The 56,965-nt window shown below is 71.8% G+C and carries 51 protein-coding genes (1 of these 51 cut by a window edge); 22 read left to right on the top strand and 29 right to left on the bottom strand.

The genetic code is table 11. From position 1 onward, the window contains the following. Positions 1-2,386: the 3' portion of a sacsin N-terminal ATP-binding-like domain-containing protein gene (locus ABEA93_RS36835; protein ID WP_345680314.1), read on the top strand. Its footprint begins 2,228 nt before the window's first position; 2,386 of the gene's 4,614 nt are visible here — the last part of the coding sequence; its start codon lies beyond the left edge, outside the window; the stop codon is at positions 2,384-2,386. 58 nt (positions 2,387-2,444) lie between these two features. Next, on the top strand, positions 2,445-3,011 hold the full coding sequence (locus ABEA93_RS36830) for a MarR family transcriptional regulator (protein WP_345680313.1): 567 nt from the start codon (positions 2,445-2,447) through the stop codon (positions 3,009-3,011). Here ABEA93_RS36830 and ABEA93_RS36825 read toward each other — a convergent pair. Together ABEA93_RS36825 and ABEA93_RS36820 are read right to left on the bottom strand one after the other, a co-directional pair. Then, positions 2,964-4,277, bottom strand: coding sequence for a low temperature requirement protein A (locus ABEA93_RS36825; protein ID WP_345680312.1), 1,314 nt, complete (start codon positions 4,275-4,277; stop codon positions 2,964-2,966). The genes ABEA93_RS36830 and ABEA93_RS36825 overlap by 48 nt on opposite strands. Before the next feature lie 89 nt (positions 4,278-4,366). Continuing rightward, the gene (locus tag ABEA93_RS36820) at positions 4,367-4,750 is read right to left on the bottom strand and encodes a DUF4259 domain-containing protein (protein WP_345680311.1); all 384 of its coding nucleotides are present in this window, start codon (positions 4,748-4,750) and stop codon (positions 4,367-4,369) included. Positions 4,751-4,834: 84 nt separating this feature from the next. Here ABEA93_RS36820 and ABEA93_RS36815 point away from each other — a divergent pair, with 84 nt between their 5' ends. Then, on the top strand, positions 4,835-5,275 hold the full coding sequence (locus ABEA93_RS36815) for a DUF5709 domain-containing protein (protein ID WP_345680310.1): 441 nt from the start codon (positions 4,835-4,837) through the stop codon (positions 5,273-5,275). Positions 5,276-5,404: 129 nt separating this feature from the next. Here the strand turns inward: ABEA93_RS36815 and ABEA93_RS36810 are convergent, their stop codons facing one another. Both ABEA93_RS36810 and ABEA93_RS36805 read right to left on the bottom strand, forming a co-directional pair. Next, positions 5,405-6,271: an SDR family NAD(P)-dependent oxidoreductase gene (locus tag ABEA93_RS36810; RefSeq protein ID WP_345680309.1), complete on the bottom strand. Its 867-nt coding sequence runs from the start codon at positions 6,269-6,271 to the stop codon at positions 5,405-5,407. 129 nt (positions 6,272-6,400) lie between these two features. Further along, a complete protein-coding gene (locus tag ABEA93_RS36805; protein ID WP_345680308.1) occupies positions 6,401-7,807 on the bottom strand; it encodes a tetratricopeptide repeat protein in 1,407 nt (468 codons plus the stop codon). Positions 7,808-8,156: 349 nt separating this feature from the next. Between ABEA93_RS36805 and ABEA93_RS36800 the strand changes: the two genes are divergently transcribed. Both ABEA93_RS36800 and ABEA93_RS36795 read left to right on the top strand, forming a co-directional pair. Then, a complete protein-coding gene (locus ABEA93_RS36800; protein WP_345680307.1) occupies positions 8,157-9,377 on the top strand; it encodes a hypothetical protein in 1,221 nt (406 codons plus the stop codon). A gap of 255 nt (positions 9,378-9,632) precedes the next feature. Next, on the top strand, positions 9,633-11,246 hold the full coding sequence (locus ABEA93_RS36795; protein WP_345680306.1) for an MFS transporter: 1,614 nt from the start codon (positions 9,633-9,635) through the stop codon (positions 11,244-11,246). A gap of 121 nt (positions 11,247-11,367) precedes the next feature. Here the strand turns inward: ABEA93_RS36795 and ABEA93_RS36790 are convergent, their stop codons facing one another. Beyond that, complete coding sequence (locus ABEA93_RS36790; RefSeq protein ID WP_345680305.1) at positions 11,368-11,997, bottom strand: HAD family hydrolase; 630 nt, start codon at positions 11,995-11,997, stop codon at positions 11,368-11,370. Between the two features lie 74 nt (positions 11,998-12,071). Here ABEA93_RS36790 and ABEA93_RS36785 point away from each other — a divergent pair, with 74 nt between their 5' ends. Next, positions 12,072-12,344, top strand: a complete 273-nt coding sequence (locus ABEA93_RS36785) for a methyltransferase domain-containing protein (RefSeq protein WP_345680304.1) — start codon at positions 12,072-12,074, stop codon at positions 12,342-12,344. A 64-nt stretch (positions 12,345-12,408) separates the two neighbouring features. On the opposite strand, the gene ABEA93_RS36780 is transcribed toward ABEA93_RS36785, so the two are convergent. The 4 genes from ABEA93_RS36780 to ABEA93_RS36765 form a co-directional block, all read right to left on the bottom strand. Beyond that, complete coding sequence (locus ABEA93_RS36780) at positions 12,409-13,479, bottom strand: TIGR04222 domain-containing membrane protein (protein WP_345680302.1); 1,071 nt, start codon at positions 13,477-13,479, stop codon at positions 12,409-12,411. A 242-nt stretch (positions 13,480-13,721) separates the two neighbouring features. Continuing rightward, positions 13,722-14,177 (bottom strand): tellurite resistance TerB family protein, encoded by a 456-nt coding sequence (locus ABEA93_RS36775; protein WP_345680300.1) that lies wholly within the window; start codon positions 14,175-14,177, stop codon positions 13,722-13,724. A 187-nt stretch (positions 14,178-14,364) separates the two neighbouring features. After that, positions 14,365-16,254, bottom strand: coding sequence for a hypothetical protein (locus tag ABEA93_RS36770; protein WP_345680299.1), 1,890 nt, complete (start codon positions 16,252-16,254; stop codon positions 14,365-14,367). Positions 16,255-16,443: 189 nt separating this feature from the next. Beyond that, the gene (locus ABEA93_RS36765) at positions 16,444-17,571 is read right to left on the bottom strand and encodes a sulfite oxidase (RefSeq protein ID WP_345680298.1); all 1,128 of its coding nucleotides are present in this window, start codon (positions 17,569-17,571) and stop codon (positions 16,444-16,446) included. A 137-nt stretch (positions 17,572-17,708) separates the two neighbouring features. Here ABEA93_RS36765 and ABEA93_RS36760 point away from each other — a divergent pair, with 137 nt between their 5' ends. Continuing rightward, positions 17,709-19,544, top strand: coding sequence for a glycoside hydrolase family 15 protein (locus ABEA93_RS36760; protein WP_345680297.1), 1,836 nt, complete (start codon positions 17,709-17,711; stop codon positions 19,542-19,544). A 62-nt stretch (positions 19,545-19,606) separates the two neighbouring features. Here ABEA93_RS36760 and ABEA93_RS36755 read toward each other — a convergent pair whose 3' ends face one another. Further along, complete coding sequence (locus ABEA93_RS36755; RefSeq protein WP_345680296.1) at positions 19,607-20,395, bottom strand: transglycosylase family protein; 789 nt, start codon at positions 20,393-20,395, stop codon at positions 19,607-19,609. 479 nt (positions 20,396-20,874) lie between these two features. On the opposite strand from ABEA93_RS36755, the gene ABEA93_RS36750 reads away from it, so the two are divergent. Next, positions 20,875-21,366: a hypothetical protein gene (locus ABEA93_RS36750; RefSeq protein WP_345680295.1), complete on the top strand. Its 492-nt coding sequence runs from the start codon at positions 20,875-20,877 to the stop codon at positions 21,364-21,366. 72 nt (positions 21,367-21,438) lie between these two features. Here the strand turns inward: ABEA93_RS36750 and ABEA93_RS36745 are convergent, their stop codons facing one another. From ABEA93_RS36745 to ABEA93_RS36735, 3 genes are all read right to left on the bottom strand, one after another. Next, positions 21,439-22,836, bottom strand: coding sequence for a nitric oxide synthase oxygenase (locus ABEA93_RS36745; RefSeq protein WP_345680294.1), 1,398 nt, complete (start codon positions 22,834-22,836; stop codon positions 21,439-21,441). A 115-nt stretch (positions 22,837-22,951) separates the two neighbouring features. Further along, positions 22,952-24,151 carry a globin domain-containing protein gene (locus ABEA93_RS36740; protein WP_345680293.1) on the bottom strand — a complete coding sequence of 400 codons (1,200 nt, stop codon included), beginning with the start codon at positions 24,149-24,151 and terminating at the stop codon, positions 22,952-22,954. Between the two features lie 281 nt (positions 24,152-24,432). Beyond that, complete coding sequence (locus ABEA93_RS36735) at positions 24,433-25,149, bottom strand: hypothetical protein (protein ID WP_345680292.1); 717 nt, start codon at positions 25,147-25,149, stop codon at positions 24,433-24,435. 236 nt (positions 25,150-25,385) lie between these two features. On the opposite strand from ABEA93_RS36735, the gene ABEA93_RS36730 reads away from it, so the two are divergent. The 9 genes from ABEA93_RS36730 to ABEA93_RS36690 all read left to right on the top strand — a co-directional run bounded on the left by ABEA93_RS36730 (position 25,386) and on the right by ABEA93_RS36690 (position 35,616). Further along, complete coding sequence (locus tag ABEA93_RS36730) at positions 25,386-26,936, top strand: MFS transporter (RefSeq protein WP_345680291.1); 1,551 nt, start codon at positions 25,386-25,388, stop codon at positions 26,934-26,936. A 176-nt stretch (positions 26,937-27,112) separates the two neighbouring features. Then, a complete protein-coding gene (locus tag ABEA93_RS36725) occupies positions 27,113-30,211 on the top strand; it encodes a sensor histidine kinase (RefSeq protein WP_345680290.1) in 3,099 nt (1,032 codons plus the stop codon). Beyond that, positions 30,208-30,624: a roadblock/LC7 domain-containing protein gene (locus ABEA93_RS36720; RefSeq protein ID WP_345680289.1), complete on the top strand. Its 417-nt coding sequence runs from the start codon at positions 30,208-30,210 to the stop codon at positions 30,622-30,624. Before ABEA93_RS36725 ends, ABEA93_RS36720 begins: the two co-directional genes overlap by 4 nt. Beyond that, positions 30,621-31,028 carry a DUF742 domain-containing protein gene (locus ABEA93_RS36715; protein WP_345680288.1) on the top strand — a complete coding sequence of 136 codons (408 nt, stop codon included), beginning with the start codon at positions 30,621-30,623 and terminating at the stop codon, positions 31,026-31,028. Before ABEA93_RS36720 ends, ABEA93_RS36715 begins: the two co-directional genes overlap by 4 nt. Positions 31,029-31,083: 55 nt before the next feature. Continuing rightward, on the top strand, positions 31,084-31,644 hold the full coding sequence (locus tag ABEA93_RS36710; RefSeq protein WP_345680287.1) for a GTP-binding protein: 561 nt from the start codon (positions 31,084-31,086) through the stop codon (positions 31,642-31,644). Between the two features lie 149 nt (positions 31,645-31,793). Continuing rightward, on the top strand, positions 31,794-32,372 hold the full coding sequence (locus ABEA93_RS36705) for a PadR family transcriptional regulator (protein WP_345680286.1): 579 nt from the start codon (positions 31,794-31,796) through the stop codon (positions 32,370-32,372). Between the two features lie 57 nt (positions 32,373-32,429). Beyond that, positions 32,430-33,251: a siderophore-interacting protein gene (locus tag ABEA93_RS36700; RefSeq protein WP_345680285.1), complete on the top strand. Its 822-nt coding sequence runs from the start codon at positions 32,430-32,432 to the stop codon at positions 33,249-33,251. A 212-nt stretch (positions 33,252-33,463) separates the two neighbouring features. Beyond that, on the top strand, positions 33,464-35,095 hold the full coding sequence (locus ABEA93_RS36695; protein ID WP_345680284.1) for an amidase: 1,632 nt from the start codon (positions 33,464-33,466) through the stop codon (positions 35,093-35,095). A 269-nt stretch (positions 35,096-35,364) separates the two neighbouring features. Next, positions 35,365-35,616 (top strand): hypothetical protein, encoded by a 252-nt coding sequence (locus ABEA93_RS36690; RefSeq protein ID WP_345680283.1) that lies wholly within the window; start codon positions 35,365-35,367, stop codon positions 35,614-35,616. Positions 35,617-35,726: 110 nt separating this feature from the next. On the opposite strand, the gene ABEA93_RS36685 is transcribed toward ABEA93_RS36690, so the two are convergent. From ABEA93_RS36685 to ctaD, 6 genes are all read right to left on the bottom strand, one after another. Beyond that, a complete protein-coding gene (locus ABEA93_RS36685; protein WP_345680282.1) occupies positions 35,727-36,104 on the bottom strand; it encodes a limonene-1,2-epoxide hydrolase family protein in 378 nt (125 codons plus the stop codon). Continuing rightward, positions 36,101-36,700: a TetR/AcrR family transcriptional regulator gene (locus tag ABEA93_RS36680; RefSeq protein ID WP_345680281.1), complete on the bottom strand. Its 600-nt coding sequence runs from the start codon at positions 36,698-36,700 to the stop codon at positions 36,101-36,103. The genes ABEA93_RS36685 and ABEA93_RS36680 overlap by 4 nt, the downstream gene beginning before the upstream one ends. Continuing rightward, entirely contained in the window at positions 36,697-37,914 is a 1,218-nt protein-coding gene (locus ABEA93_RS36675; protein ID WP_345680280.1) for a cytochrome P450, read from the bottom strand. Before ABEA93_RS36675 ends, ABEA93_RS36680 begins: the two co-directional genes overlap by 4 nt. Positions 37,915-37,957: 43 nt before the next feature. Further along, positions 37,958-38,794 (bottom strand): uracil-DNA glycosylase, encoded by an 837-nt coding sequence (locus ABEA93_RS36670; RefSeq protein WP_345680279.1) that lies wholly within the window; start codon positions 38,792-38,794, stop codon positions 37,958-37,960. A gap of 90 nt (positions 38,795-38,884) precedes the next feature. Beyond that, positions 38,885-39,274 (bottom strand): hypothetical protein, encoded by a 390-nt coding sequence (locus tag ABEA93_RS36665; protein WP_345680278.1) that lies wholly within the window; start codon positions 39,272-39,274, stop codon positions 38,885-38,887. Continuing rightward, positions 39,274-40,974 carry an aa3-type cytochrome oxidase subunit I gene (ctaD, locus tag ABEA93_RS36660; protein WP_345680277.1) on the bottom strand — a complete coding sequence of 567 codons (1,701 nt, stop codon included), beginning with the start codon at positions 40,972-40,974 and terminating at the stop codon, positions 39,274-39,276. The genes ABEA93_RS36665 and ctaD overlap by 1 nt, the downstream gene beginning before the upstream one ends. A gap of 517 nt (positions 40,975-41,491) precedes the next feature. Here ctaD and ABEA93_RS36655 point away from each other — a divergent pair. Then, a complete protein-coding gene (locus ABEA93_RS36655; RefSeq protein ID WP_345680276.1) occupies positions 41,492-41,734 on the top strand; it encodes a DUF2795 domain-containing protein in 243 nt (80 codons plus the stop codon). 302 nt (positions 41,735-42,036) lie between these two features. Beyond that, positions 42,037-42,525, top strand: coding sequence for a hypothetical protein (locus ABEA93_RS36650; protein WP_345680275.1), 489 nt, complete (start codon positions 42,037-42,039; stop codon positions 42,523-42,525). A gap of 216 nt (positions 42,526-42,741) precedes the next feature. Here the strand turns inward: ABEA93_RS36650 and ABEA93_RS36645 are convergent, their stop codons facing one another. The 3 genes from ABEA93_RS36645 to ABEA93_RS36635 all read right to left on the bottom strand — a co-directional run bounded on the left by ABEA93_RS36645 (position 42,742) and on the right by ABEA93_RS36635 (position 46,776). Next, positions 42,742-44,292 carry an alkaline phosphatase D family protein gene (locus tag ABEA93_RS36645; protein ID WP_345680274.1) on the bottom strand — a complete coding sequence of 517 codons (1,551 nt, stop codon included), beginning with the start codon at positions 44,290-44,292 and terminating at the stop codon, positions 42,742-42,744. Between the two features lie 415 nt (positions 44,293-44,707). After that, positions 44,708-45,703, bottom strand: a complete 996-nt coding sequence (locus ABEA93_RS36640; RefSeq protein WP_345680273.1) for an aldo/keto reductase — start codon at positions 45,701-45,703, stop codon at positions 44,708-44,710. A 110-nt stretch (positions 45,704-45,813) separates the two neighbouring features. Continuing rightward, positions 45,814-46,776 carry a LysR family transcriptional regulator gene (locus ABEA93_RS36635; RefSeq protein ID WP_345680272.1) on the bottom strand — a complete coding sequence of 321 codons (963 nt, stop codon included), beginning with the start codon at positions 46,774-46,776 and terminating at the stop codon, positions 45,814-45,816. 137 nt (positions 46,777-46,913) lie between these two features. Here ABEA93_RS36635 and ABEA93_RS36630 point away from each other — a divergent pair, with 137 nt between their 5' ends. From ABEA93_RS36630 to ABEA93_RS36620, 3 genes are all read left to right on the top strand, one after another. Continuing rightward, entirely contained in the window at positions 46,914-48,128 is a 1,215-nt protein-coding gene (locus ABEA93_RS36630; protein ID WP_345680271.1) for an MFS transporter, read from the top strand. Between the two features lie 280 nt (positions 48,129-48,408). Beyond that, positions 48,409-49,227, top strand: coding sequence for an SDR family NAD(P)-dependent oxidoreductase (locus tag ABEA93_RS36625; RefSeq protein ID WP_345680318.1), 819 nt, complete (start codon positions 48,409-48,411; stop codon positions 49,225-49,227). 134 nt (positions 49,228-49,361) lie between these two features. Beyond that, positions 49,362-50,036, top strand: a complete 675-nt coding sequence (locus ABEA93_RS36620) for a TetR/AcrR family transcriptional regulator (protein ID WP_345680270.1) — start codon at positions 49,362-49,364, stop codon at positions 50,034-50,036. A gap of 72 nt (positions 50,037-50,108) precedes the next feature. Here ABEA93_RS36620 and ABEA93_RS36615 read toward each other — a convergent pair whose 3' ends face one another. The 7 genes from ABEA93_RS36615 to ABEA93_RS36585 all read right to left on the bottom strand — a co-directional run bounded on the left by ABEA93_RS36615 (position 50,109) and on the right by ABEA93_RS36585 (position 56,810). After that, positions 50,109-50,492: a VOC family protein gene (locus ABEA93_RS36615; protein WP_345680269.1), complete on the bottom strand. Its 384-nt coding sequence runs from the start codon at positions 50,490-50,492 to the stop codon at positions 50,109-50,111. Positions 50,493-50,583: 91 nt separating this feature from the next. Next, positions 50,584-51,597, bottom strand: a complete 1,014-nt coding sequence (locus tag ABEA93_RS36610) for an NADP-dependent oxidoreductase (protein ID WP_345680268.1) — start codon at positions 51,595-51,597, stop codon at positions 50,584-50,586. 178 nt (positions 51,598-51,775) lie between these two features. Further along, positions 51,776-53,149, bottom strand: a complete 1,374-nt coding sequence (locus ABEA93_RS36605) for a hypothetical protein (RefSeq protein ID WP_345680267.1) — start codon at positions 53,147-53,149, stop codon at positions 51,776-51,778. Between the two features lie 171 nt (positions 53,150-53,320). Then, on the bottom strand, positions 53,321-53,779 hold the full coding sequence (locus tag ABEA93_RS36600; RefSeq protein WP_345680266.1) for a hypothetical protein: 459 nt from the start codon (positions 53,777-53,779) through the stop codon (positions 53,321-53,323). A 128-nt stretch (positions 53,780-53,907) separates the two neighbouring features. Continuing rightward, complete coding sequence (locus tag ABEA93_RS36595; protein ID WP_345680265.1) at positions 53,908-55,005, bottom strand: NAD(P)/FAD-dependent oxidoreductase; 1,098 nt, start codon at positions 55,003-55,005, stop codon at positions 53,908-53,910. A gap of 8 nt (positions 55,006-55,013) precedes the next feature. Continuing rightward, the gene (locus ABEA93_RS36590) at positions 55,014-55,532 is read right to left on the bottom strand and encodes an isoprenylcysteine carboxyl methyltransferase family protein (protein ID WP_345680264.1); all 519 of its coding nucleotides are present in this window, start codon (positions 55,530-55,532) and stop codon (positions 55,014-55,016) included. A 48-nt stretch (positions 55,533-55,580) separates the two neighbouring features. Next, positions 55,581-56,810, bottom strand: a complete 1,230-nt coding sequence (locus tag ABEA93_RS36585) for a type III polyketide synthase (protein WP_345680263.1) — start codon at positions 56,808-56,810, stop codon at positions 55,581-55,583. Between the last annotated feature and the right edge of the window lie 155 nt (positions 56,811-56,965).

Raw genomic sequence — 56,965 nt, 5'->3', positions numbered from 1 at the left:
TGCCCCCGACACACCCCAAGCCCGTACCCGGGCACTCGGCCGCGTGGGGGCCGACCACACGCTCGACGACCGGGACAGCCCGGACGCCGTCGCCGTCGCGGCGGCGATCGCCGCCGAGCCCGACCCGGAACGCCAACGTGCCCGCGCCGCCAAGCTCGTGCATGCCCTGGCCCTCGCCGCCGGGCGTGCCGGGGGCGGCCGCCGCGGCGCCGCGGGCGGGCTGCCCGGCGTCGACGCGGCCTACGGCTACTACGGCTGGCAGCGCAAAGGCCGGGTCCCGCCGCTGTGGATCTGGCGGCTCCGGGAGATCGCCTGGCTGCCTCGCGCCGACGGCGGCCTGACCCGGCCCGACGCCGGTCACCTCCCCACAGCCGCGTCGCGGGTCCTCTACGGCGCCGACGATCCCGGCTACCTGCACCCCGACGTCGTCAACACCTTCGACCACCGCGACGTACGCGGCGAACTCGCGCCCGCACTGGGCCTCACCGGCGACCCCGATGTACCGACACTCGTCGACCGGCTGCGCGAACTCCGCGGTCGTACACCGGACAACACCCCGGTATCCGATGCCGTCACCGGTGACGCCGTGGCCGTGTACCGGGCGCTCGCCGCGCTGCTGGCCGGCGGTGGGGCGGAGGCCGCCCGGGCGGTGCGCGCCGGGTTCCCGAGCGGGGACGCCCTGGTGCTCACCGATGCGGGCTGGCGTGCCACGGGTGCGGTACGCCAAGGCCCGTCGATCCTCGGCGGCTACCGCACGTTCGTCTTCCCCGAACCCAACCTGCGACCGCTGTGGGATGTACTCGGCATCCGTGCCCCCGACGCCGCCGAACTGGCCGAGGTCCTCGGCGACGTCGCCCGATGCCGGACGCACGGTCCGGAACTGCGACTCGGCGTCACCCTGGAAGCGCTGCGGCACCTGGCCGCCCTTGTTGCGGAGTCCAAAGCCGCCGATGAATTCGCGGATGCGCTAGGCAAATTACCGCTCTACACCGGTGACGGCTGGACGACGCAGCGCCCCGTCTACGCCGTCGACAACCGGTACGTCGCCGAGCAACTCGCCGACACCGCAAGGGTCTGGCAACCGGGTGGCGATCTGGACCAATTCGCCGCGCTGCTGGAACCGTTGGGCGTCACCCGCGTGGACGTGCTCGGGGCGCCCGTGCACGGCGTCCGGCGGGCCCGCGGCGATGCGCGGCTGACGGCCGCCTATCGGGCCGCCGTCGTCCGGCTGCACGATCTGCTGGTCCGCGACGCGCCCGGTGCCGCCTCCGCCTGCCGGGACTGGGCGTGGCTCGAATCGCTCACCGTCCGCGTCGCACCCGGCCTCGGCATCGAACCGGGGCCGCCGGGGGTGGTCGCCGCCGTCGAGGCGCACGTCGACCCCGCGTCCGGCGTCCTGTACGTGGCTTCGGCCGCGTCCCTCTCCACCGCCCGCGGCGCGGGACAAGCCATTGCCGCCTGCTTCGACCGCGACCGGACCCGCATCGGACACGCCTGGCGCGACGTCTGGGAGAACCAGACCGCACCCGCGACCCGCCTCGCCTCGGCCCGGCAACGCGACGCGGCCGCGGCCCGCCGGCTCGACCGGCTCGTCCGGGCCCGGGAGAACGCGGGTGCGCGGATGCCCGAGGCCGAGCCGGGGAACGCCGCCGAATCCGGCGCCGACGGTCGGCCCGACAGAGCCGTCGACACCGCAACCGGACCCGACCGAAGCCTGAGCCCCACTCCGTCCCCACCTCGCAGGCTCATCGACGTCCGCACGCTCCCGGACCCGACCACCATCGCCCCGCGGCCCGGCAGCCACGCCAACGCGCACCCGCCGACAGCGGAAGCGTCCCCGCACGGCCAGGAAAGGCCCCCGGCGGAACCCCCATCCCTCCCACACCCGCACCCCGGAGGCCTCCTCCCGCCCCGCCGACGCACCAGTGCCCCCGCCTACACGGCGCAGGACCGCGAGACCGTCGCCTGGCAGTTGCTCCGCATCGTCCTGCGCCGCTACGGCCTCGAACTCCACGACCACCGCACGCAGCCCGGACTCGGCGCCGACGCCGTCGACACCGCCGGGCACTTCTACGAGATCAAAGCGCACGGCGGCCCCGAACCCCGCGAAGTCGCCCTCACCCTCGCCGAGTACGAACGCGCCCTCGTCGATGGCGACCGCTTCTCCCTCGTGGTCGCCGCCAACCTGGAAGAAGGCACCGGCGAACCCCGGCTCCGCATCATCCGCGACCCGCTCCGCCATCTCCGCGTGGAACGCACCCAGCTGATCCGCGTCACCGGACTGACCGAAACCGGCGACGTCGCCGTCGTCCACGAATGGCGCACCCGGAGGGCCGCACCCGCCGGCCCACCGCCGACCGGCACCGCCTCCGACGCCGAACCGTGATCGCGACGGCCAGACCACGCACTTGACTCCGCGGTGCTAAGCGCGCAGATTAACCCCCGTGACGGACCAGGACCACGACCAGGGCCACGACCAGGGCCACGACCAGGGCCACGACCAGGGCCACGACCAGGGCCACGGCCGCGAGGAGAAGGGGCGAACCCCTCGCCTCGCCACCGGCTTCGCCGACGCCGATCGGAGCGCCGGATTGCTGCTCTGGCAGGTCACGAACCGCTGGCAGGCGGCGCAGCGGGCCGCGCTCAAGCCGTACGACCTCACCCACGTGCAGTTCGTGCTCCTCGCGTCGCTGACCTGGCTGCAGGCCGACGGGCCCGTCACGCAGCGGAATCTCGCCGACCACGCGGCGACCGACCCGATGATGACGTCGCAGGTCCTGCGCGTCCTGGAGACCCGCGGCCTGGTCGTCCGCGAACCGCATCCGCACGACCGCCGGGCCCGGGCCCTCGCCGCCACGCCCGACGGCCGGGCGCTCGCCAACCGCGCGATCGTCGCGGTCGAGGCGTGCGACGCGGACTTCTTCGGGGCGCTCGGCGAGGACGTCCCGGCGTTCGCGACCGCGCTACTCCGGCTCCGGAACGCCGCCGACCCGGGACTCCGCGACACCTGACTCCGCCACCCGGGAATCCGCACCCCGGGGCTCGGTCACCCGGGGCCCCATCTCCCGGGGCTCCGTCTCCCGGGACTCGGCGACTGCGGAATCGACGACCGGAGGGACGATGACCGGCGACACGGCGGCCCCGACCGACAGCCGATCGCGCAGCGTTCCCGCCGTGTACTCCTCATAGCCGAACACCCCGGCGAGGACCAGCACCAGCGCCAACAGCTCGGCCTGCGCCGCGCCCTCGGTGCCCAGCGGGATCGCGAGCAGCACCAGCAGGACGCCGCACGTGCGCGGCAGCAGCGGCTGCCGGCCCACCGTGCGCCGGATCGCCAGATTCGCCGCCAGGAACAGGGCGACGCCGCCCGCCAAGGCGACGGCCTGTGCGGTGCCGAGCGCGTCCGTCGGGTGTGCCACCGCCGACTTGGCGCCCGTGGCTGCCAACAGCACGCCGAGCAGCAGCAGATAGTGGCCGAAGTTGTAGATCCGTACGCCCAGGTGATTGCGCCGCGCGTCGTCCAGCCCCGTCATGAAGTCCGCGGCGGCTTCGTCGTCGTCGTGGCCGAAGTACGCCCACCACAGCCCGAAGCACACCACCAGGCACAGCAGCGCCGCGGACAGCAGCGGGAACGACAAGTGCGCGTTGCCCGCCCCGACGCCGATCGCGATCACCGACTCGCCGAACGCGACGATCACCACCAGCCCGTGCCGCTCCACGAAATGCCGCGGCTCGATGCGGAACGTCGGCAGGTTCACCAGATAGGGATTGGCGAACGTCCACGCGAACGCCGCCACCCACAGCGCCAGCTGCGCCGACGCCGACAGGTAGCCGCCGACCAGGATCAGCCCCGCGCCCGCCAGGTTGAACGCGCCCATCCGGGCGACCGAACCCGCCGGTACGCCGGTGGCCGCGAACATGCCCGTGTGCAGGAGCACGACCACCAGGTAGGCCCAGCCGAACGCCCACCCGTCGCCTTCGAACGCGTGCGGCACGGTCAAGGCGATCACCAGGAACGCCCCCATGCCCAGCAGATGCAGTCCGCGCCGCGAATGCGTCTTGGGCGGCATGGCGTTCGCCAGCCATATGAATGCGTCGTACATCCACCAGATGATCGCCAGCATGACGACCACCCGCGTCATTCCGCCGGGTGTCAGATGGTGGGCCAAGCTGTCGGTCAACTGGGTGACCGTGAAGACGAAGACCAGGTCGAAGAACAATTCGAGCGGGGTCACCCGCAACTCGTCGGCGCGGTCGGCGGCGCTCTCGGTACTCATGGCCGAGGATTATCGGGCGTCCGCGTGACTGCCGGGCAAATTGTCCGCGGACGGCGCCGCGAACGCCGCAAACCCTGGGCGGACCGCGGTCAACTGTCGGGATTCGCATGTTTCGCGGCCTCTTCCGCGAATTCGTCGAACGTCGCGACGAGCACTGCGCGGCGGCCTTCCTTGAAGCCGTCTTTCGGGCCCAGGTCGTCGATCGTCGCGTCCCACACCCGCAGGTAGGTCTCCTTCCAGGCCGCGGCGACCTCGGGGGAAGGCAGAACCGTGCCGACGTGGTCTTGGCGGGCGATCATCGTGAGCAGTTCGAGGTTGCACGGCACCGCGGCGCCCCAGTACTCGTCCGGCTCCAATTCCACCGGATCGCCTGCCATCGCCGCCTCGACCTCGTCGAGAAGGCGCTGCATCACTTCCCCCAGATGGTCCGCCGCGGTGTCACCATCGAAATTGCCACGGCCCCACACGCCCACGAGGTGTCCTTCCGGTATCCGTGCCCGCACCCGTTCGGGTCCGCTCGCATGCGTACCGGAAGGGATCCGCCTACCTTGGCGGACATGGCAACGGAAGGAAAGCCCGCGATGTCGAACGACGAGCCCTACGAGGATCCCACCCTGGACGCGTCCGAATCGCTGGTCTCCGACGACCTTGCCAAAGACCCGCTCGACCCGGGCGTCATTCCGCCCGACCGCTACACCGCCGCGGAAAAGTACGGCACCACGGCCGAAGAAGCCGCCCAAGGCGAATCCCTCGACATGCTCCTCGCCGAGGAAGAACCCGACACCGGCCCCGGCGGCGCCGGCGAGACCGACGACGACCCGGTGATAGACGATCGCTGGCCGCACGGCCCCGGCCCGCGCACCGGCCGCCTCACCCTGGACACCGCCGAGGAGGGCTCCGGCGACGCGGTGGCCGACGACGTCGGCATCGACGCGGGCGCGGCGACCGCCGAGGAAGCCGCGATGCACGTGGAAGAGGACGAGCTGCCGTTCGAATAGCGCCGAGGCCGTTTTCGCGGGCGTGGGGAATTCCGAGCCGGCCGGGGCGGCGCGCGTGGATGCCGCCCCGGCCGGTGTTCCGGTGGTCGCCGGGCTTGTCGGGCCCTTCCCGGGCCGGGCCGCGCCGCGTCAGGCGCGCGGCGGCGGCCAGCCCTCGACCAGGCCCAAGTCCTTGCACACCTTCTGGGCGCGGACGATCTCCCCGCAGTACTGGTCCGCGTCGGGCGACGACGCCAGCCAACCGATGACCGCGCCCGGAACCTCCGCCGGGGCGCTGCGGAAGTGCGCCTCCAGGTGCTTGGCCGAGCCGCGGGCCTTCTGCGCCTCCGTGACGATGTGCCCCGGGTCGACGTTGTAGGCGCGCAGCCCCTGCCCGAAGTATTCGGCGTGCAGCACGCCCGCGACCCGGGCGAACGCGGCCTTCGACGCCGCATACGCGACACCCCAGCCGCCCGCACCGGCCGGACCGGGCGGGTTCATCGACGCGGATCCCGACGTCATGTTGATGACGTACGACCGCTCTTGCTCCAGAAGGTGCGGGATCAGGCGCTGCAGCAGCACGATCTGGTGCAGGTAGTTGCCCGTCAGCATGTTCTGCGCGGCCTCGAGCGGCACGTCCAGAAACCGGTCCATGGCGCCGGGGCCCTGGTAGATCGCGTTGTTGAACAGCACATCGATCCGGCCCCACGCGTCCAGGGCCGCATCGCACGCGGCCTCGATCGACTCGCGGGACATCAGGTCCATCCGCAGCGGCAGCGCGCGGCGGCCGAGGGCCTCCACCTCGCGCGCGGTCGTCTCCAGACTGCCCGGCACCGCGACGGTGGCCTGCTCGCCCGACGACGTGGTCGGGCCGGTGCGGCCTTCGCCCTCGTGCAGGGTGCGGGCGGTCAGGACGACGTCGTAGCCGGCGCGGGCCAGCGCGAGAGCGCCGCAGCGGCCGATACCGCGGCTGGCGCCGGTGACGAAGGCGACGGGATTTGCGGCGGGTTGGTTCATGATCGGACCATCGCAGAAATCCTTGACATTATCAAGCTATGTGGCGGGGGTGCGTGGTCTGCCACACGCCGTGCGGGTGCCGGTGCGGGTGCCGGCGACCGGTGCCGGCCCCGGTGTCCGGGCGCCGCGTCAGTGCCGGGACGCCGCGATCAGTTCCTCCGCCCGGCCGCGCGCCGCGGCCGCCTCCGCGGCCCGGCCCATCCGGTCCGCCAGGCGGGCGCGCGTGAACCAGTTGTACGGGCTGTCCGGGCGCACGCCCAGCCGCTCGCTCACCAGCGTGCGGGCCAAGTCGTCGCGCCCTGCCCGCAGCGCCGCCTCGACAAGCGTCTTCTGGACCGCGTCGCGCTGGGCGTGACTGCCGCCGAAGGTGTTCAGGCGCGAGCGGATCGGCATGAGGAGGTCGACCGTCTGGTCGTACCGGCCTTTGGCGAAAGCGATCAGCGCGTGGCCGACCGGGACGCCGATCTCTTCCGTCATCGCGTGGTTCGCGACGCCGGGATGCGGTGTCGCCAGCCACAACACCCGGTCGCGTACGAGCTGTTCGGCCTCGACGAAGCGGCCCGCGCCGAGGTAGGCCATGATCGCGTGCACGTCGTTGAACGCGTAGAACGGCCCGTCGTGGCGCGCCGCCCACGCGTCGGCGAGCGCGCCCCATCTGTCGGGCTGCTCGTCGCGAGCGAGCAGAAGACGCCACAACAGCGCCGAGGCGTCGAGGAGTTCCATCGCCAAGCCCTCGGACTCGGCGGTGTGGACGGACGCGTCGTAGATGGCCAAGGCCCGGTCGGTGTCCCCGGCCTCGAGGGCGAACAGCGCGTAGTGCCACCAGTTGTGCACCGACAGGAAGTTGCCCGCCGACCAGGCGTCGGTGCGGGCGTCGAGGAATGCGGTGCCCTCGCCGAAGCGGCCCTGCATTTCGTACGTGTGCACGACCGCGTGCACGGCCCAAACATCCTCGGCATTGCGTTCGACCGCGGACACGCCGACTTCCATCGACCGGTCGTAGTGCCCGGCCTCCTCCAGCCCGAACGCATACATGCCCAGCAGCGGCCCGAAATGCGGATCCGCCGGGTCCCACGCGGACATGACGCCGCCGACCCGGTCCCGCAGCCGGACCGCGTCCCCGGTCAGGAAATCGACCTGGTGCCCGACGAACACCGCGAGCGTGTCCCGCGGATGGGCGACCACCAGGTCGCCGAGCAGCCGCCCGGCCCGGTGGATGTCCCCGTCGAGCCACGCGCTCGCCGCGTCGACGTGCACCCGCTCGCGCGGCTCGGCGGCCGCCCGGTCGAAGTCCGCGCGGAAGCGGGCGAACCGGTCGCGTGCGTCGGCGGCGTCGCGTTCCTCCGTCGCCATCACACTCAGATAGGCGGAGAAGGCGTGCGCGATCGGCGACCCGGGCGCCGCGGCGAGCGCGTCCCGCACCGCCGGGGCCACCGCCGGCCGGAAGAACAGCAGCGAGTCGACCGCTTGTTCGAGACGAGCGGCGGCCTCCTCGCCGGTAGCGGTCAACGCCAGGCCGTGCCGGTCCGCAGTCATCCCCGGGGCTCCCATCCGTCCGCACGTCTGCCGGAAACCAACCCCCCGATTGAACCGCTTCGCAGCACGCCAGAGCGGCAGGACTCGGCCGAACGGGGGAAAGAACCGGCAACCCGCCCCCGGCGTTTCTTACCGCATCCTGACAGCCGGTCACCTAGCGTCATCGTGTGCCTCATGCGACCTCCGGCGGGCCCAGACCCGTCTCCTTGGTGCGACCGCCCGTCGGCCCATGCCGCACCCGGCGGCGGCCCCGGTCCGACGCGGCCCGCGGCTCTCAGGCGCTTCTCATGCGCCGGGCGTTCGCTGTCTCCCACGACCCAAGCGATGCAACGTGAGGTGAGGTACCCCGATGTCCCTGGCGCTTCCCCGGCTACGGACCGCACCGCAGCACGAAACCGCCACCGGAACATCCGCCGGACGGCCCGGACCGGCCCACCACCCGCCGGAGCCCGCACGGTCGGCCCTGCGCGGCACCCGGCGGCGTACCGTCGCGGCCCTGCTCGGATGCGCGGCGGTCGCCGCGTACACCGGCCTGCGCATGCCCAGCGGCTGGACGGCGACCCTCCAAGCGGTGTCCCTGCAGGACGGGTTCCACCGCCGGTTCCTGATCGGCAGCCTGCTGCATCCGATCGCGTCCCGAACCGGCTACCCGTACCTGCTGTTCGCCGCCGTGTCGTTCGCGGTCCTCGCGGGACTCGTCGCGGTGCTGGTGTACGCGGCGGCGACCACGCGGCATCCCGCGCGGCGCTACCTGGTCATGGCGTTCCTCCTGCTGCCGACCGGCGGCTACCTGTTCCACGAGGTCGGCTACTTCGACCAGGTGCTTTACCTGCTGCTGTTCGGCGCGCTGTGGCTCCTTGCCCGCGGGCGCGTCCACGCCGCCGGACTCGTCGTCGCGGCCGCGACGACCGTGCACGAGATCACCGTACTGACCGTGCTGCCGTTGTTTTTGCTCGCCGCCGCCCGTACGCTCCCGCCCCGGCGCGCCCTCACCGCGGTCTTCCCGGCGACCGTCGCCGGGCTCGTCGTGCTGCTCGTCCCGGCGTCCTCCGCGGGCGCCACCGGCAGCCTCGGCGGCACACTCGCGGCCGACCACTTCCCGGTGCGGACCGACGCGCTCGACCTGTTCGGCCGCACGCAGACCGACAGTTGGCAGCTCTTCTCGCCGTGGGAAGTGCTGGTCTTCCTGCTCCCGCTCACCGTCGTCCTCGGCACCGCCGTGCTGTGCTTCGCCCGCGGCACGCGCCTGGGCGGACGGCCGCTCGCCCTCCTGTCGCTCGCCGCGGCACTCGCCCCGGCCGCCCTGGCCTTCGCCGGCTGGGACATGGAACGCTGGGCATTCCTGCTCATCGCGAACTTCTGCGTCGTCACCTGGTTCTGGCTCGGCGAACGCCCGAGCCCCGCACGGCCGTTCCCTTATGCCGCGGCCGCGTTCGCGCTTTTGATCACCGTGCACGTGCCGCTGACGTACTTCGACGGCTACCAGCCGCGCGAACTCACCGGCAAAGCCATGAGCACGTTCGTCGACGACGTCACGTCCGGACGCTTCACGCATACCCCCACCCGGTGAGCCGAAGGTAAAGCCCTGGCCAAGGCTGGGTTTCGCGGCAACCGCAGGGGATTCGTTTGTGCAGGCCCTTTCCCGCACTCCCGCGTCCACGACACGTGCCGCCTGCACGGATTCCGCTCTTCACATCGTTGATGTGGCCTGTTACACATTCCCCCCGATCCGGAACCGGAGGAATTGGTTCCGGCCCTGGGCCATGCCGTCCCCACGGCCCTACCACCTGTCCGCACTGGGCACTCCGTATTGGGGAGGAAGCGCATGACCGAGACGCTGGACGAATCCCCCGCACCGCCCGAGGAACCCCGCGACGAGAACGTCACGGGCCGATTGGAAGGCGCGTCCAAGCTGCGCATCTTCTCGATCCTCGCGGTGATCGTCCTGTTCTCCGAGGTCGTCCCGCTGCAGTACACGATGGTCTCGACCGCCGTGCAGAAAGTCGGCCAGGACTTCCCGTCCGCCGGCGACAACGTCAGCTGGATGATCATCATCCTGGGCCTGGTCGGCGGCGCGACGACGCCGATCCTCGGCAAACTCGCCGACCTCCTGGGCAAGAAGCTCGTCCTGTTCGCGAGCAGCGTGGCGTTCCTCGCCGGCTCGCTGCTGTGCGCGACCACCCACTCGTGGGCGATGTTCCTCGTCGGCCGCGGCCTGCAGGCCGTCGCCTTCGCGATGGCGGCGATATCCGCCGGCCTGATCCGCGACCTGATGCCGCGCCGGTACGTCCCCCTGTCGATCGGCGTCATCGCCACCGGCTTCGGGATCTCCGCGCTGGCCGCGCCGTTCCTCACCGGCTGGCTGACCGACCACTGGAGCTGGCGGTCGATCTTCTGGTTCCTCGCGATCTACATGCTGGTCCTGATGCCGGTCTTCTGGCTCGTCGTCCCCGAGACCAAGCTCAAGGTCAAGCAGAACCTCGACTGGCTCGGCTCGGTCCTGGTCGGCGCGGGCGCCGCCCTCGCCCTCGTCTACCTGTCCAACGGGCAGCAGTGGGGCTGGGGCAAGCCGAGCGCGTTCGTGTACCTGCTCGGCGGCATAGTCCTGCTGGCGGCGTTCTACATGTGGGAACTCCGCGCCCCCGAACCGATCATGGACCCGAAGCTGCTGCGCAGCCCCCGGGTGTCGATCGTCCTGGCGATCGGCCTGTTCTCCAACATGATCATCGGCGTGCAGGCGTACGCCGTCGCGTACATGGCGCAGATCGACAAGGCCGAGGTCGACAACGGGACCGTCGCCGGATTCGCGCAGGCGTCCGGCACCCCGGTCGACGTGCTGAAGCAGGCGCTGACCTTCCACGGCGACCTCGGATACGCGATGGGCTTCAGCCTCATGGCGCTCGCCGTCCACATCACCGCGTGGCAGGCCATCCCGGGCATGTTCTCCGGTCCCGCGACCGGCGCGTGGGGCAAGCGCGTCGGGCTGCGTATCCCGTACATCATCGCGCTGTCGATCATGACGGCCACGATGGTCTTCTACGCGCTGTGGCACTCGACGTGGCAGCAGATGATGATCGTCAGCATCATCTACGGCATCGCCTTCGGCATGTACTACGGCGCCGCGAACAACCTCGTCGTGGAAGCCGTCCCGCAGGAGCAGCAGGGCATCGGCGCGAGCATGCTCGGCCTGACCCAGTCCTTCGGCAGCGCGGTCGGCACGGCGATCCTCACCGCGATCATCTCGGCGCACCCGTACCAGGTCGTCGCCCCCTCGGCGACCGGCGGTGCTCCGACGACGATCGACATTCCGCAGGTCTACACGGACGAAGGCTGGACGCTCGGATTCTGGGCGATGGCCGCGGCCGGTCTGGTCTGCGTGATCCTCGCAGTCGTCATGAAGGCAGGCCGGACACCGGCCACCGGCGGGACGCTGCACTGAGTTCACCGGGGTGGTGACGGCCATGGCCGTCCCGGGGCCTTCGCGGGCCCTGGGACGGCCGCGGTCGTTGTGCGGGCTGGGGGGAGCTGCGGCAGATGGGACGCCGGTGACCGGCGCGAGGTCAGGCCGCGACGTAGGACGTCAGCCAGGCCGGGAATTCGGTCAGGTCGTGGAGGACGGCGTCGGCGCCGGCGGCCCGCAGGTCGGCGAACGGGATCGGGCCGGTGGCCACGGCGACCGCGACGGCGTCGGCGGCCCGGGCGCCGCGGATGTCGCCGGTGTGGTCGCCGACATAGACGGACGCGCCGTGCTCGCGCAAGGCCGTCGCCTTGCCGTCGCTCCACAGGCCGCCGACCACGACGTCGACGTCCAGGCCGAGGTCGCGCATGTGCAGCTCGGCGTTGGCCTGCGACTTGGCGGTCACCACGAGCGTCCGCCCGCCGAGGCGGCGCACCGCCGCGAGGGCGTCGTGCGCGCCCGGCATCGCCGTCGTCCCGGCGATCGCCTCCGCGGGGTAGATGTCGCGCCGGTAGCGCTTCGCGAGCCGCTCGACGTCGGCGGCCGGGAACCACACGGCCAGCTCGTCCTCCAGCGGCGGCCCGAGCCGCGACACCACCAGGTCGACGTCGATCGGGACGCCCGTCTCGGCGCTCAGCACCCGCCACGCGGCCCCGATGCCGGGCCGCCCGTCGATCAACGTCATGTCGAGGTCGAAGCCGACGACGAGGCCGTTCGCAGCAAGATCGTCCATGGGGCAGGCTAACCCGGGGGCGCGGGGGAGGCGGCACGGGGTGCGGGCGACTCACCCGGCCCCGGGATCCGCAATTGCTGGGCGCGCCCCGCGCCGGCCGCCAGTACCGCAGCCTGCTCCTGGCCGGCGGCTTCGCCGAGGTCACCGTCGAGGCGCACACCGGCGTCTTCACCGACGCCGCGATGCTGCCGCTGGTCGAGGGCCGCGCCGAACCCGCCCGCGCGAGCGGTGCCATCAGCCGCGAGCAGGCGGACGGGTGGCTCGCCGAGCAGCGCCGACGCGCCGAGACCGGCCGCTTCCTCGTCGCCGTCCCGTTCTTCGTGGCCGCCGCCACCGCCCGCACCTGAGTGCCGCCGGGCGGTTCATCCCCCCCAAAACGCCGCAGCCGCGCCCCCCGGGCGCGGCTGCGGTCTACTGCTGGTCGGGATACTGCTCCCACGGGGGCCGGTACGGTTGCGGCTGCGCTGCGGCGCCGCCGCCGTAGTACTGGCCGCCGGGCGTGGGCTGCGCCGGATAGCCGTGACCGTCCGCGCCGCCCGGGTAGGCGGACGGCGGTGCCTGCGGCGGGACGGCCTGAGCCTGGGCGGCCGCCTGGGACGCGGCCTGCTGCGCGTCCGCGAACGACGGGGCACCGAGCTGTCCGCGGGAGTTCGCCGACTGGATCCACTGCGCCTCGGTCCAGCCGTCGCTGACGATCCGGCCCGCCGTCACCGCCGACGCCTGCTGGAAGACGCCGCGCAGCGTCGGATCCGGGATCCGTTCGGTGCCGAACAGTGCGGTGTCGCCGAACTGCGCGCCACCCGGCGCGGCTTGGGCGATGTGCCCGAGCTGCCCGGGGTCGCGGACCTGGTTCCACAGGTAGAACAGCGAGCGGTCGTTGAGCGGTTCGCGGAGCTTGTCGAACCGGGAGAACAGCCAGTACGCGAGCACCGCGCAGCCCGTGGCGCCGATCAGCACCACCGCGAGGTTCGCCACCCACAGCCCCGTGTGGTGCGTCGGCGAACCGGCCAGCGGCTTGACGAACAGACCCGCGGCGGCGACCAGCGGGGCGAGCGCCAGCACGACGCGCGCGCCGCGCAGCCGGGCCGGGCGCGAGGCCGGGTTGAGCAGACCGAGCCCGAACAGCCGGTCGTGCACCGCCCGGACCGCGGGATGCTCGGCAATCGCCGTGCGGGCGCCGGCCACCGTGCCGGACGGCAGCGCGGACTGCACCGCCTGCGCGAAGCCGTCACCGGACGGGTCCTGCCCGGCCGGGGAGATCCGGCCGTCGGCGCCGATGGTCACCGCACCGCGCGCCCACGCGCCCAGCAGGGCCACGTCGGCGGTGCGCGCCGGGCCGCCGGCCAGGAAAGCGAGCTGGTACAAGTCCAGCGAGCCCGGTTCGGGCGAGCCGTGCCCGCGGGCCTTTCCGGCGCGCATCACCCCGCGCGTATACAGAGCCGCCCCGGCGAACAGCGCCAGGGCCACGATCAGCCACACCATGGTGTTCCACCCCCCTCGTCCGCCGGACCCCTTCAGGGCCGGTCGGTGCACCACGATGGCACGGGCGCTCGGACTCCGCCGGAGTCCCCGCCCGGCCCGACGGCATTCGACCGGTATGTCGCGTACGACCGCCCGCCCCGAGGACGAAACGCGCGAAGCGCGCGGCGAACGGCCGCGTGGACGGCCGAACGCCGCAGCCGACAAGTCGAATTACCGCACCGGATGTCGTCGCAGCGGTCGGTTCAGACGTCGAACTCGGCCGGGTCGATGCCGAGCGCGAAGCAGGCCTCGCGGACGACGGCGCGCTCCTGCGGGTCGAAGTTGCCGTCGGCGCCGCCGATGACGATGCCGATCTGGATGACGGCACGCGCCTCGTCGGGCTTCTTCTTGGCCTTGGCGACGTCCTGCATGACCTGGACCTTGCCGACCTGGTAGTCGGCCGACAGCTGGTTCGCGTAGGCGTAGAACCGGCGCTCCAGGTCCGCGCGGTCGAAGTTCTGCAGGACGTCGTTCGCCGAGATCAGCTGCGCGACCTTCGCCGTCTCCGCCTGGTCGACCGACCCGTCGGCCGCTGCGACGAGCGCGCACATCGCCATGCTCGCGTCGCGGAACGCGCCGCTCTTCAGGTCGTTCTTCTTCGCCGTCAGCTGCGACTGCATCGTCTGCGCCGACTGCTTGAAACGGTCCCACAGGGCCATGTCCGTCACTCCTCGGTCGTACGTCGCCGGATCGGCGGTCGGGGTCGGTGCGACCCGGCCGAAACACCTTATCCCGGCCGCAACCCCAGGATCCGGACCCCTGTGGACAACTCCGGCCTGTGGACGGCGGACTTGGCCGCCGCGCCGCACAGCCGTACCCTCACGGCCCCGACGCGGCGGCACCACGTCAGCCGAACAGCCGCCCGATCAGCTCCGGATAGTCGATCCCGCCGTCCGCCAGCAGCGCCGTCAGCGCCGCCGGCGGACCCTTCGGCCGCGGACTCTTCACACTCGGCAGGCTCGCCAGGTCACCCGAGGCGAACCCGGCCCCCGGCGACCCCGGCGGCGTGAACGTGTACGTCCGCCAGATCTGCTGGTCCTGGATCAGCAGTACCAGATGCGGCGCCCGCCACGCGACGAACACCCACTTGCCCTTGCCCTGCGCGCGCACCAGCACCGTCGCGTCGTCCGCCTGGCCGAGCCGGTCCGCGACCCGCGCGGCGATCGGCACCGGGTTGGTGAACGACCCGCTGATCTCCCACAGGCCGTCCTCGTACCCGACACCCCACCCGGCGTCCAGGAACTCTTCCGCGGCCGACACGAACTTCTCGTCGACGTCCGGTATTTCGCGTTCGGGCTCGTCGTCCTCGTACGCGTATCCGGAGCCGAACCCGGACGACCCGGATCCCGCAACGTCCGCGGCGGACGACGGTGCCGCGGCGGCCGGGACCGCAGCCGGGGGAGCGGCCGCCGCGGGCGCCACCACAGGTTCGGCAGCCGCCACCGGAGCGGGCGCGGCCACCGGTGCGGCAACCGGAGCGGAAACCGGTGCCGGAGCGGCAGCCACCGCGGCCCCGCCCGAACCCTCGGCCCCGTACACGTAGACGACGTCCGACTCGTCGATCGTCCCGTCCGGCCGCGCGCACGTGGCGCGCAGCAGCGTGCCCGGGCCGCCGTCCCAGCGGAACTCGTGGTCGGTCTGCCCGGACGGGATCGCGCCGACGACCCGCCAGGTGCCCGCGGAGCCGTCCGGCGACGCGGCGACCGTGACGTGTCCGTCCAACGCGCCGGCGACGGCGACGCGCAGCGTCTCGCCTTCCGCCCGCGCGCCCAGCACCACGACACCGGGCGCGACCGGCGCGGCGGCCGCCGCGGGAGCCGCGGGCAGGTCGACGACCGCGGTGTCGCCCTCGGACAGCACGCCGAGCACGCACCCCGCGGCACCGGCCTGCGGGCCGAGCGGAGCCAGCCCCGGCAGTCCGGTCAGCGTCGACCAGCGCGTACCGGTCCGCCACGTCACCACCGTGTCCGCCCCGGCCTGCTCGTCGACCGCGATCCGGGCCGGTGCGGCCCCGAATACCCCGGCCAGAGCGCCGGCATCGAACGACGCCGCACCGGGCCTGGCCACCACGGCCACCTGCCGCGGAGCCAGCCGCCCGACGATCGCGCCGACCGCATCGGCGTCGAACGCCCCGGTCCGCACCCGAAGTTCGTCGACGGGACCGGACGGCAGGTGCCCGATGAGGGTGTCGTCCAGGGTGTGCAGCAGCCGCGCCTCGGGCCCGGTGGTCTCGGGCGCCTCGATGTGCCGCTCGGTCAGCGTGAGCGCCAGCTCGGCGAGGTGCTCCGCGACCCACGGCGCGAGCCGCACGCGGCCGGGCAGCGCGTCGAGCCAGTCGGCGAAGTCCGCGACGACCGCGTGTGACGCGCCGCCTTCGCAGTGCACGACCGTCCACAGGCCGTCGCCGGTCGCGCCCGGGTCACCGGGGCCGACCGCGAGCCGGATCGTGTCCGGGCCCAAAAAAAGCGCGGCCCTTACGCGGAAACCGCCCGCGTAATAAGCCGCGCTGTGCAGGAAATCGCGTCCTGCCGGCCGCGCCGCCGGATACTCCGCAAGTGCGTGTCCGGCGTCCGCGACCACTGCCGTTCGTGCTCCGAGTTCCCGGACGGACGGCAGAAGGTCCTTCTCGATGTCCGGTACGTCGGGAGCGAACCCCACCAGCAGGAATTCGTGCAACGGGATGTGCCGAGGCCACCCGCGCACGAGGTCCGCCGGTGTGGCGGCAACCGTGTGCAAGGTCGCGCTGGGTATGCGTGTGCTGATGGTCGGGCCCCTTCATCCGCAGTCTCGCCCCATCCTAAAAACATTCGGCGGCTTCCCGTCGCGAGGGGCGTCACCCGGTTCGCCACCCGCGCCCGTCAGCCACCCGGCCGGGAGGCCGAATCGGGCACATCCGCCCCGCCCGCCGCCGTCCCGCGGCACCGGTCACTCGTCCAGGCACACGACCGGCACGCGCTGGACCGCGTTGTTGCCGTATCCGCCGGTGTTCCACTCCGGCCGCAGCGGCTGCGTGTTTCCGTGCGTGTCCGTCGCCCGCACGCCCAGCGTGTGCAGGCCCGGTGCGGCCGTCCACACGGTGCGCCACGAGCGCCACGCCCAGTGGTGCCGCCCCGGCGCGTCCAGATCGGCCTCGTGCCAGGTGCGGCCGTCGTCCGAACTGATCTCCACACTCGCCACCGGCGCATGCCCCGACCAGGCGCGTCCCGTCAGGAACACCGGCCCCGACCGCACCACGCGCGTCCGCGACATGAAGTCCGGGAACCCGGGCGGGACCATGAGCGCCCGCGGCCGGATCCGCGTCAGCGGAGTGCCGGGGTCGTCCTCGGAGCGGCGGAACACATACGACGACGCCTGGTGGTAGCCCTCGAACGGCACCGCGGACACCTCGATGGCGCGCAGCCACTTCACACTCGCCATGCCGTACCAGCCGGGCACGATCAGCCGCAGCGGATAGCCGTGCTGCGGCGGGAGCGGGCTTCCGTTCATCGCATAGGCGACCAGCACCTCCGGATCGCCCGCCATCGCCGCCGCCATCGGCAGGCTGCGCTGGTAATCCTGCTCCACGCCGCGCTCGACGCCGTGGTCCGCGCCGGTGAACACCACCTCGGCGGCACCCGGGCGGACACCCGCGACGGCCAGCAGGATGTGCAGCGGCACACCCGTCCAGTCGGCCGTGCCCACACCCCCGTCCAGCCACGGCTGGCTGACCGGCCGCGGATCGAGCAGCCCCCGGCCGTTGCCCGCGCATTCCATCGTCACCCGGTGGGTGACCGTCGGGAACGACCGCAAGGCCGCCACGTCGAGGCTCAGCGGCTCCTCGACCAGACCGCCGACGGTCAGCCGCCATGCGTGCGAGTCGCCGGGAGGGATGTCGTAGTGCGTCAGGACGTAATGCAGTCCCGGCGGAGTGATGTCGTAGCGGAGCGCTTCCAGCGGAAGCCCGTGGTTGCGGCCGGCCAGAGCCGCTTCGTCGGGGCCGATTGCCTCGCCCGGACCCGCGATGCGGGCCGGACCGCTGGCGGCGCCGAGGCCGATGGCGGTACGCGCGTCCATGTGTTCCATGCTGCGCCGCCTGCCGTGCCCGGGCAACGGAAGACCGCATCCGATCGGCGACGACCGCCACACCGCGGAATTGGGACAGATATAGAGGTGAGGATGCCGGTTTCGGAGGGCTCGCTTAACGTGAGCAAATGCGTCGTTATCCGCCCATTGCCAACCATGGAATCGTCGGCGACCTGCAGACCTGCGCCCTCGTCTCCGACGAGGGCGTCATCGACTGGTTCTGCGCGCCGCGGTTCGACTCCGGCAGTGTTTTCGCCGCGCTCCTCGACGCCGACAACGGCGGCAGATTCGCCGTCACGTCGACCCACCACGAGACGACCGTGCGGCAGCTCTATCTGTCCGATTCGGCTGTCCTGGTGACGCGCTTTCTGACCCCGGACGGCATCGGGGAAGTCGCCGACTTCATGCCGCTGCCCGACGACCCGGCCAAGGCCGACGACCGGCACCGGATCATGCGTGTGCTGCGCGTCGTCCGCGGGTCGTTCACCTTCGCCATCGAATGCAGCCCGCGGTTCGACTTCGGCCGCAAGCGGCACCAGCTCCAGGCCGACGGCCCGCTCGCGCACTTCGCCGCCGAGGGCATCGACCTGTACGTCCAGACGCTCGGGGACATCGACCTGGCCGCGGACGGCGACGACCTCCGCGCCCACGTCGAACTGCATGCGGGACAGGTGAGCGCCATCGTCCTCACCGCCGACACTTCCGGAGACCCGGCGCCCGCCCCGCTGGACCGCGGCGACGTCCGCGATGCGCTCTCCGAGACCCGGCATTTCTGGAACGGGTGGGTGCGCAGTTCCCACTACCGCGGCCGCTGGCACCAGATGGTCAACCGGTCCGCCATCACCCTCAAGCTGCTCACCTATGCGCCCACCGGGGCGCCGATCGCCGCCGCGACGATGGGCCTGCCCGAGGAGGTGGGCGGCGAGCGCAACTGGGACTACCGCTATACGTGGATCCGCGACGCGTCGCTCACCATGGCCGCGCTCGGCGACCTCGGCTTCACCGACGAGGTGGTGGCGTTCGGCCGTTGGGTCGGCGCGCGCGTGCGCGAGCGGCGTACGGTCACCGGCGAGCCGCTGCAGATCATGTACCGCGTCGACGGTGATCCGGAGCTGGGCGAAGAGGTCGTCGAGGGCTTCTCCGGCTATCAGGACTCCCCGCCGGTCCGCGCCGGCAATGGCGCCGCGGACCAGCTGCAGCTCGACATCTACGGCGAAGCCGTGTTCGCGCTGTTCCAGGCGCCGGTGCTGGCCGACGTGGCCGGCTACGACGGCTGGCAAGCGCTGTCGAGCCTCCTCGACTGGCTCGCGGAGTCGTGGGACCGGCCCGACGAGGGCATCTGGGAGACACGCGGCGGGCGGCAGAACTTCACGTACAGCCGCATCATGTGCTGGACCGCGTTCGACCGCGGCATCCGGCTCGCCCGCGAGTTCGCGCGGCCCGCGAACATCGTCGGGTGGGTCGGGGCGCGCGATGCGATCTTCCGGCAGGTCATGGAGCAGGGTTGGAGCGACGAGCGCGGCGCGTTCGTGCAGCAATACGGCACGAACGTCCTGGACGCGTCCCTGCTGCTGATGCCGGTGGTGGGCTTCATCTCCGCGCACGACCCGCGGTGGCTGTCCACCCTCGACGCGATGGACACCGAGCTGGTGTCGGACAGCCTTGTGTACCGCTACAACCCCGCCGCTTCCCCGGACGGCCTCAGGGGAGCGGAAGGGACCTTCTCGCTGTGCAGCTTCCTGTACGTGGCCGCGCTCGCGAAGGCGGGGCGTGTCGATCAAGCGCGGTACGCGTTCGACAAGATGCTCACCTACGCCAACCATGTGGGGCTGTTCGCCGAGGAGATCGGCGCGAGCGGCGAGCAACTCGGGAACTTCCCTCAGGCGTTCACGCACCTGGCGCTGATCATGGCGGCGCGGGCCCTCGACGAGGCGCTGGACGCGGAAGAAGCCGCCGGGCACTGACGGAAATGCGTGTGGCCCCCATCCGACGAGCGGATGGGGGCCACACACATGGTGCCGGTGGCTCAGGCCGAGAGGTTCAGCGTCTGGCCGGGCAGGATGGCGTGCGGGTTGCCGCCGATGGTCGACTTGTTGGCGTCGTACAGCTTGTGCCAGTCGCCGACGCCGTTCTTGGCCGCGATCGACGACAGGGTGTCGCCGGCCTTCACGGTGTAGCCGCCGCTCTTGGGAGCGGACGTGGCGGCCTTGGGGGTGCTGCCGGCGAGCTTCGTGCCGCCCTGCGACTGCTTGGCGGAGCCCGCGTCCGACTGGGTCGGCTTCGTGGGCTTGGAGTTCTCGGACAGCTTCGAGGACGACGAGTCCTGCGACTTCGCCGACTGCTTCGGGGTGGACTGCGTGGAGGACGTCGAGGAAGAGCCGCCCGAGGCGGTGGCGTTGGCGTTGCCGCCCGCACCGAGACCGGCCTTGACGGAGCAGACCGGCCAGGCGCCCGGGCCCTGGCCCGCGCGCACGCGCTCGGCGACGGCTATCTGCTGGTCCTTGCTGGCCTGGTCGGCGCTGGGGGCGTACTGCCCGCCGCCGAAGGCGTTCCACGTGCTCTGGGTGAACTGGAGGCCGCCGTAGAAGCCGTTGCCGGTGTTGGCGCTCCAGTTGCCGCTGCTCTCACAGGCGGCGACGCCGTCCCAGGTCGACGAAGACGACCCGGCAGCGCTCGCCGTTCCGGCGAAGCCCGCAAGCGGGATCGCCACGCCGAGACCGGCCACGGCCGCAATCCGGGACTTGCGGAAGCGCTTTCCGCCGTTGTCGCCCGAACGCTTGGTGGTGGTACCGGAGTTGAGAGTGCCGAAACGCATATAAGACCTCTGCGACGCCTGCGAGGCGGAGCCTGTCGGATTCGGACGGAGGGATCGCCCGGCCACGCGTGAATTCGCGCGGCTTCACCCCACGAACGCGCCCGCTCTCCGGCGGCGCGCACGGCTTTGCCTTGGTGTCCCCGCTCCTGCCTTCAGTCGCTGATCGACTGCCACTGTCGGGCGGAGGCAGGATTCGGCGTGCCGCCCGCAGGTGCCGCTTGTGCGGCCGAGAACGACGTTGGCATGCCCGAGGGGTAGAAAACAAACCAAAGTGGGTAAGGGTGCGAAACGCCACATTGGGACATTTCCGGAAGAATCATGCCTGGCCTGCGGAAATCGGCAAATCAGCTACCCGGCGTAGGCGTATGACCACCCCGGGGCGGATGCGCTTGTCGAACAGGTGATCGTTCCTGCAACAATCACCGCCCATGATGCTGACCCCAGGAATAGCAGCACTATCCGGAGCAGGAATAGGTTCGGTGGCCACCCTCATGGGGGTGTGGGTGGCGCAGGGCTTCAGTTGGCGGCGCGAGCGCACCTTGCGCACGTGGGACAAGCGCGCCGCCGCATACGAGGACATCCTCATCTCCATGGCCCGGCTGCGCGGCGAACGCCGCGAAGCGACCAGCACCGGCGAACTCCGCCTGGCCCGCCTCGCCAATCCGGACTCCGAAGACGGCGCGCGCCTCGCGGCGCAGGCCAACCTGTACGGCTCGCTCGAACTCCGCAAGGCCACCGATGCCGCCTTCCAGGCCCTCACCAAGTGGCTGATGGCGCTCATGGCCTGGCGCTCGTACCACGACACCTACAACTCGCTGCCCGATTCGCCGCCGCGCCGTGGCGGGGACGCGCTGTGGGACGCCGTCCTCGACGCCGGAGAGGCCGCCGACAAGGCCGACCTCGCCCTCACCGCGCAGGTCCGCGCCGAGGCGCTCAGCGAGCGGCCGCGCAAGATGCTCCGCGGCCGCTGACCCCCCGAGTACCCGCTCTACCGGCACCACCCGCGGGGGCGCCGCCCGACGGCGCCCCCGCACCGCACCGCATCACGGAAGCCGCGGCACGCCCGGTGTCTCGCCCCGGGCGCGCCGGGCGCCGTCCTCGTCCAGCACGAACGCGGGCCGCAGGTCGGCTTCGTCGTAGTAGCGGTGGTAGACGGGCGTCAGGCCGCCGGAGACCGGCGGCACGATCCAGCTCCAGTCCGCCGGGCAGACCCGGCCGGCGTCCTCCTCGCGCCGCAGGTGGCGCAGGAACCGCTCGGATTCGACGTGGTGGTCGGTGATCGTCGCCCCGGCCGCGTCGAAGGAGTGCAGGACGGCGCGGTTGAGTTCGACCAGCGCGCGGTCCCGCCACAGGGTGCGTTCGCTGGACATGTCGAGGCCCATCAGGTGGGCGAGGAGCGGCAGGACGTTGTACCGGTCGGCGTCGACGAGGTTCCGGGCGCCGATCTCGGTCTCCAGGTACCAGCCGTTGAACGGTGCGGCGCCGTAGGAGATCCCGCCGATCTCCAGGCGCATGTTGGAGATGGCCGGGACGGCGTGCCAGCGCAGTCCGAGGTCGGCGACTTCCGGGATCTCCGGGTGCCCGATGGCGACTTCGCGGACCGCGTCGGACGGCAGCGGATACCAGCGCACGCCCTCGTGGGGGCTGTCCACGATGAGCGGCAGGACGTCGAAGCGGCCGCCGCGGCCGTGCCAGCCGAGTTCCGTCGCGTAGGTGGTGATGCCGGTGTTGCGGCCGTCGCCGGCGAGGGTGCCGTCCGGGTGGACGTACCCGGCGTAGCGGATGAGCTGCTCGTTCCAGATGCGGGGGCCGCGGCGGCCGGGGGCGTCCGGAGCGAACACGGTGATGGTCGGGCGGATGCGGCCGCCGCGCCAGGTCGCGCGCAGGTGCTGGAAGCACTCGGCGGCGATGTCGTCGGTGCCGTGGACCTCGCGCCGGTCGCGGACGACGAGGCTGTTCCAGTACAGGCGGCCGATGCAGCGCGCCGAGTTGCGCCAGGCGACGCGGGCGCCCCAGGTGAGTTCCGCGCCGGTGTGGACGTAGGTGCCGGTGGTGTCGATCTGCCGGGCGATCTCCTGCCAGCGGTCTTCGAGCGCGGCGGCGGCGCCGGTCTCGCGGTGGAAGTCCTCGGTGAACTTCCGGGCTTCGGCGCGGTCGACGGCGGGGGCGTGCGGCGTCCGCGGCGGGTAGGAGGGGCGCGGCGGGTACGCGGGGTGCGGGTCGAGGGAGGTGTGCGCCACCGGGCAGGTCTGCCGGTGGCGCCCGGTGGGCCGGTCCGGGGCACGCTCGGGGGTGTGCTCGGGGGAGCGTCCGGCAGGCAGCGCCGGGGCCTGTTCGGCGGCGCGTCCGGCCGGCAGTGCGGGGGTGTGCTCGGGGGTCCGTCCGGCGGGCCGTGCGGGGGCGCGTCCGGCGGGCAGTTCGGTAGTGGTGTCGTGGCTCAAAGCGGTCCTCGGCAGGAGTGCTGGGTGCGGAGACGAAAGCGCGCCGCGCGGAATCCGGCGGTCCGCGGGCGTGGGCGATACGGAGTTGGGGCGGCGCCTTGCGCCGCGGCGGGGGTCAGTGCCCGGCGAACGTCAGGTCGTCCGCGTCGGCCGCGCCCGGCGGACCGAAACCGGGTTGGCCGAATCCCGCGGCGACCGGATCGTGGTGGATGTGCGAGGACGGCAGGCCGAGTCGTCTGAGGACGCGGGCGCTGTCCCGGACCATCTCGGGCGGGCCGCTCAGGTAGGCGTCGCAGTCGTAGCGGGGGCCGTACTCCGAGAGGACTTCGGCGACGGCGCCGCTGATCCCGGCCAGCGTCATGTCGTCGACGGCGGGGCGGACCTTGAACCAGGACATGCGCTGCGACAGGCGGAGGAGTTCGTCGAGGCCGTACAGGCCGCTGTGGGTGCTCGCGCCGTAGAAGAAGTCGACGACGCGCTGCGATCCGACGTAGGCGATCTCTTCGATGATCGCCTTGAGCGGCGCGATCCCGGTGCCGCCGCCGACGCACAGCACGGGGTGCGGGGCGAAGTGGTCGAGGACCATTTCGCCTTGGGCGGGCCCGAGTTTGATGCGGTCGCCGGGGTGCGCTTTGTGGACGAGCGCGTTGCTGACCCAGCCGGCCGGTACGGCGCGGACGTGGAACGTCAGCAGGCCGTGGTCGCCGGGTGCGTTGGCGATCGAGTACGGCCGCCAGACGCGCGGCCACCACGGCGTTTCGACGGTGGTGTACTGGCCGGCCCGGTACGGGAACGGGTGTTCGGGGCGGACGGTGACCACGGCGATGTCGTCGGCGGGGCGTTCGTGCGCGACGATCTCCGCCATCCAGTGCGGCGGGTTCACGGTCGCGTCGAACTCGGCCGCGCCGGACATGATCCGGGCGGCGTTCGTGTACGCGCGCCCCCACGCGTCCGCGGTCGCCCGGTTCCACGCGTCGCCCGAATAGCGGGCGAGCGCGGCGATGAGGCACTCGCCGACGAGGGCGTAGTGCTCGGTGAGGACGTCGTATTTGCGGTGGTCGCGGCCGAGGCGGCCGAGGTAGCCGGACAGTTCGCCGGCGTTCTCCAGGTCGCCGACGATCCGGACGAGCGCCTGCACGAGCCGGTCGCGTTGGGTGTCCATCGCGGGCGGGAACAGGTCCCGCAGTGCCGGCTCGCGCAGGAAGAGCAGTGCGTAGAAGTGCGACGTCAGATCGCCCGCTCGGGGGGCGACCACCTCCAGGTTTTTGCGTATGAGTTCCGCGTCGGTGTCGAACTCGGAATCGTGCTCGGACAAATTCGCCCCATTGCTCCACCCCCAAACGGCAAGCGGCGATGCGCATCGGTAGCCCGTGGCGAGATCGTCGCTTTGGGCTACTGGGCAAACACGATTGTGTGTGATCGCGTGTGTGCGCAAGTTGAGCGACCGGTTCCGGTTCTGCCGGGGTGGAAGTCGGTTTTAGGGCATACGTGGCGGTTACTCGCGTCGCCGCAAACCCATACGTAAGCGTATGGATATCCGATACGCGCGAGTAAGAGGTCGGTAAGCGGCAATTCGCCCGCGCTTTCGGGATGTCGTCAGGCGGGCGGCAGCGGCCGGGTCGCCGGGCTTTTGCCGAAGGCGAAGCCGGAGAACGCGACGATCATCCACAGCGGGAGGGTCGTGCCCGGCAGACCCGGCACGGACATGACCAGGATCCCGCCCACCGGGAAGAGCAGGCCGAGCACGGAGACCACGCCGATCCACCGCGCGACCGAGCGTTCCCGGAACGCCATCCACGCGACGGCCATCGCGGCGAACATGACGCCCGTCCAGCCGATGTAGCCGCCGAAGTCGTTGAGAACGTAGTAGACGAACCGGCCCTCCTTGTCGAAGCTGTCGTCCTCGGGGCCGCCGTCGCCGTAGATCGCCATCGCGCCCTTCCACCCGTAGCCGAGCGTCAGCGCGCCCGCGGACGCGGTGAACCCGGTGGCGACGAGCTTCGCGGCGGTGCTGTCCGGCACCCGCGGCTCGACGTGCCGGCGCCACGCGGCCGCGCAGTACAGGAGCAGGCCGACGACCGCATAGCCGGCGAGGAACCCGAGGCGGGCCTTCATGATGCTGACGTCGTCGACCATGTCGACGGTCATGCGCCGGTCACCGTCGTCGCCCGGCACGTGCACGTCGGTGAGGATCGTGGCGAAGAACCCCAGCGCCCCCGCGAGCGCCCCCGCCAGCGCCCACGACGCGAAACGCGGCGCGGCGCCGACGGCGGACGAGGCGGGCGCCGGAGGCGCGGCATCGGTGCGTGTCATGGGGAGCATGCCCTTTCTGGCTCGGAGCCTCTCGGACCCGCGGTCGGGCCGGAGGTCCGATGGTCGGGCCGCACCCCCGGTCCGCACATCGGGGCAGGCCCTGAACCGGTCGACACGCGTTGCGCGTCACCCTCCGCGACCCGCCGCCGCCCGCGGCGCGCTCATGTGACACACCTTGCGGGTGGAGTTAGGGTCGAATGAAACGCGTGTCGGCGACGACCGCACCTGGAACCACCATGGCAACTCCGCACACCGCCTCGGCGCACGCCGCCGAGACCTCCGAACGACCCAGCCGCAAAAACCTCGCGCTGCTGGTCATCGCCTCGTGCCAGCTCATGGTGGTTCTCGACATCACGATCGTGAACATCGCCCTGCCGCACATCCAGACCGGCCTGGGCTTCTCCACCACCGGACTGTCGTGGGTCGTCAACGCGTACACCCTCACCTTCGGCGGCCTGCTCCTCCTCGGCGGCCGCACCGGCGACATCCTCGGCCGACGGCGGATGTTCCTCTTCGGCGTCCTGCTGTTCGCCCTCGCATCCCTCCTCGGCGGACTCGCCCAAGAGGAATGGCAGCTCCTCGCCGCCCGGTCCCTGCAAGGCATGGGCGGCGCGATCGCCTCACCGACGGCACTCGCGCTCATCACCACCACCTTCAACGAAGGCCCCGAACGCAACCGGGCGTTCGGGGTTTTCGCGGGCGTCTCGGCAGGCGGCGGCGCCATCGGCCTGCTCGCCGGCGGCATCCTCGTCGAATGGCTGAACTGGCGGTGGGTGTTCTTCGTCAACGTGCCCATCGCCCTCGCAATCGCGCTTGCCACCCCGCGCGTCATCAACGAGTCGCCGCGCCGCCCCGGCCACTTCGACCTCGCCGGCGCCCTCACCGCCACCTTCGGCGTCGGCCTGCTCGTCTACGGGTTCATCCGCGCCGCCCAGGAAGGCTGGAGCGACCCCCTCACCATCGGCTCCTTCGTGGCCGCCGCCGCCCTCCTGGCCACCTTCGTCCTCGTCGAACGCGGCTCCCCGCAGCCCATCACGCCACTGCGCATGTTCGCCGACCGCAACCGCTCCGGCACCTACGTCATCATGCTGTGCCTGGCCGCGGCCATCTTCGGCATGTTCTTCTTCCTCACCCTGTTCGCCCAGGACGTGCTGCACTTCAGCCCGCTGCGCACCGGGCTGGCGTTCCTGCCGGTGAGTGCGGTCATCGCGGTGGCGGCCGCGTTCACGTCCAAGATGCTGCCCCGGTTCGGGCCCAAGCCGTTCATGGTCACCGGCGGCATCCTCGTCGCGGGCGGTCTGTTCTGGCTCACCCAGATCGACGTGGACAGCACCTACGTCGGCGGGATCCTCGGCCCGATCCTGGTGTTCGCGGGCGGCATGGGCATGGAGTTCGTGTCCCTGACCCTGATGGCGCTGTCGAACGTCCCCGAACGGGAGACCGGCGCCGCATCCGGCATGCTCAACGCCTCCCAACAGGTCGGCGGCTCACTCGGCCTGTCCATCCTCGTCACCGTCTTCGGCACCTCCAGCCGCAACGCCGGCAAGGACCAAGCCCAGCAATATCTCTCCACCGCGACCCCCGCACAGCGCGCGGAGTTCCAGAGAACCCACCAACTCCCGCAGCAGTACGCGGACAAAGTCCTCACCTCCGGCATCGCCGACGCGTTCGTCGCGGCCGCCTGCATGGGCCTTCTCGCCGCCCTCGTCGCCGCCCTGGTGATCCAGGTCCGAGCCTCCGACCTCGCCCGGCTGCAGGGCGCCACGGAGTCATCGGACACTGACTGAACACCGGTCGAACACCTGCCCGGACAGTTGCCGCAACGTTGTCCGAAACACCGTGGCCGACAGCATATGGACAATGCCACGCCACTCCCGGAGACTCTTCGCTCACATCGCGTGTTCCACGTCCGCCACCGCTCACCACCGCGGCCGGCGGACGTCCTCATCCCCCAAGGGAGACGATGAGACCCCCCGTCCGCGCGTGGCGGAAGAACCGGCCCGGCCGCCGTCTTTCGCTGCGCACCCTGCTCGTCATCCTCGCCGTCGTGCCGTCCATCGCCCTGGTCGGACTGTGGGGATTCACCGCCACCCGTCTGTGGTCGGACACCAACGAACTCAAGGACCAGAACGACATCGCCAACCGCGCGGGCATGCCCGCGTACACGGTGATGGTGCAGCTCCAGGAGGAACGCCGGCTCAGCGCCTCCTGGCTCGCCGCACCCGACGAAACGGTCCGCAAAGCGCTCGCCGCCCAGCGCGCCCGCACCGACGGCGCACTCACCGAATTCACGCGCCTGATGAGCGGGTTGAGCGACACCCGCGCCGACGTCGTGGAGCGCGCCGGACGCATCGAAGCCAACCGGCAGGCCCTGCCCAACACGCGGGACCTCGTCGACCGGCGCGCCGGGGCACGGGCCGATCTGCTCAAGCCGTACGGGCTGGCGATCGAAAACCAGCTCGAAACGTTCACGACGCTGTCGCACATCGACACCGACGGCCACCTCACGTGGCGGTCGCTGTCCCTCGTCGCGATGTTCCGCGCCACCGAGATGATCGCCCGCGAAGACGCGCTGCTGACCTACGTCGCCGCCGCCAAACGCCTCGACCCCGGCGAGTACATCGAATTCGCGCAGACCGTCGGCGCACGCCGCGACCTGTACGACAACCAGATCGTCCCCGAGCTGGAACCCGAGCACCTCGCCGGATACCAGCAGCTGGCCAAGACCCAGCCGTGGCAGACCATGCTGCGCGTCGAAGACGCGATGCTCTCCGCCCCGCGCGGCACGGCCTCCGCCGGCGGCTACCCCATACCCGCCGAACTCGCCGGTTGGCGCGGGGCGATGGAGCAGCTCGTCGAACCGGTGACGAAGTTCAACACCGGCCGCGCCGGCGACATCGTCAACGCCTCCGAAACCCGCGTCGACGACCTCGAAACCACCGTGTGGTTCATCACCGGCAGCGGCCTCGGCGTCGTCGTCATCGTCTCCGTACTCTGCTACGGCGTCACCCGGACCCTGCGCAAACGCCTCCGCGACCTCCAGGACGCCACCACCGAACTCGCCGAAGAACGCCTCCCCGGCGTCATCGACCGGCTCAGCCGCGGCGAACGCGTCGACACCACCGCCGAACTCCCCGCACTCCCGCACAGCCGCGACGAGATCGGCAAGGTCGCCCACGCCTTCGAAACCGCACAACGCGCGGCCATGGACGGCGCCGTCCGCCTCGCCCGCGAACGCGAAGGCCACGCGAAGGTCTTCCACAACGTCGCCCTGCGCACCCAATCCCTCGTCGGCCGCCAGCTCCGCGCCCTCGACGCGATGGAGACCCGCCACCAGGACCCCGACGTCCTCGGCGACCTCTTCGCCCTCGACCACCTCGCGACCCGGCTGCGCCGCTACGAGGAAAACCTCGTCATCCTCAGCGGGCACCAGCCCGGCCGCCGGTGGAGCAAGCCCGTCCGCGTCGTCGACATCGTGCGAAGCGCGGTCGGCGAGGTCGAGGACTACGAGCGCATCGACGTCCACATGTCGTCCGAGCTGCTCCTCGAGGGCGCCGCGGTCGGCGCGGTCATCCACCTGCTCGCGGAACTCCTCGAGAACGCCACCACCTTCTCGCCGCCGCGCACACCCGTCGAGGTACGGGGCATGCCGGTGGCCAAGGGCCTGGTCGTCGAGATCGAAGACCGCGGCCTGGGCATGGCCGAGGACGACTACGCGGCCCTCAACACGGAACTCGAGCAGCCGCGCGCCTTCGACATGGTCGCGCTGGCCGAAGACGTCCGCCTGGGACTCTTCGTCGTCGCGCGGCTCGCGGAACGGCACGGCATCGGGGTGACGCTGCGCGCCTCGCCGTACGGCGGCACGCTGGCGATCGTGTTCCTGCCCGAGGAACTGATCGTGCGGCCGGGCGAGGAGGGGGCCGGAGACGGCCGCTCGTCCGACACGGCAGCGGGGGACGACGCCGCGGATGCGCCCGCGAGCGCCGAGGAAGCGGAGACCGCCGAGGCGTCCGCGGCCTCCGAGGAAGAACCGCTCGCGGAGCCTGTGCCGATCACGTCCGCCGTGGGCCGCAAGCAGTCGGCGGGACGCGGGGGAGCCGAGGCGGACGACGCGGAAGCCGGCCAGGACGGCGGCGGGGGCGCCGAAGCCGCGGGTGCGGTCTCGCCGCAAGGCAAGGACCGGCTCCGCCGGTTGTGGTCGCGCGAGCGCGCGGCGACGGCGGCGGACGACACGGGAGCCGCACGCGACGACGCCGCGACGGACGCCGCCGCAACAGCCGAGACCGCGGCCGGAGAAACCGAGGCCCGGGAAGCCTCCGGGCGGGATGCGGCCCTGACGCAGTCGGCCGCCGACCCCGCGGCGGAGGCCGCAGCTGCCGAGGACGGCGCGGACACCGCGGACGCCGCGAGTTCCACGGGCCCGCTCGGTGCCGCCACGACCGCGGCACGCAACGGTGCCGCCGAGTCCGGCCGCGCGGACGACCCCGGGGCGCCCGCCGATGCCGGCGACACCGCCGACGGTGGACCGGCCCGCGCGACCACACGTACGACGGACGGAGAACGCGTGTCCGCGAGTGAGCACGAAGCCGATACCGGGCCGGGCCCGGGAGCCGGCGCGAACAGCCGTGCGCCGCTGCCGTCGCGACGGCGGGTGAACGCCGCGGACGGCAGCCCCACCGGAAACGGCGCCGTATCCAACGGCATCGGCAACGGAAGCGGCATCGGCAACGGGAATGGGAACGGCAACGGATCGGGTTCCGCCGCCGCGCACCCGGTGTCCGATGCCGCGGACGCGGACGACGCCGCACTCGCCGAAGCCGACCCGGGAGCCCCCGACGGGCCCCGCATCCTCCCGCGCCGCGTACGGCAAGCCAGCCTCGCGGCGCCGCTGCGCCGGGCGCCGGAGGACGGTGCCGCGGAGGACGCCGACGCCGCCCCGGCGCGCCGGCCTCCGGCCACGCCGCAGCAAGCCGCCGACACGATCTCGGCGTTCCAGCGCGCCTCGCAGCGCGCCCGCAACGCCGAGCTGCCCACCGAACCACCGACGAGGGACCGCTCATGACGCCGCCGACGATCGCCACCGACACCCGTCTCGACTGGCTGCTGACGGACCTCGTCAAGCGCGTGCCCGGCAGCCGCCACGCGATCGTGCTGTCCCAGGACGGCCTGGTCATGAGCCACTCCGAGACACTCGGCCGGGACCAGGCCGAGCAGCTCGCCGCGTCCGCGTCCGGGCTGGCCAGCCTGGCGCGCGGCATCGGCCGCTCGTTCGGAGGCGGCTCGGTGCGGCAGACGCTCATCGAGATGGAGGACGCCTACCTGTTCCTCACCTCGGCGGGCCGCGGCGCGCACATGGCCGTGCTCGCGGACGCCCAGGCCGACGTGGGCGTCGTCGCGTTCGAAATGAACACCCTGGTCAAGCAGGTCGGCGAATACCTCGGTACGGCACCGCGCGCCCAGACGGAGGGATCATGAGCGACAGACGCGACCGGCCCGGCAGACGGGCGTCGTCCGACGCGGTGTGGGACGACGACGCGGGCCCGCTGGTCCGCCCGTACACGCTCACACGCGGCCGCACCCGGGCCGCGCGCGACGACCTCACCCTCATCACGCTGGTGACGACCGTCCAGCCGCTCCCGGAGGACCGCGACGCGAGCGGGCTGCAGCCCGAGCAGCTCGACATCCTGCGGCTGTGCCGGGCCCCGCAGGCCGTCGCCGAGGTCGCCGCGCTGATGCGGCTGCCGGTCAGTGTGGTGAAGGTCCTGGTCGGTGATCTGGTCGACGGCGGCCGGATGACCGCACGCGCGCCGATATCCATGGCGCAGTCCCCGAACGCGGAGCTGCTGAGGAAGGTGAGGGATGGGCTCGGTCGGCTCTGACCACGACGCCCGGAACACCCGGAACGGAACCGGGCCCGCGGTCCCGGAGACGGCGATGGCCGTGAAGATCCTGATCGCGGGAGGCTTCGGCGTCGGCAAGACCACGATGGTCGGCGCGATCAGCGAAGTGGAGCCGCTGTCCACCGAAGAAGTCATGACCGTCGCAGGCGTCGGCGTCGACGACCTGGACGGCATCGCGGACAAGGGCACCACCACGGTCGCCCTCGACTTCGGCCGGATCACGCTCGACGAAGACCTCGTGCTGTATCTGTTCGGTACGCCCGGACAGGAGCGCTTCTGGTCGATGTGGGACGACCTCGCGGTCGGTGCCCTGGGCGCCGTCGTACTGGTCGACACCCGGCGGCTCGACGCCAGCTTCGGCAGCATCGACTTCTTCGAACGGCGGCGGATCCCGTTCGTCGTCGGCGTCAACCAGTTCGACGGCGTCATCGAGCACACCGAGGCGGAGATCCGCACGGCGCTCGACCTGGATCCGCATGTGCCCACGGTGATGTGCGACGTCCGGCAGCGCTCGTCGTGCCGCGAAGTCCTGCTCGCGCTGATCGACCACTTGGCCGCGCAGGTGCCGGACGAGCCGCTGGAAGCGGTGCGCTGATCCGCTCGACGGCGACCTGACCGGTCGTCAACTCGCTTGGCCTCGGCCGCCCTTGACCCGGGCGGCCGAGGCTTTTCGTCGGCCCGGGGTTCCGTTCGATATTACGTGAGATATGGACGCGGGGGTTACGTACGACATATCTTTCGAGCGTGAATCCACGACGCACCACCGCGTCCGGCGGACTCGGGCCGGGCGGCGGACGCTTCTTCGGGCCCGGCGAACTGCGCTGGGCCTTGCTCGCCCTGATCGACGAACGCCCGGGTCACGGGTACGAGTTGATGACCCGCCTGGAAGACCGCTTCGCGGGCGCCTACCAGGCGAGCCCAGGGGCGGTCTATCCGACACTGCAACTCGTCGAGGACGAAGGCCTGGTACGCCTCGAACTCGACGGCGGCCGCAAGGTCTTCCACATCACCGACGCCGGACGCGACGAAGTCCGCGACCATGCGCGGGAGATCGACAAGATCTGGGCGCGCGCCGCGGCCCGCGGCGAGTGGGGCATGCTGCGCGACCCGGACGCCTCCGAGATCGTCGGCCCGGCACTGCGGCTGTTCAAAGCCGCGGTGAGCACCATCGTCCGCGCACACGGCGACCCCGTCGTCGTCGACCGGGTCCGCGCGATCCTCGACGACGCCCGGCACGAGATCAAGCAGGTCAAAGCCGAGACGAAACGCCGCGGCCACCACCATCACCACCGGCGGCGCGACCGCGGCCACTACGACGACTGACGAGCCGACCGGCGAGCCGGCACGGCCGGCCGCCGAGGCACGGGGAGGGCACCGTTCATGGCGCACACCGAACAGCAAACGGACGGACAGACGGCAACCCCGGCGGACGAACCGCGGCCGAAGACGGAACGCGGCCTCCGCGGCCGGGTCCTCGACCGATTGTTCGTCTCCGGCCGGATCGCGGAACGGGAACGGATCTCGGCGTGCATGACGCGGATCCGGGTGGAAGGACCGGGGCTGCGCGCGGTGCACGGCGAACCCGGGCAGCAGGTACGGGTGCTCGTCGGCGCAACGGACGCGGATTCGTTCCTCGGACGGCGCGTCGGCGAGCTGCGGACGTACTCCGTATGGCAGTTCGCTGAGCCGGACACCGACACGCGCGTGCTGGACCTGTGCGTGATGGACCACGCGGGCGACGGGCCGGGCGCCCGCTGGGCACGGTCGGCCCGGATCGGCGACCTCGTGCGGTTCCGCGGGCCGGAGGGGTCGCTCACGATGCGGCCGGACGCGCCATACCACGTGTTCGTGGGGGAGGACACCGCGTCGGTGGCGCTCGGCGCCATGCTGCGCGCGGTACCGGCGGACGTTCCGGTGTTCGGCGCGGTGGAGACCGCACGCGAGGAGGACCGGCTGCCGCTGCCGCGCGCCGAGGAACTCGCCCGCCCGCTGCGCGGCGACGCGCCCGCGGCGGACTCGACGACGCTGCTCGACGCGGTGCGGGGGTTGGAACTGCCGGACGAGCCGGGGACGGCATACGTCGCGGGGGAAGCACGCACGATCCAGCGGGTGCGCAGGCACCTTGTGGAAGAACGCGGCTGGCCGCGGCGGGCGGTGGTGACGAAGCCGTTCTGGACGCCGGGGAAGAAGGGGATGGAGTAGGGGAGGGGCGTGGTGCGGTCCCCGGGCGCAGCGGCTCCGGGCCGGCCGAGGCCGGGGGCGGGGGCGGGGGAGTCGGCTGCGGCCGCCCGCGGACGCCCCGACCGCCCGGGCCCGCTTGAAACTGACGGTCCGTCAGCCTAGGGTGCCGTGCGTCATCAGCCGATGATCTCGGGGGGCATCGCGCACGCGACCGCAGCCTTCGGGAGGCCGCCTTGTCCCCGTCCGACGCCACCACCGGCGCAGCCGCCGACATCTCCGCGGCCTGGGTACGCGAGTACCTCGCCCGCGACGGCATCCACCCGCACGACGCGGAACTCGACGCGCTCGCCGCGGCGGTCTCCGCCGGCCGCGCGGAGGCCGACCGGCTGCGCCGCACGACGGACGTCGGAGACGGCACCGAAGGCGCGGTGTGGCCGGCGGGCGGCAGCAACGAGATCGCGCGCCCGTCGGACGCCGCAGCCGCCACCCCCATCCCCATCCCCGCCCCCGCCGACGACCTCGCCACCGTCCTCGGCTGCGCCGCCGCCCTGACCGCCGGACAGGTCTCCAGCGTCGAACTCGTCACCGAACTCCAGCGCCGCGCCGACGACGCCGACCCGAAGCTCGGCGTATACCTCGCCCGGTTCGACGACCAAGCCCTCAAGGCGGCGCGTGCCGCGGACGCCGAACGGGCCGCCGGGACCGTCCGCGGCCCCCTGCACGGCGTGCCGCTCACCGTCAAAGACCTGATCCTCACCCGCGAGGGCCCCACCACCGGCCACTCCGCCGCACCGCCCCGACATCTCGGCGGCCGCGATGCCGCCTCCGTCGCCCGGCTGCGTGCGGCCGGGGCGATCGTCCTCGGAAAGGTGTCGCTGGCCGAGTTCGGGTTCGGCGTGCCCGACGCGGACGCCGGACTGCCGCTGCCCCGCAACCCGTGGGACACCGACCGCTGGCCCGGCGGGTCGAGCTCGGGCAGCGCCGCCGGGGTCGCCGCGGGCCTGTTCCCCGGCTCGATCGGCACCGACACCGGCGGCAGCATCCGCATCCCGGCCGCCCTGTGCGGAGTCACCGGCTTCAAACCCACCTACGGCGCCGTCTCCACCGACGGTGTCCTGCCCGGCGCGCCGACCGTCGACACCGTCGGGCCGATCGCCTCGGACGCCGCCGACTGCCTTGCTCTGTACCAGGTCCTGGCCGGTCTGCCCGCCTCCGCGCCCGGCGCCCCCGCAACGGTGCGCGGGCTCCGCATCGCCGTCGACCTGAGCGGCCTGGACCGGCCCGGCGCCGACCCGGCCGCGGGAAACGCCATCGAGGCCGCGATGCGCGAGCTGACCGATGCGGGCGCCGTCGTCCACGCATGCGCGATCCCGCACCTCGACGTCCTCGAAGCCGCCTGCCGCATCGTGCAAGGCACCGAAACGTACGGCAGCCACCGCGACGGCCTCGCCGCCCACTGGCCGGCCTACGGCAGCATCACCCGCTTCTTCATGGCCGCGGGCGGCGCCCACGACGCCCGCGACTACCTGCACGCCCAACGCGTCCGCGCGTGGGGCCGCGCCCGCCTCGCCGACTTCTTCGCCGACCACGACATCGTCGCCACCCCGACCGTCGGCACCGGAGCCCCGTCACTCGACGGCGAACTCCTCGGCCTGCTCCCGCTGTTCTACACCTCGGTCTGGAACGCCACCGGCTTCCCCGCCGTGTCGCTCCCCGGCCCGCCCGACGCCCGCGGCCTCCCGCTCGGCATCCAGCTCGCCGCCGCGCCCGGGGCCGACCACCGGCTGCTCACCGTCGCCCACGCCCTTCAGACACGAACCGACTGGCACCGGCGCCGGCCCGCGGGCGCCACGGCGGTCAGTTGAGCGAGCCGCCGCACCCGGCGCCCGCCCGGCGGCCACGGAACGCAGACGGCCGGACACGGAGGCGGGCACGGAGGCGGGCACGGAGACGGACACGGGGACGGACAGACCCCGATCCCGTGCATAGCCCCGCGCCCGCCGGGTACGCGACCACTACCCCACCACCCGCCCCGCCGGTCCGGTTGCGGACCCCGCGGGCCCCGGGTGTGCTGGAGAAACGCACAGATCGCGACGACGGCCGCGACGCCGCCGCTCGGCGAGAGGACGACACCATGGGCACACCGACGAAGGGCGAGCCGACCGCCCACACGTGGGACATCGAACACATTTCCGAAGACGAGCTGGAGCACATCTCCGAGGAGTCCCGCGCCGCACACGGCGAGGACAGCGGCCTCTCCTGGACCACGATCGCCGTCGTCATCGGCTCCGTGCTGCTCCTGGCCATCCTCGCCGGCCTGGCCATCTGGGCGGGCGCCAGCTTCTCCGGCGGCCAACCCGGAACCACCGCGCCCGCGGGCGGCTGACCGCCCCGCCCCATTACTGACGTGTCCCTGCCGCATCCGTGAGGGTGCCCCGGAACCCGGGGCACCCTCACGCTGCGCCGTCCCTCGGCCGGCAGCCGTCGTCGCGCGGGTCAGCCGCCCATCGCCTTGGCGACCTCCGCCATGTCGAAGTAGTCCCGCCACAGGGCTATCTTGCCGTCGCGGATCTCGAACAGGCCGGCCACGGCGATGTCCAGCGGGCCGGTCGGGAGGGCGAAGTGGTCGGTGCGTTCGGTGAACACCAGGTCGCCTTCGGCGGCACTGCGGTGCGTCGTCCACTTCACCTCGGTGGCGTGCTCCACCATCGGCCCGAGGATCGACCGCACGCCGTCCGGGCCGAACACCTTGCCCATCGGAACGTTGTCGTACTCGATGTCGTCGGTCACGTAGGTCAGCGCCAAGCCGAGGTCTTTCGCCTCGACCGCGGCGATGAACGCGTCGACGATCTCGGCGGGAGTCTGCGGGGTCATCGGCGGGAAGTCTCCACTTCGGGGTCGGTGGTCACGGGTATCGCAGGAGCATCGAGCAAGACAGGCGTCACGAACGCCTCGACCATCGCACGTTCGTCGTCCGCGTCGCGGCCCGGCATGGACAGCAGCGACACCACGACGCGCACCAGCCACCGCGCCTTGCCGGCCGCGGCGGCGTCGGCGGGCAGGAACGTGCCGCAGAGCGACGCGATCACGTCCGACGCACCCGCCAAGCCCGCGGTCGCCCCGCTGCCTTCCGGGACGAACCAGGCTGCCAGCACAGGCGTTTCACGGACGATCCGGACCGCCGCGAGCACCGCGCCGGTCAACTGCGCCGACGGCGTCGGATGGTCCGCGACCTCGGCGAGGACCTGCGTGGCGACCCGGCGGGCCTCGCGGTGCATGTAAGCGATCCGCAACGCCTGACGGTTGTCGAAATAGCGGTAGAGCGTCGCCCGCGAGCAGCCCGCCTCCGCGGCGATGTCCGCCATGTCCGCGGCCGCGACGCCGCGCCGGAGGAACACGCGGCCGGCGGCGTCGAGGATGCGTTCGGCGGCCAGTTGGCCGCGGTTCCCGCCCAGCCAGTCGCCGGTCATACGCGCCCGGCAGCGAGAGCGGGCTTGCCCGGGGTGAACGGCAGGCTCTGGTGGCGGCGGGTGAAACTGCCGCCCGCGAACGTCCCGCGCTCGGCATCGACCTGGAAGTCCGGAAAATGCAGCAGGAGTTCCTCCAGGACGACGCGCGCTTGCAGCCGGGCCGCCGCGGCGCCCAGGCAGTGGTGCGGGCCGAACCCGAACGCCGCGTGCTGATGCCCGGTGCGGGCGATGTCGAGCACGTCGGCGGTGTCGCCGAACTCGCGCGGGTCACGGTTCGCCGAACCGTACAGCAGCAGGACCTTGCGGCCCGCCGGAACGGTGGCACCGTGCGCCGTCCAGTCCTCGGTGACCGTACGCGCGAGCGCCTGCACCGGGGAAGCCAGCCGCAGGAACTCCTCCACCGCACGCGGAATGTCCTCCGGATGCGCGGCGAGATGCACCCGCGCGTCGGAGTGTGCGGTCAACAACTCGCTGGCCACGCCCAGCAGTCCGGTCGTCGTGTCGTTGCCGCCCGCGACCATCGTGAACGCGAAGCCCAGGATGCGGATCATCGCGGTGATGTCGTCGCCCATGACGCCGATCAGATCCGAGATCGTGTCGTCGGCGGGCTCCGCGCGGCGCCGTTCGATCAGCCCCGTGAAATACGCGAACAACCCCGCCACGGCTTCCTCGGCGCCCAGCGGATGCCCGGACGCGTTGGCGGCGACGGTCTGCTCCGTCCAGGCGTCGAACTGCCCGCGGTCGACCTCGTCGACGCCCAGGTAATGCCCGACGACGAAGCTCGGCAACGGCTTGTACAGCTCGGCGATGACGTCGACCTCGCCGCCGTCGGCGGCCGCTTCGGCGATCCGCGCCAGGCGGTCGCGGACGAACTCCCGTACCGCCGGCTCGATCGACGCCACCCGGCGCGGCGTGAAGCCCTTGGTGATCAGGCGGCGGAAGTCCGTGTGCTCCGGCGGGTCGAGCATCACCATCGGTGCGGCCTCGTCCAGGCCGATCGCTTCCATGTCGCCGTACGTGAACGTCAAACCCTTGCGGGAGGAGAACAGTTCGGTGTCGCGCAACGCCCGCGACACGTCGGCGTAGCGGGACAGCACCCAGTAGTCGCCGTCCGCCACGTGGTACAGCGGAGCCTCGTCGCGCAGAGCCGCGTACATCGCATACGGGTCCCGCCACGACTCGCCGGAACAGGGAACGAAACGTGCCTGAGACATTCTCGGCTGCATGTCGGAACGGTGAGACAAACAGGCGAAGATGTCAATGCCGACCGGGCTTTGGTGCGGCCGGCCGCAGTCCGGCGGCCCGGGCCGCGGCGGCCAGGACGTCGCGGAGCATGGCGGGGGTCAGGCGGCCTGTGAAGGTGTTCTGCTGGCTGACGTGATAGCTGCCGAACAGGGCGAGCGGCGTTGCTCCCGGGGTGGCGCTGGGGATATCCACGCGTACGCCATGGCCGAATTTCGGGCGTGGGCGCGGGACTTGCCATCCGGCGGCGGTCAACGCGGGGAAGAGTGCCTGCCAGCCGAAGGAGCCGAGAACGACGATCGCGCGGACCGTGGGCCGGAGGAGCGTCAACTCCCGGACGAGCCACGGGCGGCAGGTGTCGCGCTCGTCGGGCGTCGGCTTGTTGTCCGGCGGGGCGCAGTGCACGGGGGCGGTGAAGCGGACGCCGTACAGCCGCAGCCCGTCGTCGGCGGCGGTGGATTCGGCCTGGTTGGCCAAACCGAGGTCGTGCAGGGCGGCGACCAGGACGTCGCCCGAGCGGTCCCCGGTGAACATCCGCCCGGTGCGGTTGCCGCCATGGGCGGCCGGCGCCAAGCCGACGAGCAGCAGCGCGGCATCGGAAGGGCCGAAACCGGCGACTGGACGCGCCCAGTAGTCCCAGTCGGCGAAGGACTTGCGCTTGATGCGGCCGGCCTCTTCGCGCCACGCGACGAGGCGGGGGCAGGCACGGCAGTGGGCGAGCGCGGTGTCGAGAGTGGAGACGTCCGCGGCGCGGGGGGCGGGGAAGGCAGGGGTGTCGGTGTCGGTGTCGGCGGCGTGGTCGGTGTCGTCGGGCTGGTCGGGCTGGTCGGGCGGGGCGGGCGTGGGGGGCATGCTCTGCTGATACACCCGGTGTCCGGCGGCTACACCAGCCCTGGCCACGCCCCGCCGCTCCCGCTCCGCCCGGTCCCTGTCGTTCCCGGCCTACCCGCGCATCAGCGCCAGTGCCGCTCCTGCCGCCACTGCCGCACCGAAGGCGGCGGCGGACCAGCCGACCACGCGGATCCGCAGAGTCCGGTACCGGTCCTCGTACTCGCCGCGGACTTCCGCGATCCGGTCGGCGACGTGCCGCACCATGCCGCGCGCGTGCTCGGTGTGCGCGGTGGTCAGCGCGTCGACGAGGTCCGCGCGCTGCGCCGACGTGAGCCACGGCAGGAGGTCGGCGGTGTGCTCGGCGTCGCGGCGGGCCTCGGCGAGCCGGGCCTGCCAGTACAGGTAGCCGTCGAGGCGGGACAGGCCCGCCGCGACGTCGTCGGGACGGCACGTCCCGGCGGGCTCCGCTGCCCACCGGGACCGGTGCCGGCGGGCGGGCACTACTCGCGCTCGCCCGACGCCGGCCGCTCGGACTTGCCGGCCGGATTCTCCAGCACGGCGATGTCCGGGTGGTGCAGGTCGAACGCCGGAGACTCCGAGATGATCCGCGGCATCGACGCGAAGTTGTGCCGCGGCGGCGGGCAGGACGTCGCCCATTCGAGGGAACGGCCGAAGCCCCACGGGTCGTCCACGGTCACCTTCTTGCCGTACTTGTGCGTCTTCCACACGTTGTAGAGGAACGGCAGCATCGACAGGCCCAGCAGGAACGAGCCGATCGTCGACACCATGTTCAGCGCCGTGAAGCCGTCCGACGCCAGGTAGTCCGCGTAGCGGCGCGGCATGCCCTCGGCACCCAGCCAGTGCTGGACGAGGAAAGTCATGTGGAAGCCGACGAACAGCTGCCAGAAGCAGATCTTGCCGAGCCGCTCGTCAAGCATCTTCCCGGTGAACTTCGGCCACCAGAAATGGAATCCGGCGAACATCGCGAACACCACCGTGCCGAAGACGACGTAGTGGAAGTGCGCGACGACGAAGTACGAGTCCGACACGTGGAAGTCGAGCGGCGGCGACGCCAGGATCACGCCCGTCAGACCGCCGAACAGGAACGTCACCAGGAACCCGACGGTCCACAGCATCGGTGTCTCGAACGAGAGCGACCCGTGCCACATCGTGCCGATCCAGTTGAAGAATTTCACTCCGGTCGGCACGGCGATCAGGAACGTCATGAACGAGAAGAACGGCAGCATCACCGCACCCGTGACGAACATGTGGTGCGCCCACACCGTCACCGACAGGCCCGCAATGGCGATCGTCGCGCCGATGAGGCCCTTGTAGCCGAACATCGGCTTACGGGCGAAGACCGGAATGACTTCCGACACGATCCCGAAGAACGGCAACGCGATGATGTACACCTCGGGATGCCCGAAGAACCAGAACAAGTGCTGCCACAGAATCGGCCCGCCGTTCGCCGAATCGAAGATCCGGGCACCGAACTTGCGGTCCGCCTCCAACGCCAGCAGCGCCGCGGCCAGCACCGGGAACGCCATCAGCACGAGAATCGCCGTCAGCAGGATGTTCCAGCAGAAGATCGGCATCCGGAACATCGTCAGCCCCGGCGCCCGCATCGCCACGATCGTCGTCACGAAGTTGACCGAACCCAGGATCGTGCCGAACCCGGACAACGCCAGCCCCATGATCCACATGTCCGCGCCGATCCCCGGCGACCGGACCGTGCTGGTCAGCGGCGAATACGCGAACCAGCCGAAGTCCGCCGCGCCCTGCGGCGTCAGGAACCCGGCGACCACGATCAGCGACCCCAGCAGATACAGCCAGTACGCCAACGCGTTCAGCCGCGGGAACGCCACGTCCGGCGCACCCAGCTGCAACGGCATGATCCAGTTCGCGAACCCCGCGAACAGCGGCGTCGCGAACATCAGCAGCATGATCGTGCCGTGGATCGTGAACGCCTGGTTGTACTCCTCGTTCGACAGGAGCTGCGTCCCCGGCCGGGCCAACTCGGCGCGGATCAGCAACGCGAGCACGCCGCCGAACAGGAAGAACACGAACGACGTGACGAGATACAGGCTTCCGATGGTCTTGTGGTCGGTGGTGGTGAGCCACAACACCACCTTCCGGCCGGCCCGCGTCGGACGCGCGGGAGGCGCCGCCTGCGCGGGGACCGTGGAGGTCTGGGCGCTCATATAGGGCAGTCCCTTGGCTGTGGGACCGCGTCGCGAACCGATCCCGGCCGGCGACGGCGGTCCGGAGGCATGTCGGTCGACCGGCACAGCCGGTGCGTACGGCATCCTCCCGCCCGGGAACACTCCGTCACCAAACCGACATGCAACCCAAACGGGGTACTCGGCGGGCATGCGGGTGAAAGGTTCACCGGGGCGGGTGTCCGGCGGGCGTCCGGTCGGCCGCGGTCGGGCTTTCGGCCGGGCATCCCGTCGGGCATTCGACGGGGCTTTCGGGTGACCGTGTGGGTGAGCGCGTGGGTGGGGTGGGGCGGAGGGTGTGCCGGAGGCACGAGGCGTTTGCACACGGGCGTTTCGGGTGTCCGGGGGCCTTGACTGGCCCCCGCGGGCAGGCGGAGGCTGGAACCACACGACTGATCCCCGAAGCCGGGCTACCCCCGGCCGACTCCTCCCGTGCCAGCGCACGGAACCACGCGGCGTACCGGTGCGGTAGGGAACGCGCTCATCCGAGGGAGGCGTCATGGACAGCGCCGTGCACGCACTTCGCGGTCGAGGCCTGAACCCCACCGACCTGCACATCGCCTTGGCCGGCATCACCTACCCGGCCCGACCGTCCGAACTCGCCGACTACGCAAGGCAGCGCAACGCCGACGAGCAACTCGTCGCCCTCCTCGCCGCCCTGCCGGACATGCCGATCGTGGGACCGAACCAGGTGTGCATGGCGGTCTTCGGGAGGCATGCACAGATTCAGGGGAATCCGTGACGGTGGTTCGGGGTCCGGCGGGGTTTCCTTTGCCGGGCTTTCCTCTGTAGGGCTTTCCTTCGTAGGGCCCTCCGGGCCTTCCTTTACGAGGCTTGCCGGGTCTTCTTTCGCCTGGTTTTACGGGCGTTCCCGGCTTTCGCCGTGGCTTTCCCCGGTTCCCCGGGTGCCGTGCGGGCCGTGGGGGTACTCCGTCCGCCGGAGTCGCGCGCATCAAGCGGGCCGGGAAAGGGCAGCGGAGGACCGGAACAGGCCGGACCGCGACGGGACCGGCCGCAGCGACCCGGGCGCCCGGAAGGACCGTGATGGACGGCTACGCGCGACTCATCGAGGACAACGACTCCCTGCGCGACCTCATCCAGCGCTGGCGGTCGACCACCGACTCCGCCGCGGAACTCCTGCCCACCGCAGCCCGGACACTCGCCGCCACGGCACGCGCCAAGGACCAGGTCCTCTACCCGGCGATCCGCACCCACGCCCCGGAGCGGGCGGCCCTCGTGGACGAGGCGGAGCGGATCAACACGCACGTGCTGGGCTTCCTCGGCCAGGCGGTCGAGATCGGGCCCGGGGGATACGCGTTCGTGGAGAACGTCCACGAAGCGATCGGGGCCGCCGACGGGCTGCTCCTGCACGAACGGCGGGACCTGATGCCGGCGCTGCGCGAAGCCGACTGGGCGGACGGGGCGGTTGCGGAGTACCTGACGGTGCGGGAGACGCTGAGCGGGGAGATGCCGTTGGAGCGGTTGATCGGGGGAGAGGGGGAGGGAGAGGGAGGAAGGGCGGGGAGGGCTTGAGAGGGTTGCTTGAGCGGTTCGCTTGAGCGGTTCGCTTGAGCGGGTTGTTCAAGCGGGTTGCTCAAGCGGGTTGTGGGGTGGGGGCTTTGTTTGCTGCTGGTTGTGTGCGCTCGTTTCCGGCCCGGTCGGTCCCGTGTTCCGCGGTCCCGTCCGGCGGCGTGTTCGGCCGCCGGACGGGTCGCCGGGACGTGAGCCGCGGCCTTGGGCCGGTGCCCGTCAGCCCTTGGGGGCCTGCAGCGTCTTGCTCCACAGGACCGAGGATTCGGCGTCGCGGAGCCGGACGGTGAGGTCGCCCGAGTGGCCGTCGACCTGCATCTCGCCGAAGTGCTGGAAGCCCTCCATCGGGGAGGCGTTCGCGCGCGGCGGGGCGTGCACGAACTCCGCCTTCGGGCCGAACGTGCCGTCGAGCGTGTTGGGGCCGAACGCGCCGGCGTTCGCCGGGCCCGACACGAACTCCCAGAACGGGGTGAAGTCGCCGACGGCGGCGCGCGCCGGGTCGTAGTGGTGCGCCGCCGTGTAGTGGACGTCGGCGGTCGCGAACACGATCCCGGTCACGCCGCGGCGGTGCGTGGTACGCAGCACCTCGGCGAACTCCAGCTCGCGGCCGAGCGGGGCGCCGTTGTCGCCTTGCGCGACGCCTTCCTGGGCGGTGGCGCCGTCCGGCACGACCAGGCCGAGCGGCAGGTCGTTCGCGACGACCTTCCACGTGGCGCGGCTCTGGCTCAGGCCGTCGATCAGCCAGCGGCGCTGCCGGTCGCCGAGCATGCCGCGCTTCGGGTCGGCGTAGCGGTTGCCGTCGTTGGGGTCCTTGTAGGTGCGCATGTCGAGGACGAACACGTCGAGGTGGCGGCCGTACGACAGCTTGCGGTAGATCCGGTCGTCGCCGATCGGCACCCACTCCTGGAACGCCTGGCGGGCGCGGGCGGCGAGGACGTCGACGCGCTTCTCGGTGTAGCGGGCGTCGTCGAGGATCTGGCCCGGGTACCAGTTGTTGCGGACCTCGTGGTCGTCCCACTGGTTGATCTGCGGGACCTGCGCGGCCAGCGCCCGGTAGTTCGCGTCGAGGAGGTTGTAGGCGAACTGGCCGCGGTACTCGGCCAGCGTCTCGGCGACCTTCGACTTCTCCGGCGTGGTCAGGTTCCGCCACACGCGGCCGTCCGGCAGGGTGACCGATTCGGCGAGTGGCCCGTCGGAGTACACGGTGTCGCCGCTGCACAGGTAGAAGTCCGGGTCGAGGGCGCGCATCCGCTCGAAGATCCGCATGCCGCCGAGGTCCGGGTTGATGCCCCAACCCTGGCCGACGATGTCGCCCGTCCACACGAACTTCACGTCGGCCTTCTGGTGCGGGTGCGGCGCCGTCGTGAGGCTGCCGGTGACAGCCGCGCCGGTATTGCCGCGGTCGTCCTCGACCGCGACCGAGTAGTAGACGCGGCGGCCCGGCTTCAGGTCGCGCAGCCGCACCTTGCCGGTCAGGTCGGTGTCCGGGGTGACCCACGGGCCGCGCACCCGGCGCGCGTCGCGCAGGTCCGGGCGCGTGCCGTACGCGACGGTCAACCGCCCCGGCCGGTCCGCACGCGCCCACACCACCGCGGAGTCCGTGGTGGCGTCGCCGCTCTGCACGCCGTGGCTCAGCATCGGCCGGTCGCCCCGCACCAACGCGGGCGTGCCCCCGGCGCCGGGTGACGCGAACGCCACCCCGCTGCCCACCAGCGGCACAGCCGCAGCCCCGGCCAACGTTCCGGTACGCAGGAATGCTCGTCTGTCCATGCCCACGTGTGTAGTCACTCCGGACGACGCGTCGGCGAACACGGGTTGGCGCCGGGATCAAGACTCCGTGCCGCACGGGGGAGAGCCGGACACCGAGGCCACCTCGGAACGGCCACGGGTCTCGCGCCCGGACGTGGGGACGGATACGTGCTCCCGGCCGGTGTGGCTCCGCTTTGTTCCGCCCAACGACTGGCGCGGCGAAAAGTCACACCCCGTCCCTCGCCCGAGTCCCCGCGCCCCGGAAGTGTGTTCGAGAGTCGGCGTGGACCAGGCAAAATGCGCCGTTGCCGTTGCCGTTGCCGTTGATGCTGTCGCTGTCGCCGGGCAGGCCCAAGCCGACTCGGGCCGATTCGGGCCGATTCGGGCCGACTCAGGCCGACACGCGCAGACTCAGGCCGATCCGGGCCGAGCCACCTCACCACGCAAACGCCTCCGGCGAAGGCCCCACCGCCGGGAACAACTCCTCCAGCCCCGCCAGCAGTTCCTCCGGCAACGCCAACTCCACCGCCCGTACCGCCGACGGCAAGTGCTCCGCCGTCCGCGGCCCCACAATCGGCGCCGTCACCCCCGGCCGCGTCAGCAGCCACGCCAACGCCACCTCCGCCGGATCCCACCCGAACGCCGCCACCAGATCCTCGTACGCCTCGATCCGCGTCCGAACCTCCGGATCGGCCAACGCCTCCGCCGACCGCCCACTCGACGACCGCGACCCGGCCCCCTCGCGCGCCTTCCGCAACGCCCCGCTCAGCAGTCCGCCCCGCAACGGCGACCACGGGATCACCCCCACCCCGTACTCCCGTGCCGCCGGCAGCACCTCCATCTCCGCGCGCCGCTCCGCCAAGTTGTACAGGCACTGCTCGCTCACCAACCCGAAACGCCCGGTCCGCGCCGCGAGTTCATTCGCCTGGGCGATCTTGTACCCGGGAAAGTTCGACGACCCCGCATACAGAACCTTCCCTTGCGTGATCAGCACGTCCACGGCCTGCCAGACCTCTTCGAACGGCGTCGTCCGATCGATGTGATGGAACTGGTACAGGTCGATGTGGTCGGTCCGCAGCCGCGCCAGACTGCCCTCCACCGCCCGCCGGATGCTCACCGCCGACAGCCGGTCGTGATTCGGCCACGAAGGCCCGCCGCCGAGCGTCATGTTCCCGTACACCTTGGTCGCCAGCACCACCTTGTCGCGCTGCCCGCCCCGCGCGAACCACTCGCCGACGATCTCCTCGGTGACGCCTTTGTGGTCCGTACCGCCGTACACGTTCGCCGTGTCGAAGAAGTTGATCCCCGCGTCCACTGCCGCCGACATCAACCCGAACGCCTCGTCCCGCGACGTCCCCACCCCGAAATTCATCGTCCCGAGCACCAACCGGCTGACCCGAACCCCACTGCGCCCCAACTGCGTGTACTCCATGCCTCAACCCAACGCCCGCACTCCCGCCCGGAGCAAGGACCGCGCCCGGCGGTGCGCCCGCATGGAGCATCGCCGCCGTTGCGGACGGGTGCCGCCCTCAACGTCGCCGACTACGGCGCCGCCCTGTCCGCACCGACACCATCGGCTCCGATTCCGGCGGCACCGTCGGTGCCGCTCCGATCCGCGGGGTCGATGCCCAGCAGCTCGAGGAACGCCGCGGCGACCGGCTGCGGTGTCTCCCTGCCCCACACGACGAACTCGGCACGGGTCGGCGCGTCCGTGACCGGGATCGCGACCATCCCGTCCGACCCGACCGTCCCCGCCAACCCGGCCACGTACGAAGGCGGGAGCAGCGCCACGCCCAGGCCCGCGGCGACGAGACGAGTCAGATAGTCCGCGTTGGTCACCTCGAAGGCCACGTCCCGCAAGAGACCGGCGGCGGCGAACGCCAGATCGGACTGGGCGCGCCCGGCCGTCTTCGCCGGGAGGTCGACGAACACCTCCCCGGACAACCGCCGCAGGTCGACCGACGTCTCCCCGGCGAGCGGATGCCCCGCCGCGACGACCGCGACGAGCCGCTCCCGGGCCAACTCCCGGGCCGCCACACCCCGCGGACGCGCCGTCGCCGGGATACCGAGGAACGCGACGTCGATCTCACCCTGCCTGACCTGCTCCGCCAGCTCGTCGCTCGCCCCCACACTGAGGCCGACCCGGGCGTGCGGATGACGCCGGTGGAACTCCCCGAGCACCGCCGGGACATCCACCGCGGTCACGGTCGGGATCAGCCCGACGCCGAGCCGCCCACGCACCTCCCCGACCGCCGCGGCCACTCCGGCCGCGGCACGCTCCGCCGCGTTCAGGCACTGGCGGGCCTCGGACAGGAAAGCCTCGCCCGCGGCCGTCAGCCGCACCCGGCGGCTGGTCCGCTCGAACAGCCGCGCGCCGAGTTCCTTCTCCAGACGCGCGATCTGGTGACTGAGTGCGGACTGCACCACGTGGCAGCGCTGCGCCGCCCTCGTGAAGCTGTTCGTCTCGGCGACGGCGACGACGTAGCGCATCTGCTGAAGCTCCATGCGATCCATCGTGATACGCGATCGATCACGTGACAAGCATGTCTTGGACTCATCAATCGGCCGGAACTCAGACTGGTCGCAGGTGGGGCGACCGGTCTCCCTTTCCCATCTCGAGTCCCCGAATTCCGAGAGACGACATGACCCTTCAGCACGAAGAACACCCGTCAGCCACCGCACCGCGGCCGGTATCCCCGGCCCGCGGATGGCTCGGCGTGGCCGCCATCACGGCCAGCCTGTTCGTCTTCCTCACCACCGAGCTGATGCCGATCGGCCTGCTCACCCCGCTCAGCGAGAGCCTCGACGTGTCGGTCGGCGTCGCGGGTCTCATGGTCACCGCGCAGGGCGTCGCGGCAGGTCTCGGCGTGCCGTTCATCGTCGCCTGGACACGGCACGTCAACCGGCGCCGGCTGCTGACCACCCTCCTGGCCGTACTGGCCGCCGGGAACCTCGTCACCTCGCTGGCCCCGAACTACCCGCTGATCCTCGGCACCCGCCTGCTGATGGGGTTCGCCAGCGGAGTGTTCTGGGCCATCGGCGTCAGCATGGCCATCCGCATCGTCCCCGAACACCACGCCAACCGGGCCGCCGCGGTGGTGATGTCCGGCATCTCGATCGCCACCGTCGTCGGCATACCCCTGGGCACCCTGCTCGAAGGGATCGGCAACTGGCGGACCACCTTCCTCATCTGGGCCGGCCTCAGCGCCCTGGTCTGCGTCGCCGTCGCCCGCACCATCCCGTCGCTGCCGTCCACGAACGCGGTCTCGGTCCGCGAGGTCTTCGGACTGCCGGTCACGAACGCGCCGCTGCGCACCGTCCTCGTGATGGTCGTGTTGTTCGTCCTCGGCCACTTCGGCGCCTACACCTTCATCCGCCCCTACCTCGAGGACCGCACCTCGGCAGGCGTCGGCTTCGTCACCGCGGCGCTCATCGTGTTCGGCATCGGCGGCACCATCGGCAACTTCATCGGCGGCCGGACCGTCGCCAAGAGCCTGCGCGGCAGCTTCGTCGCGGGCGGCCTCCTGCTCGTCGCCGCCCTGGCCGTGCTGCTCGCCCTCGGGACCCACACCGCCGCCGTGATCGCCGCGATGGCCCTGTGGGGCATCGCCTTCGGCGTCGTCCAACTCAGCCAGATCAACACGACCCTCGCCGCCGCACCCGACACGTTCGAAGCGGCCATGTCCCTCAACACCATGGCCTACAACACCTGCATCGCCCTCGGCGCACTTGTCGGCGGACTGTTCGCCGACCACGCGGGCGTCACCAGCGTCGTCTGGTTCGGCATCGCCCTGGTCGCCCTCGCCGTCGCCATCCGTGCCACCACGGGCCGCCGCCGCACATCACCGACGGCGTGACTCCCCGCCCGCCGACCGCCGTAACCCGCCTCCGACTCGACAAGAGGCCAGTGGTCTCTTATGGTGGAGTGCGTAAGGTTCCAATGGCCTCTTATGGAAGGGGCCGGTCCGGGCCGAGTGAAATGAGGTGGTCCCGTGGTGAACGCCAATGACGGTGCAGGAACTGTTCGAGACCTCGGACGCCGCCTCGGTCCGGCTCGGCGCCGGCCCCTCGTCCACTCGTGAACCCTTCACCCCGTCACCCCGTCATCCCACGCTCGACAGGAACAGAGGCATCCTCATGACCAAGACCTGGCTGATCACCGGAAGTTCCCGCGGACTGGGCCGCGCCATCGCCGAGGCCGTCCTGGCGGACGGCCACAACCTGGTCGCCACCGCGCGGCACACCGAACCCCTGAAGGACCTCGCCGACCGATACGGCGACCAGGTCCGCCTGGTCACCCTGGACGTGACCGACGCCGCCGCCGCACGGTCGGCGGTCCACTCGGCGGTGGAGGCGTTCGGCCGCCTGGACGTGGTCGTCAACAACGCCGGTTACGCCGACATGGCCCCGATCGAGGACATGTCCGAGCAGGCCTTCCGCGACCAGATCGACGCCAACCTCTACGGCGTCGTCAACGTCACCCGGGCCGCCCTGCCCGTCCTGCGCGGCCAGGGTGCGGGGCACATCATCCAGATCTCCTCGGTCGGGGGCCGCGTCGGCGGCCCCGGCCTCGGCGCCTACCAGACGGCGAAATGGGCGGTCGGGGGCTTCTCCGAGGTCCTGGCCAAGGAAGTGGCGCACCTCGGCATCAAGGTCACCGTGGCCGAACCGGGCGCCATGCGCACCGACTGGGCCGGCTCGTCCATGGCGACCCCGCCGGTCAGCGAGCCCTACAAGCAGGTCGTCGAACCCGCCATCGCCCGCCAGCGCGCAGCCGACGGGAACCAGACCGGCGACCCCGCGCGCATCGCGCGGATCCTGCTGGACATCACCGAGGCCGAGGAACCGCCGCTGCGCCTGCTGCTCGGCAAGGACGCCGTCCGGGTCGGCCGGTACGTGGCCGAGACACTCGCCGCGTCCGACGCCAAGTGGCGTGAAGTGAGCGAGTCCGTGTGACCGCCCAGGCCGGACCCCGGCCCGGGTCCGCGACCTGCCGGTGCCGTCCCGAACGGCGGCACCGGCAGGTCGTAGGGTTGCCGGAGCCGGCACCCGGCCGCGGGCGGCGAGGAGATCCCCTGGGGGAAGCGACGATGACAGACGACGGGTCGGCGGACTTCCGGCGCGCGCGCAGCCCCGAGCAGCGGGAGATCCGCAAGGAGGCCATCCTCGATGCCGCGACACAACTCCTCGCGGAGATGCCGGTCGGCGACATCAGCCTGCGGGAGCTCAGCCGACGGGTCGGACTCTCGAAGACCAACGTCGTACGGTACTTCGAGACCCGGGAAGCGGTCTTCTTCGAACTGCTCAACCGGTCCCTGGAACGGTGGATCGAGGAACTGCCCGCCGACCTGCCCTCCGCCGAAACAGTCGGCGGGGCCTCGCCCGAGGCGGTGACCGCCGCCCTCGCCCGGTCCCTGGCCCGCCGGACCCTGCTCTGCGACCTGCTCAGCTCGCTCGGATCCGAACTGGAACGGAACCTTTCGGCCGAGTCCGCACGCGAGTTCAAGATCGCCCACATTCGACTCTTGGCCGCGCTGGCCGATCTGCTGCGGCTGCGTATCACCGGGCTGTCCCCGTCCGCCGCCCGCGAGCTGGTGTCCCTGACCGTCGTGTGCACCGCCGGACTCTGGCCCTTCGCCAACCCCTCGCCCGCCGTCGCCGAGGCCCAGCAGGACCCCGAACTCGCCCACACCAAGGTTGACTTCGCCGACCGGCTCGGCCGCACTCTGCACGTCGCCGCCACCGGGCTGCTGAGCCTCGGCTGAGGACGACGCGCCGGCCTCGCACAGCCCCGCCTCACACGGCGGAGTCGGCCGGCGGTCGGCGGACTGTGGAGGTCACACCGGGGGGACGCGGCGGTGGAGGAGGCAGAATTCGTTGCCTTCCGGGTCGGCGAGGACGTGCCACGACTCGTTGCCGGTTTGGCCGACGTCGACCGGGGTTGCGCCCAGGGCGAGAAGGCGTCGGAGTTCGGCGTCCTGGTCGCGGTCGGTGGCGTTGACGTCGAAGTGCAGGCGGAGTTTGGCCGGGCGTGGATCGGCCGTCGGGCTGAGGACGATGGTGGGTTGGGGGCCGCCGAAGCCGGCGTCGGCTGGGCCGATTTCGATGCTCCCGTCGGCTTCGCGGTCGAGTTCGACGTAGTCGAGGACGTCGCACCAGAACCGCGCGAGGCGTTCGGCGTCGGCGGCATCGATGACCAGCTCGGTGATACGGCATGCCATGCGGGCCAGTTTGCCGCACGCCGATGTTCGGCTCAGGCGTTCGGCTCCCGGCGTTCGGCGCCCAGCCCCTCCCGGCCCGGGGCTCCGGTGCTCAGCGGCCGGTCAAGTGCACCAGCATCTTGCCCATGTTGCCGCCCCGCATCAGGGACTGGAACGCGTCCACCGCGTTGCCGATGCCGTCGACGACGGTTTCGTCGGCCCGCAGGGAACCGTTGCGGAGCCAGCCCGCGGCCTGGCGCACGTACAACGGGCCCATGTCCAAGTGATCGCCGATGATCATGCCGCGGAGGGTGAGGCGCTTGCCGATGGCCAGGGCGAGGTTGTCCGGGCCCGGGGTGGGCTCGGGCGCGTTGTACTGGGAGATCGCCCCGCAGAGGGCGATACGGCCGTAGCGGTTCATCGCGCCGATGGCCGCCTGGAGGTGGTCGCCGCCGACGTTGTCGAAGTAGACGTCGATGCCCTGCGGTGCCGCCTCCGCGAGCTGCGCCGGGAGGCCGCCGCGCCGGTAGTCGATCGCCGCGTCGAAGCCGTAGCTCTCGACCAGGCGCGCCGCCTTCTCCGGGCCGCCCGTCGAACCGACCACGCGTTCCGCGCCCAGCAGGCGGGCGATCTGCCCGGCGACCGAGCCCACCGCGCCGGCCGCGCCGGAGACGAACACGACGTCGCCGGGCTTCATCCGGGCGATCTCCATCAGGCCCACGTAGGCGGTCAGGCCCGTCGACCCGAGGACCCCCAAGTAGGTCTGCGGCGGAGCGAGTTCCGTGTCCACGCGGTGGGCGTCCGCGGACGGCAGCACCGCATACTCCCGCCATCCGGCGAAATGCCGGACCACCGTTCCCTCCGGCACCGACTCGGCCCGGGACGCGATCACCGTGCCGACGGCGCCCCCGTCCATCGGCTCGCCGAGCCGGAACGGGGGAATGTACGACTCGGTGTCGTCCATCCGTCCGCGCATGTACGGGTCGACGGACATCCAGTCGTTCCGCACCAGCACCTGCCCCGGCTCCGGATCGGGCACCTGCGCGACCACGAGCGCGAAGTCCGTCGCCGCCGGTTCCCCGGTGGGACGCGCGATCAGATGCCATTCGCGGCTGGTGAGGGACATACGCGTGCGCTCCGCCTCTCCCCGATACGACGGATCCGCACCACGGGACCGCCTGGGGGAATCGTTCCGGGAACCGCCGTAACGGCGAATCGTCGACGTGTACCCGCCGTGCGGCGGCGCATGCGGGGAACGAGGGACACGGATCCGCCGGTCGGGTGGCGCGGAACCTGCGGCGTCCTCAGAACCCGCCTCCACCCCCGTCTCCGCCGCCCCAGCCGCCGCCTCCGTCGCCGCCCCAGCCGCCGAAGCCGCCCATGCCGCCGGCGCCTCCGTCGCCCCAGCCGCCGTACGTGTCGCCGCCGTCCGGTCCCGCGTATGCCGCGGGTGCCGTCGCGGAGCCCAGCATGGTGCCGATCAGCAGGCCGGGAAGGAGGCCGCCGCCGTACCAGCCCATGGCCCACGGCGCATAGGCCGGACCCGCTTCCCAGTAGGGGCGCCGCCCGGACGGGGTCTCGACCTGGCGGCCTTCCGGCTCCAGGCCGTCGTCCAGCCGCGCCGCGTCGGCGGCGCAGACCGGCACCGTCCGCGGCGTGCCGCCGCTCGGCGTCCACGCCGTGTCGCGGACGGACGCGCCGTGCCGGGGATCGAAGAAGCACGGGGGACGGCGCTGCGGCAGCGGTTCGCCCGCCCGCCGGGCGGCCAGGGTGGCGAGCGCGAACCGGCCCGCGTCGAGGGCTTCGCCGACCGCGCGGACATCGTCCGGGCGCCGGGCGTTCCGCATCGCCGTCTTGGCCCGGTCGTAGGCGTCGAGGGCCTGCGTCCAGTCGTCGCGCATCGCGTCGTCGGCGTCCGCGGCGGCCGGGTCGAAGGCGGTGCGGTCGAGGAGTTCGCCGTACGCGGTGATGTCCTCGTCCACGGTCGGCCGTACCTGCGCCAACTCGGCCTGCTCGCGCTCGGTCCGCCGCTGCCGCCCCCGCCGACGCAGCCACAGCGCGCCGCCGACACCGCCGAGGACCACCAGCCCGAAGACGGCGAGGGCGACGGCGGAACCGTGCCGGTTGGAGGACGCGGTCCCGGTGGAACCCGCCGAGCCGCTCGCGCCGTGCGCATTCGCGTCGTGCACGGCGCCGTCGACGAACTGGGTGAACAGTCCCGGACCGTCGCCTTGGTGCGCGGCCAGGGCGTCGCTTTTCAGCGTGGCCAGGCGCTCGTGTGTGAGGACGGAGGCGTCCGATGCGGCGTCGAAGACCCGGCCGACCGCGACCGCGTACACACCCGGATGCCCCACCTGCTGCCGCAGCGCGCTCAGGACGTCGGCGCGCGAGGAGGAAGCGAGCGGAGAATCCGCGGGCACGGCGACCACGAACACCGGTTTCCCGGAGTCGTGGATCGTGGCACGCAGGGCGTTCGCCGTTGTTGCGGGCAGCACGTCGGACGCGGCCGGATCCGCATACACCGGGTCCGCGCGCAGCGACGCGGCGATCTCGCTGACCCCCGCCGCGGCCTGCGCCCGCCCCGCGGACAACGGCAGCATCGCCAGAGCCAGCAGCAGCACAAGCACGAAGACCGAACGCGCGGGCGGAACGAACGGGCGAAATGCCGACTTCGTCACGAATCCAGGCTACGTCGGGATGTGTGTGGCGCCGATGCGTGTGGTGCCGGGGCCGCCGCGCCGCTTCCGCCGCTTCCGCCGCTTCCGCCGCTTCCGCCGCGTCTGCTGCGCGGGGGCGCGGCGGGCCGTCCGGCCGTCACCGGTTCGGGGCCGTCGGTTGTCCCGGAGCCGTCAGCTCGACGGCGTGCAGCGCAGCGCCGAGTTCGCCGTCGACAGCGTCCCGCTCAGGCCCTGCAGCGGCACCTTCAGCAGGTTGACGGTCGTCTGCACGGTCGAGTTGCTGTCGATCCCCTGGATCACGGACTTGACGCTCTCGGACGCGGCCTTCACCGCGGCACCGGTGGCGTTGCCCAGCTCGCCGGACGACGCCGACACGTTGTCCAGGTCCTGCTTGACCGTGTCGACCGCCGCCTGGAGGTCGTTCTTGCTCGTCGTCGCCGGATCCAGGTTCCGCAGATGATCGGTGTCCTGCTTGAGCTTGTCGAGGTCCTGGCACACCGTCTTCGCCGCGGCACTCGCCGACTTCGACGCCTTCTGCTCCGGCGACTCCGAACTCGAGTCCGAACACGCGGCCCCCGCAGCCAGAACCGCGACCACCACCAACGACGCACACACCGGGCGCTTCAGCACGGACTACTCCCACTCCCACGATGCCGAACAGAGCATCAACGGACAGCACGTCAACAGACGGTACATCTCCGGACGAAACTGAAGAATTCGTCCAAGCTCACACGGTGTGTCGCACCCGGCAACCGGAATCACCCGTGCGACACACCGTCCACCGCCGCCGCGAACAGACCCGGGAACCACGCGGCCGCCGGGACGATCCCCCGCGCAAGCAGCGCACTGCGCCGCGCCGCGAGCAGCCCCGTGGTCAGGCGACGGTAGCTGCGCGTCAGACGACGCCACTCGGCCTCGTACTCGTCCGGCCGCTCCCGCGCCAGACAGCCCGCCAACGCCTCCGCGCCCGCCAAGGCCAGCGCGACACCTTCGCCCGTCAGGGCGTCCACATAGCCGGCCGCGTCGCCCGCCAACAGCACGCGACCGCACACCCGCCTGCGCGCCGACCGGCGCAGCGGGCCCGCGCCGCGCACCGTCGACACCGGACGGGCATCCGCCAACCACGCCGAAAGGTCCGCGAACCCCGCCAACTGGGTCGCGTACGGGGCCCGTTCGGCGGTCAACAGCGCCACGCAGACCAGATCCGGCGCGAGCGGCGTCACGTACGCCTCGGCACGCGAGCCCCAGTGCACCTCGACGAAGTCCGGGACATCGGCCACTTCGAAATGGCGCCGGAGACCGTAGCGCGCCGGACCGGGCACCGGAACGTCCAACCCCAGCGCGCGCCGGATCGGCGACCGCAAACCGTCCGCGGCCACCAGCCAACGCGCCCGCAGATCCGGGCCCGCGGCCGTCACCCCGTGGGCGTCCTGCGTCACGCCGGTGACCTTCACCGGAAGCAGGGGGACACCGGCGTTCTCCGCGGCTTTCGCAAGGGCGGCCTGCAGGTCGGTCCGCCGCACGCCCAGCCCCGGGCCCGCGCGGAACACGGCCTCCGCTCGATGCCGATCGCGCACGTACCGAATCCCGGCGAACGCCTGCCCCGGCGGCTCGACGCCCAGCGCGCGCAACGCCCGTACGCCGCCAGGCATCACGCCCTCGCCGCACGCCTTGTCGACGGGGGAGGGGCGGGGCTCGGCCACGGCGACCGTCAGCCCGTGCCGGACGGCATGCAACGCGGTCGCGAGACCGGTGGGGCCTCCGCCGACGACCAAGAGGTCGACGTCGGGGGCGGCGGCCTTGCTCGGGCCGGGGAGGCTGCGCAGGGTGCGGTCGGCGGCCTTGCGTGCATTCATGGTGAGTTTCATGCCGCGGGCGCCGTCCGTTGCAGGGCCGCGTTCTCGGTCGGGACGCGCGCCGCCATCATCGCGGCGTTTCCGGCCGTGAACAGGACGGCGGTCAGCCAGGCCGAGTGCACGAGCGGCAGCGCGGCGCCTTCGACGGCCACGGCCACGTAGTTCGGGTGCGCGAGCAGCTTGTACGGTCCGCGTCGCACCAGATCGCTGCCGGGGACGACGATGACGCGGGTATTCCAGTACGGGCCGAGCGTGCCGATGCACCACCAGCGCAGCGCCTGCGCGGCCACGACGAGCGCGAGCATCGACCAGCCGAGGACGGGGGCGAACGGCCGTTCGAAGAGGAGCGGTTCGAACAGGCATCCGAGCAGTAGGCCGGTGTGCAGCGCCACCATCCACGGGTAGTGCGAGCGGCCGTACTCGACCCCGCCGCGCGCGAACGTCCAGGCGGCATTGCGGCGCGCGACGAGGAGTTCGGCGAGCCGTTCGAGGGCGACGAGGGCGATGAAGGCTGTGTACCAGAGCATTTCGTTGGCTCTCGCGAGTGGGAAGTGGGGAGTCTTGTGTGTGCTCGACTACCAGCGCAGAAGCACCAGTTCGGAGCAGAATCCGGGGCCGAGGGCGAGCATGATCCCCCACGAGCCGGGTGCCGGGCGGGCGGACTCCTCGACCGACTGCAGAATGTGCAGCACCGACGCCGACGACAGATTCCCGACCGCCGCCAACGACCGCCACGTCGGCGCCAAGGCACTCTCCGCCAGCCCGAGCGACTCCCCGACAGCCTCGACCACCTTCGGACCGCCCGGGTGGCACACCCACGTGGCGATGTCGCCGAGCACCAGGCCGTGTTCGCCGAGGAAGGCGCACACCTCGTGGCGCAGATGCGCACGTACGAGATCGGGCACGTCGGCGGTCAGCACCACACGGAACCCGGACGCGCCCACCTCCCAGCCCAGGACGTGCTCGGTTTCGGGGTAGAGGGTGCTGCGGGTGGCGATGATGCGGGGGCCATGGGCTCTTCGGGACCGTTTGTGGGGCGCGGCGGGGGTGGTGGCGGTTGTTGCGGGGGCCGCTGTTCCGGCCGACGTTCGGCTGCCGGGTCGGTCGGACGTCGGCTGGGCCTCGGGCTGTGCCTTGGGCTGCGCCTTGGGGTGGGCGGAACCTACCGCCACCACCGCACCGGCGCCGTCGCCGAACAAGGCCCCGGCCACCAGGTTGGCTGCCGAGCCGTCGCCGCGCTGCAGGGTGAGCGAGCACAGCTCGACCGCGAGCAGGACCGCGACGCCGGTGGGATGCCCGCGCAAGAAGTCGTGAACCCGGGCCAGCCCCGCCGCACCGGCGACACACCCGAGCCCGAACAGCGGCAGCCGCTTCACGTCCTGCCGCATGCCCATGCGCAACGCCAGCCGGGCATCGACGGACGGGACCGCCAGACCGGTGACGGAGACACACGCCACCAAGTCGACGTCGTCGGGCCGCAGTCCGGCCTGAGCGAGCGCACCGGCCACGGCTTCCTCGCCGAGTTCGACCGCGGCCCCGATCCAGGCGTCGTTCGAGCGACCGAAGTCGTCGAGACGGGCGTACTGCTCGATCGGCAGCGCGAGATGGCGCGCTTGGACCGTGGACGACGCGTGCAGGCGCCGCAAGGCCCGCTGATCCGCACCGGCCGGGAGACACATGTCGGCGATGAGGTCGGTGAGCGTGTCCTGCGGATAGCGGTGCTGCGGGAAGACGGTGTGGATGGCAAGGATTGCGGGGGAGAGGGGGGTGGGATCGGGGCCGGGTTCGGGGCCACCGGTAACCATCGAGTTGCCGAGATGGTTCGAGAAATCTGTTAGTTGGAGCGCATCCGGCGAGATATCGAAGGCGGCAGTTGTTGCGGTGGTGGGTGGTACCAGAGTGCCAGTCTCCGTGTCACTATCTGTATCGGTAGCATCCGATGATCCCCCGTTATTCTCAC

Origin of the sequence: Yinghuangia aomiensis, assembly GCF_039542225.1 — a bacterium.
GTDB lineage: Bacteria > Actinomycetota > Actinomycetes > Streptomycetales > Streptomycetaceae > Yinghuangia > Yinghuangia aomiensis.
The sequence above is the reverse complement of the archived record's forward strand: the minus strand, read 5'-3'. Positions and strand labels throughout refer to the sequence as shown.

Bases quoted from the DNA above. Each gene is read 5' to 3' on its own strand.
- ABEA93_RS36730 (WP_345680291.1), top strand. From the start codon at position 25,386: ATGGCAACTCCGCACACCGCCTCGGCGCACGCCGCCGAGACCTCCGAA.
- ABEA93_RS36675 (WP_345680280.1), bottom strand. From the start codon at position 37,914: ATGTCTCAGGCACGTTTCGTTCCCTGTTCCGGCGAGTCGTGGCGGGAC.
- ABEA93_RS36685 (WP_345680282.1), bottom strand. From the start codon at position 36,104: ATGACCCCGCAGACTCCCGCCGAGATCGTCGACGCGTTCATCGCCGCG.
- ABEA93_RS36635 (WP_345680272.1), bottom strand. From the start codon at position 46,776: ATGGAGCTTCAGCAGATGCGCTACGTCGTCGCCGTCGCCGAGACGAAC.
- ABEA93_RS36775 (WP_345680300.1), bottom strand. From the start codon at position 14,177: ATGGCCCTGTGGGACCGTTTCAAGCAGTCGGCGCAGACGATGCAGTCG.
- ABEA93_RS36645 (WP_345680274.1), bottom strand. From the start codon at position 44,292: ATGGACAGACGAGCATTCCTGCGTACCGGAACGTTGGCCGGGGCTGCG.
- ABEA93_RS36815 (WP_345680310.1), top strand. From the start codon at position 4,835: ATGGCAACGGAAGGAAAGCCCGCGATGTCGAACGACGAGCCCTACGAG.
- ABEA93_RS36765 (WP_345680298.1), bottom strand. From the start codon at position 17,571: ATGGACGCGCGTACCGCCATCGGCCTCGGCGCCGCCAGCGGTCCGGCC.
- ABEA93_RS36595 (WP_345680265.1), bottom strand. From the start codon at position 55,005: ATGAATGCACGCAAGGCCGCCGACCGCACCCTGCGCAGCCTCCCCGGC.
- ABEA93_RS36655 (WP_345680276.1), top strand. From the start codon at position 41,492: ATGGACAGCGCCGTGCACGCACTTCGCGGTCGAGGCCTGAACCCCACC.
- ABEA93_RS36720 (WP_345680289.1), top strand. From the start codon at position 30,208: ATGACGCCGCCGACGATCGCCACCGACACCCGTCTCGACTGGCTGCTG.
- ABEA93_RS36620 (WP_345680270.1), top strand. From the start codon at position 49,362: ATGACAGACGACGGGTCGGCGGACTTCCGGCGCGCGCGCAGCCCCGAG.
- ABEA93_RS36780 (WP_345680302.1), bottom strand. From the start codon at position 13,479: ATGGTGTGGCTGATCGTGGCCCTGGCGCTGTTCGCCGGGGCGGCTCTG.
- ABEA93_RS36615 (WP_345680269.1), bottom strand. From the start codon at position 50,492: ATGGCATGCCGTATCACCGAGCTGGTCATCGATGCCGCCGACGCCGAA.
- ABEA93_RS36715 (WP_345680288.1), top strand. From the start codon at position 30,621: ATGAGCGACAGACGCGACCGGCCCGGCAGACGGGCGTCGTCCGACGCG.
- ABEA93_RS36680 (WP_345680281.1), bottom strand. From the start codon at position 36,700: ATGACCGGCGACTGGCTGGGCGGGAACCGCGGCCAACTGGCCGCCGAA.
- ABEA93_RS36825 (WP_345680312.1), bottom strand. From the start codon at position 4,277: ATGAGTACCGAGAGCGCCGCCGACCGCGCCGACGAGTTGCGGGTGACC.
- ABEA93_RS36790 (WP_345680305.1), bottom strand. From the start codon at position 11,997: ATGGACGATCTTGCTGCGAACGGCCTCGTCGTCGGCTTCGACCTCGAC.
- ABEA93_RS36625 (WP_345680318.1), top strand. From the start codon at position 48,409: ATGACCAAGACCTGGCTGATCACCGGAAGTTCCCGCGGACTGGGCCGC.
- ABEA93_RS36810 (WP_345680309.1), bottom strand. From the start codon at position 6,271: ATGAACCAACCCGCCGCAAATCCCGTCGCCTTCGTCACCGGCGCCAGC.
- ABEA93_RS36760 (WP_345680297.1), top strand. From the start codon at position 17,709: ATGCGTCGTTATCCGCCCATTGCCAACCATGGAATCGTCGGCGACCTG.
- ABEA93_RS36690 (WP_345680283.1), top strand. From the start codon at position 35,365: ATGGGCACACCGACGAAGGGCGAGCCGACCGCCCACACGTGGGACATC.
- ctaD (WP_345680277.1), bottom strand. From the start codon at position 40,974: ATGAGCGCCCAGACCTCCACGGTCCCCGCGCAGGCGGCGCCTCCCGCG.
- ABEA93_RS36670 (WP_345680279.1), bottom strand. From the start codon at position 38,794: ATGCCCCCCACGCCCGCCCCGCCCGACCAGCCCGACCAGCCCGACGAC.
- ABEA93_RS36805 (WP_345680308.1), bottom strand. From the start codon at position 7,807: ATGACTGCGGACCGGCACGGCCTGGCGTTGACCGCTACCGGCGAGGAG.
- ABEA93_RS36735 (WP_345680292.1), bottom strand. From the start codon at position 25,149: ATGACACGCACCGATGCCGCGCCTCCGGCGCCCGCCTCGTCCGCCGTC.
- ABEA93_RS36585 (WP_345680263.1), bottom strand. From the start codon at position 56,810: ATGGTTACCGGTGGCCCCGAACCCGGCCCCGATCCCACCCCCCTCTCC.
- ABEA93_RS36795 (WP_345680306.1), top strand. From the start codon at position 9,633: ATGACCGAGACGCTGGACGAATCCCCCGCACCGCCCGAGGAACCCCGC.
- ABEA93_RS36725 (WP_345680290.1), top strand. From the start codon at position 27,113: ATGAGACCCCCCGTCCGCGCGTGGCGGAAGAACCGGCCCGGCCGCCGT.
- ABEA93_RS36610 (WP_345680268.1), bottom strand. From the start codon at position 51,597: ATGTCCCTCACCAGCCGCGAATGGCATCTGATCGCGCGTCCCACCGGG.
- ABEA93_RS36650 (WP_345680275.1), top strand. From the start codon at position 42,037: ATGGACGGCTACGCGCGACTCATCGAGGACAACGACTCCCTGCGCGAC.
- ABEA93_RS36640 (WP_345680273.1), bottom strand. From the start codon at position 45,703: ATGGAGTACACGCAGTTGGGGCGCAGTGGGGTTCGGGTCAGCCGGTTG.
- ABEA93_RS36800 (WP_345680307.1), top strand. From the start codon at position 8,157: ATGTCCCTGGCGCTTCCCCGGCTACGGACCGCACCGCAGCACGAAACC.
- ABEA93_RS36755 (WP_345680296.1), bottom strand. From the start codon at position 20,395: ATGCGTTTCGGCACTCTCAACTCCGGTACCACCACCAAGCGTTCGGGC.
- ABEA93_RS36630 (WP_345680271.1), top strand. From the start codon at position 46,914: ATGACCCTTCAGCACGAAGAACACCCGTCAGCCACCGCACCGCGGCCG.
- ABEA93_RS36590 (WP_345680264.1), bottom strand. From the start codon at position 55,532: ATGCTCTGGTACACAGCCTTCATCGCCCTCGTCGCCCTCGAACGGCTC.
- ABEA93_RS36700 (WP_345680285.1), top strand. From the start codon at position 32,430: ATGGCGCACACCGAACAGCAAACGGACGGACAGACGGCAACCCCGGCG.
- ABEA93_RS36710 (WP_345680287.1), top strand. From the start codon at position 31,084: ATGGCCGTGAAGATCCTGATCGCGGGAGGCTTCGGCGTCGGCAAGACC.